The organism is Paenibacillus xylanexedens (assembly GCF_017874615.1).
Taxonomy (GTDB): domain Bacteria; phylum Bacillota; class Bacilli; order Paenibacillales; family Paenibacillaceae; genus Paenibacillus; species Paenibacillus xylanexedens.
On the sequence record NZ_JAGIKV010000028.1, the window covers coordinates 1 to 57,671 of the forward strand.

Consider the following 57,671-nt stretch of genomic DNA (forward strand, 5'->3'; position numbering starts at 1 on the left):
TCTCCAATAAAGTATTGAAAAGAGCGATATGCTCATTTTGAATCTGACGAGATTAAAAATCTCATTTGTGCTCCAGTCGATTCAAGCCAAGGCTTGTCTCCAACTTTCGCGTTCATTCTGCAAGCAGAATGTTTACTCACTCGTTGTTCAGTTTTCAAAGATCAAACTTGTTTCGTTACCGAATGTCGTTCTCTTCAGCAACTCTTATATAATATCATGTCCGAACCAACTTTGCAAGTCCTTTTTTTAAGTTTCTTTCGAAGCTTATTTCATTCGCTTGCCGCACCGTGTATTTCGTGTTTTTTTGGCCGGAAATAGAATATACCATGTACAGTTATGGAACGCAAGTCTTTTTTTGATAAACATTAAATTCTTATAAAATGAGCACCCTGTAGACCTTTTAACAAGTATCTCCTTATAGCCGGCTAAATGATACATCTGCGCACTAACTTTATTGATCGCAGTAATTGACTCACATACGCAAAAGGTTTCCCGTATGATCCCTAATCATTATAGAGAAACTCATGTTGTATACAGTACAGACTCATCACGTTATAGAAACTTATTAACCGATGATTTCATTGGATAAACAACCAACAAATCATAGATCATTATATTCTTTCCTTCTATATAGAAGGAAAACATTTTTAAAATTCATTTTTCCCAAGAAAAGAATACAAAAAAAGCGAAAGCTCAGGGGCTAATCCCGTGGCTTCCGCTTCTTTCATTTATAAGATAACAAACGTATCTCAGATAATTCTTCGTTACACCTAACGAACCCTACTCCCCGCCAATAAATACGTATCGGCAAACTACAATGAGCGCCAAGATCCACATAAGCCAGTGAATTTTCACTTTACGCTCTGTAACCAAGTTACTGAACACCGCCAGAATCACATAAGATACGATACCTGCGGAGATCCCGTTTGCGATTCCACCTGTGAAAGGCATCAATACAATGGTAAGGAATGCAGGGAAAGCTTGCAGGAAATCATCCCACTCAATGCTGCGCACTTGACTCATCATAAGTACACCCACGATGATCAATGCCGGAGCCGTCGCAGCGGATGGAACAACAAGTGCAAGCGGAGCGATAAACAGGGCCAAAATGAACAACAAACCTGTCGTCACCGAAGTCAGTCCTGTACGTCCACCTGCCTCAACGCCTGAAGCACTTTCAACGTATGCCGTAATGGTACTTGTACCTAGTGCAGCACCTGCGCTGACACCAACTGCATCGACGAGCATCGCTTTACCGATCGTTTTCTCGCCTTTTTTCTTATCCTTCATAATCCCCATACGCGTTGCAGTACCTACCATCGTACCAAACGTGTCGAACAATTCAACGAAGGTAAAGATGAAGATGATCTCGAACAATCCGAGACTGATGGCACCTTTCAAATCCAGCTGTCCAACCGCCAGATCACTGAAGTTAGGCAACCAGCTTGCGCCTGAAAGACCACTCAGATTCGTAACTCCCATCGGAATACCAATCAGCGTTGTTGCTACGATCCCGATCAGCAGAGCGCCTTTGACGCGCATAACCATCAGAATAGCAATAAGGAGCAAACCAATCAGGGCCAGCAATGCATCGTGATGTGTTATAAAGTTGCCCAATGACAAGTTAAAACTGCTACCCGGAATCGGCTGACTCAGATCTGCGTCTGGTGCAACATTAACTGTTACAGCCACGAGATTAGCAAGTTTGAAACCAATAATAGTAATAAAGAGACCGATACCAACCGTAATGGCCATTTTGATTGACTGCGGAACTGCAACAAGCAGCATTTGCCGAATCTTCGTCACGGTCAAAATAATGAACACGATACCGGAAAGGAATACCGCTCCGAGAGCTGCTTGCCAAGTAATCGCTCCATTCGAACTTAGAACAACAGTCATGAAGTACGCATTAAGCCCCATACCTGGTGCAAGTGCGATCGGAATATTCACGAACAATCCCATAATAATAGTCATTAATCCGGCGCCGACGGCTGTTGCAAAGAATACTGCATTATCCGACATCCCCGCACCGGCTTGTCCCAAGAACAACGTATTTACAAAAAGAATGTAAGCCATTGTCATAAACGTAGTGAGACCCGCAACAATCTCCGTTCTAACGTTTGTTCCGTTTTCTTTTAATTTAAAGAAACGATCCATAATTATTAACTCCCCCTTAGAGATGTTGAAGCCATATTGAAAAACGACAAATGACCCTGATGAAGATTCTTCACCCAGGGTTCAGCTGACAAGGAGTGGCATGATGCCTTTACTAAGAACAAAAAAAATTCTAATGTGCGTGATGTCCCCGCAATCATGTAGAATTCATGTGCTTAGCCTTCTCCTCTTCGTAGCTAGATCATTAGGGTGATCTCGTAGAGACTCCCGGGCCAATCCCCAGGATTATACGAATAAGTATGCGCTATTTGTTTGTTTCCCATCACTATTTTAGGAGGACAGTATGTTTTTGTCAATGAGAAAAACGAATATTAATCTCACCCTTTTGTAATATCGTTCGTATTATTTAACAGATTGAACCAGTTCAGCGGTTTACAACCCAATTGTATGCGCTTTTTTCGGTGAAATCTCAAGGGGATATGTTCATTCTGTCAGACTGAAAGTTCCGCAGGTTAACATAAAAAGCTAGCCTGATTAAAGGGCGAGAAGCGCTCTAATCAGACTAGCTTATGTTTCTGATGCGTTTTAGCAATCAGGTGAATGATGATCTAGGAATAACGATATCTCGTATTCCGAAAGCTTATACTCATTAGGTATATGGAGCAATTTGCGACATGTTCCGGAGCTGTTTTTACCGGATCAGTCCTATGCTAATTATATCTCTGTCTGCGGAGCATCCTGTATCTCTTGTTGTTCCTGATTCGTGTTTGTTGTTAAGTCAGAGGATAACTCCTGGTTTCTGGTCTGATCGGAAGAAGCATCCGCTGCCTCTAAATTCACAAATGGAAAGTCCCCCGAACCGGAAGCCAGATCTTGCATACCTGAACCGCATCCTGCCAGCATCACCATCAGAAACGCACTTCCAATGCCCATCTTCCATTTGCTCATATAGTCGGTTTTACGCATACATTCAATTCTCCCTTCAGTAGCCATATAGCTCTTAGTATGAACTTATTGTACAGGCCGGACCTGAATGGATCATGAAGTGAACTTTAAAATGGGATTAATTTTGAGAGTTTATTATTTGTAAAAAAGTACCCCAACAAAAATTTGATCACAATATTATTCTTATAAAAAAAACGCCCCTTTATTTGCGAAATACCGCAGATAAAAGAGCATTATTTTATAATCTATCCTTAAGAGTCTATACCCTATTCCCACTCGATCGTTGCAGGTGGTTTGGATGTTACGTCGTAGACGATACGGTTTACGTTATCAACTTCGTTAACGATCCGTACGGAGATTTTCTCCAGCACATCCCAAGGGATACGTGCCCAGTCAGCTGTCATACCGTCGATGGATGTTACAGCACGGATACCTACTGTGTAGGAATACGTACGCTCAATAAAGTAAATTACTATTCAATTATTACGTTGTTTTTGTATGTTAATTGTAGCTGGTGAAATCATTGATTTCAACTACTTATAGGTTTTACTCGTTACTCTTGGTGGAGCAGGAAGCCTACCATTACTTCTCCAGGTCATTATTAGTTTTTAAATATACTATTACAATATGGATGAGCAAGTTGTCCATTATCAGCAACACCTAATCCCCCATCTCGTACTCTGATTTTATGGTCAAATGAACTCGCTTTGGGTTGAATTAGAGAGTTACAGATTTTACATTTAACAGTACTTGACAATGTTTCCTTAATAAATATGGAGTTCTTAGTGTTTTTTGTAAAACAACTACCTATTTTTTGACTGAGCTCATGGTTTGGTTTAAGAAAGTTAAATTCAGAAGATGTTAGCAAGTAACTTAAAACATCGTCAACTGAATAACCAGCAGATAGGCTATTGAAGATTTCTATATAGAAATTTTTCATGTGTTCTACGCTTCGTGTTTGACTTCCAAATTTCAATACGATTTGTTCAATGAAATAATTATAATTGATTAAAAACTCTTCAAAAACTTCTCTAACCTTAATAAAGTCATTTAGCAATCCACCTTTATCCAAATACAACATAAACGAAGTAACGGACATAAATGTTGTTGGCTGATATCTCCCAGTTTTATGATTATAGAAGTAAACTGCAGGATGTAGTCCAAGTGAGGATGTACTATTACTATTTATTCTTTTAAAAGTTTTAATGCAATTTTTCAGAACATCTACTGTTTTAAACCCTTCTAAATCCTCTAATAATTTCAAATCCTCTTGGATTTCATCTCTTGGGAAGTAGTGATCTATAATGATTTGCACAGTTTCAAAAAGCAGATGTAAACTTGGTTGAGCATAATTATTACCAGCGACAGGTAATTGGTCTAATGATCTTATATGAGCTTGTAGAGGTGGGGTATAGAGCAATAAAAATGCTTCTTCACCAAGTGTTTCTATTTCATTTTGTACAATATTGTCAAAGTTCCCCCAATATTTGAAACCTGTTCCACCTCTCAGTATTGCTCTCATTGCAATTGTTGCAGGAGTTTTTCTTGTCTTCAGGATCACTAATTCGGGGTCACTAATAGTCACAGACTTCTTGTTGATTCTTATAAATGATTGTTCAGCCTTTCTTGCATCTCCACGTACCCATTGAAATTCAAATCCTCTTGATGCCATTCGTTTAGCGCGGAGATATACGTCTGGTTTAATACCAGAGTTATTTTTTGCTGATAATGCACGCTTGTAATCAGAATATGGTCCAATTTTTTTATTTATATATTTGCGAGCCTTCTCAGCTAATTCCCTCTGTCTAATAGGTATTGAATCATCATAAAATTGCTTTGAGATCGGACCATCTCCATAGTCATCGTTTACCCAAGCAACAAAAGCACTTAAGCGGTGTGCTCCGTCAAGGATAAAGACTTTGCCACTTGGGCTTCTCCATAATATAATCGCAGGGATTAAATCTTCGTCTAAAAAATTTTCAATTAGTCCACAAATGGTCTCTTTATTCCACTTGACTGTTTCTCTCTGAAAATCTGGTTTTCGATATGTAGCCAAAAACCATCCATCTACTTCCATATCCATGACTCTAATTGTGAAGTTACTGCCTCCACGATCATCCTCAGTGAATTCAACGATTTCAAAATCATCTTTTGTTATCATTGCATCTAAATTAACACCGCTCACCAGGAACCCACCTTTATCTCAATTAAATTAACCCTAGCACATGTTGAATATATTAAACATGTGAAGATGTTGGACAGTATTCCTTAAGGTTACTCTATTGGTTGTAGTTAGCTACTTCAATATTAAATAATCCTTTTCTCTTTGAAAAATTGCCCTATTTAATGTAGGCCTCTTCCCTCTAGTCAGATCTTGAATTCTTCACAGGATGTGTCTCTGCATCATACAACTTTATAGCTTGCATGATTTTCTTCTCATGACTTACAGGTCTAAGCTTGCCCTAGTTGCCTAAAACCAGTTTAAGTAAGTTCTATAATGATATTCGTTCACATTAAGAGAGACACGCAAGCCTCCCAAATAGAGCCTTTCTATCTGCAATTGTAGAATTCTTCCTCGTGCGGCTGGTGTACTTACCCTGCTCATTTGACTAGAAACCACCTCCCACCCTAATCACCTCGAATTCTAAAAAAACAACAAAGAGCCCTCACATGGAGGACTATCTACTCACTTTACATTTTGTTATCTACCTCAACAACGCTGGTTGAGTTTACACCTCATAAAGTGGTATTAACCACTTTACGTGCCTTTTGTGTTGATTGTTTTCTCCCACAACTCAACTGACTCGTTTACGTTCTACCCGCACCAGCTACTTTACCAAGCACCCACGAAGGAGCGTTCCCACACCCTCATTCAGCCTCGAGTAGCTCTAACATCATCTAGCTCTAAACCACCTTCCAGTGTTTTCAAACACGCTTCAAAAGCCTCTTCCATGACTCTTTAAAATTCGGATTCTCGGAGTAAGAGTACACACGATGTTAGGTTATTTCCATGTCATTGTGTTTATAAATGTTTCTATTGATTCTACTAGTTTTGCATAAGGAACAACTGGGTAATCTACTCCTGTTATTACCGACGAAATCGTAAGTTCTCTTGTTACTATAACTCCAACTGGTTCATGCCTGTTAATACCGTTTGGATTTTCACCCAAATATTGTAATACTGAATCCCAATTTTCCTGAACCGCTTCTATGTTTTGTGCCATTTTCCCACTAAATTTTTTTCTTATGCGTTGAATTTCATTTCCCAGCGATTTTGGCGTGAACTTCATGTCTAGATTTTTACATTCTAGGATAAATAGCTGTTGATTATATAACATAACTACATCAAGTTCTCGTGGTAAGAATACAAATCCTTCCCCTCCAAACTCGGGTATTTTCTGTGGGATTGATGGCACTACAGCTGGAGAAAGGTGTACCTTCAGTTGCTCCGCTACTTTTTTCTCAAATTCTGTATCTACTTTCTTGTACACATTTTGTAATTCGTCATCTAGTGGCTTTAAATCAACACCACCATTTAATATATCTAGATAAGTTCCACTTACAGAAAAAATAAAAATAGAAACTGGACAAATGAAAATATTCTCACCAATTGGTATTAAGCATTTTCTCAAAGGTCTAGCCTTTGAACCAATATTATAGTTAGTTTTTGAAGCAGCGTCTCTTATGAACATATTCAGGAAAGTTTCTTTAACTTCTATTCCAATAGAATAGTTTATTAACTTTTGGAAATACTCATTGCTTCCAACTAAAAATAGATCAGTTTTAGGATAAAAATTAAAGAGTGATTCTCCGAACTGAGCTATTTGCTTGTGGGTAATACCAAAGTATTTAAGACATAGCTGATCAAAATCTTGTTCAGAAGATTCATATAAATCTCCTACTCCATTTGGTGAAGGAAATAACTCAAAAAAAAGACTATTGAAGTTTTCATACTGGGTAATAGAATCTTCTTCTCTGATTACTTCGATATTGCCTTTACTATCACAATAAATTTTGTTCAATGAAAGAATCTTTTCGTTTGCTTCATCTCGCATATGAAGTACCTGATAAATGGCTCTTGCATATTGAAGTAATCGTTCCACGTCTAAAGCACTGTTTTGAACTGGAAAATCATTTGCACATTGATGGTCTGAAACAATTTCAATAGCTAACTGCAAGGCTTGTTTATCACTCGCTATTAATTCCTCAAATTCTCTATATATTATCCTGAACTTTCTATCATTAGTTACTGAAAGTAAAGAAAAGGTTTCTATCAGGGCATTACCAACTTCATGATTATTTTGTCCTTGAAAAAGAGCTTTATTATTATAGTCGTTTCTAAACCAATTTATTGTGGTAATAGACAAATATGTGTTTTGTTCAAGCATTGTCATTAATGAAACTAAGTAACCTTTAGAATTAAATTTAATGTGGTTCTTCAGATCGTCAATTAATAGCCCCACAACGTTACCGCAAAGCAAATTTATCTCATTTCTACCAGTAAACTCTCCACCTTCATATCCAAGGCGCAATACTGCTTCTGCAATTAAGTTATCATGTTCTATTCTGTTTATTCCTTTCATCAAATCCCAATTTACTGCTATTATTTTTCCACCAGATTTAATAGCGGTTCTTTGTGCTAACCAAATTTCTATATCCTTCAAATAGCATTGTACACTTTCCAGCCCATGTTTGTTGATTAGTGCTATGGCCTTATTACAAGAATCACAAGTTAGCCTTTGCTCTTCAGTTAAGTGCTTAGGCGTAAACTCACCATATGCAATAGTACATTTGTTACACGCCACAAAAAGTCTCCTTTATTTATTGATTAGTTTCTTCACATACTTTTCAGCCTTGTAATCTTTTTTACCTCATGAAGTTCTGCACTATTTGCCTCATTCCATGACTGCAATATCATCCTTGGCTCTGCTTCAATCTTATCCTTCACGCCCGAATATCATCTTTCTTAAATAAATCAATCATTACTTATCAAATCATTACGATCTCGCAGCTTCACATGGTTTATACCAGCTAGTGTCTCACAAGGCTCCGTGAACTTGGCTGTAGCGATTAGAATAGCTCTCTTAGCTTTGTAGTACCGCATGTATGAGAACTTCTGATCAGAACTGACACCCACAGGATTGCCAACGTGATACGCTTTGCTAGTACAACATTCCTGACACCTTCGCTATCAGTGAAAATCACATTTGCTTCGAAATCGCCGCTCCCTAGAATCATGTAGACTCCTGAATAGCTAAGCGCTCTATAAACAGTCTGTAAAGATACATCTCGAAAACCAGAACCATCTTCTATTTTGCCTATTTCATTCATAGTAGTAGCTTTTAATGCATAATTCTTTTCAGTAAAAATCGCTGTTCTCTTTTGTTTAGGCCGAAAACTCAAAACTAACAGCCCAGGCACAACAACCACTCCAACTACTGATGCAAATAAAACATAGACCATTAGAGCTACTTCCATTATCGACTAGTAAAATTATACCGTATTTCTTCTGGAAATAAATCAATTGCACCCTCTATAAGTTTAAGCCAAGCGTCTTACCATAATACCCGCCTGTGAACCTCTCCCACTTGCGTAGTCGAAACATACAAAGTTCTACATATTTCTCTACTCTGCCTAAGATTTCTTGATTTAATTTAAAACTTTCAATCAGTTCCATAATTTTAGTCATGACGGATTGTAATATGAAGTGCGACACCTACTGGAAATAAATAAAAAATGGCCCATGGCCGGATTCGTGTAGAATGAAGTCACCACAACACCATTCACACAAGGAGAATCCAACCATGAGCTACAGACATCTTAGCATAATCGAACGTAGCAAGCTAGAAGTCCTCCACAGACAAGGTAGAAGCTCAAGAGCCATTGCGAAAGAACTGGGCAGGCATCCATCGACGATTTGTCGTGAGTTAGATCGGGTGACTTCATCACATCCTTATCAGGCAGAACAAGCTCAGAATGCTTATGAGGAGCGTCGTAAGGCTTCAGTCTCTCCCGGGAATTGGTCCGATGCCTTGGCTGCTTCACTGGAGGAAAAATTGGAGGCAACGTGGTCTCCGGAACAAATCACCGAACGTTTCCGCATCGAAGGGCAGGATGCAGTCTCTTTCAAAACCATCTATCGCTGGATCTATGCAGGGCGCCTGGTTCGAGGCGTATTACAGGTTCTTCGGCATAAGGGGAAGCGTCAGAAACCCGCAGAAACGCGCGGTAAATTCGCTATTGGAAGGACTATTTCAGATCGCCCAAAAGAAGTCCGTTCCCGCGAAACATTTGGGCACTGGGAGCTGGATACCGTTGTATCGGGTCGTGGGAAAAGTAAAGGCTGTGTAGCTACGTTGATTGAACGCAAGACACGTTTATATACCGCTGTTCTCATGCCCGATCGCACCGCTTTGTCGATGGAGATTGCGCTCGGTGTAGCGATCTCACAGTATCCCACGGGAACCTTCCTCACAGCCACGGCTGACCGAGGCAAGGAGTTTGCATGCTATGCCCATCTGGAAACCACCCATAACCTACACGTTTATTTCGCTGATCCGTATTCATCCTGGCAACGTGGTTCCAACGAGAATGCGAATGGATTACTTCGAGAGTTTTTCCCTAAAGGTACCGATCTCGCAAGGGTTAATGATGATGATCTCGCCCATTCACTCGATCTAATAAATCACAGACCACGAAAATGCTTAGGTTGGAAGACCCCTCACGAATCTTTCGCAGAAGAACTGTCGCACTTGATTTGACAATCCGTCTCATAAAAAAAACTCCCTTCTATTTGCGAAACAACGCAGATAAAAGAGAGTAATTTTTTGCACTCTATTGTTGAAGGTGTATACGTACTGTCCACGCAGCTAACGCCACAACCCCTGATGTTTCAAGGCTTCAAAGCGATTAACGGCATTAAGAGTCTATACCCTATTCCCACTCGATCGTTGCAGGTGGTTTGGAAGTTACGTCATAGACGATACGGTTTACGTTATCAACTTCGTTAACGATCCGTACGGAGATTTTCTCCAGCACATCCCAAGGGATACGTGCCCAGTCCGCGGTCATACCGTCGATGGATGTTACAGCACGGATACCTACTGTGTAGGAATACGTACGCGCATCACCCATAACGCCGACACTCTTCATGTTCGGCAGGGCTGTGAAGTACTGCCAGATTTCGCGGTCGAGACCGGCTTTGGCAATCTCTTCACGCAGGATGTAGTCGGAATCACGAACAATTTTGAGTTTCTCTTCGGTAACCTCACCAAGAACACGGATCGCAAGACCCGGACCAGGGAACGGCTGACGGTGTACAATTTCGTCCGGCAAGCCACACTCGGTACCGACTTTACGTACTTCATCTTTGAACAACGTGCTCAGTGGCTCGATCAGTTTGAAGTTCATGTCCTCAGGCAGACCGCCCACGTTGTGGTGGGATTTGATGGTCTGTGCAGTCGCTGTACCACTTTCTACGATGTCCGTATACAGTGTACCTTGCGCCAGGAATGCAAAATCATCGAACTGCTTGGACTCTTCGTCAAATACGTAAATAAACTCATTACCGATGATTTTACGTTTTTGTTCTGGATCATCCACGCCAGCCAGTTTGGACATGAAGCGCTCTTGTGCATCAATTTTGACAACTTTCATGTCGAATTTGCCGACAAACGTCTCCATTACACTTTCTGCTTCGCCTTTGCGCAGCAGACCGTGGTCGATAAACATACATGTCAGTTGATCACCAATGGCTTTGTTAAGCAATGCAGCTACAACGGAAGAATCTACACCGCCGCTAAGCGCACACAGTACTTTACTGTCGCCCACTTTTTCACGAATGTCTTTGATGGTGTCATCGATGAATGTCTCCATCGTCCAGTTGCCTTCGCAACCACAGATTTCGAACAGGAAGTTACGAATCATATCGTTACCGCGAACAGAGTGACGTACCTCCGGATGGAACTGAACAGCATACAATTTACGCTCATCGTCACTCATGGCAGCGATTGGCGCACTTTCCGTGCCTGCATCCAGTTTGAAACCTGGAGGAAGTGTAACCACGTGGTCACCGTGACTCATCCATACCGTATGTTCGCCTTCAATGCCTTTTGTCAATGTAGATCCAGCAGCAAACTCAAGGTCTGCTTTACCGTACTCTCGCTTCTCGGAACGTTCTACTTTACCTTCGAGCTGCTGGGCCATAAGCTGCATTCCGTAGCAGATACCAAAGATTGGCAAGCCCAGGTCATAGACACCTGGGTCCACGTGTGGAGCATTCTCAGCGTATACGCTGGACGGACCACCCGAAAATACGATTCCTTTTGGTGCTATTTCTGCGATCTTTTCCGCCGGTGTATTATACGGCAAAAGCTCGCTGTATACGCCAAGATCCCGGATTCTTCTGGCGATTAACTGGTTGTATTGACCCCCGAAGTCAAGGACAACTACAATTTCATTCTGTTTATTCATAACCGTGCCTCCCTCAATTCAATGAAACTAATTATACGCAACGACAAAACATACCGTCAAGGAAAGGCGAAACTCCTTTTTTCGACATATCAAAACAGGATTACCAAATGCCTCTAAATATGAAATTTCGAATAGAAAAGCTTGCAGCAAGATGCTGGTTCAAGTGTATGATCGTGGAAAGACGCCTCGTTCGCAACTCAGCGCGAAAGGCGTCTTATGTATGGCATGCAGCGATGAACCAAACGCTGCGTTTGAAAACAGTGCGCCAGCCAATGGCGATCTTCATCTGCCCACAAGTGGCCAAGCTCTATTGGAAAGCTAAAGCGAAAGCGATGTATGGCAGCTGCTTCGCATCTTTGGTGTAACGTTGTAACATCCTTGTGTTACAACGCCTGCAACCGCCGGGCCAGCCGAAGTGCCCGGCGCAGGAAGTCCAGACTGTCCGCGCGCAGCGGACGGTCTGGCCCGTACAGCAGCCGTTCCCAGTCGGCTGCAAACCGCGCGATGTCCGCGCCGTCCGCGCCTGCGGCCAAAGCCGGTGACGCTGCATATTCACGCAGCGTAGTACCCGGCGGCCGCGGGCCGTACCGGCGCGCGAGCGCGGCCCAGACCGGAGCGGCGGCACCCAGCAGCCGCTCGCGGTCTGGAAAGCTGCTGCGTGGCCACGCCAGCAGCAGCCTAATCCGCAGTGCGGGGCGTAGCCGCCGCATGCGGACCAGAGCAGCGGCGCCCAGCAGGGCCGCTGCCACAAGGGCTGCCGCGAGCCATGGCTCCGCGGCAATGGCCCGTGCGCGGGCGAACAGCCATGCGCCCGCGTAACCCACTCCGCCGCTCGTATACGGCGGAGTCTCCGCAACAGGCTGCGCCCCGGCGAGCGCTGCGACACCTTCGCCCGCGCCTTGCGCCATTGTGAAGCCCGGCGTAGCCTCGAACGGCATCCAGCCTGCACCCGGAAAATATACCTCTACCCAGGAATGTGCATCTCCTTGGGATATTAGGTACTGACCGGGTACATCTGGGTCAGCTAATCCAGGCCCAAAGCCTTTAACCCAGCGTGCTGGGATTCCCTCTGCACGAAGTAACACAATCATGGCTGTGGAGAAATGATTGCAGTACCCCTGCCGGGTAACGAATAGAAAATCGTCCACAAAATCTGTTCCTCGCGGTGGCATACGGGTATCCAGTGTATACTCGGCATGAGCAGCCAGATAAATTTTGACGGCTTGCACTGCGTCATACCGAGTCTCACTGCCTTGAATGATCTCCTTGGCGAGCGTCTGCACTCGACCAGGGAGTGATGTAGGCAATTGCAGATAGGTCCTCCGGATGGCTGCCGGATCTTTCCCTTTATTCGTTTCCCCAAGCAGACGTAACTGTTCAGGTGATGCAACAGGAACCATGACGTCTGCCGAATAATTTTTAACTATCTTATCGTCCCCTGAGCTCGAGAGCCACAGTGTTGCCGAATCGCGATTAGACAGCAAAGAAAACATGTTTTCCTGATTATCCTTGTTCTTATCCTGGAACGACACGTTGACCGGTATGCCCCCGGTAAAGAGTGGATTTGGCCCTTTCCACTCTCGCTGCATCGTAACGGTTTGGCGAATGCGACTCCAATAGGTTGGATTCTCCCATCCATCTGTGCGTAGCATTCCGGACGGACTGTTCGTTTCGAAGCTTTGACCCGGATCACTCCAAGTACTACCGTTATAATATGAACGGGTCTCCCCTCGCCAATACGTCACTTTTGGACTCTTTGCTATAAAAAAGATGGAGTTCCCCTGCACCAACGGTGCTCCCATAGGCGCGTCCGCTGTGCTATATCCCGTGACTGCCGTTGCAGCGGGGATACTACTGTGCTGAGTATACCCTGCCCAGCGAGCTAGGCGTTCACCCATCTGCTCCAAAGATATGCGTTCCGGTTGAGGAATGGAAGCAAACTGGCCAGGTAACGCGGAGAGAAGCACCATACCTGCGGAAGCAACAATAGTTACTGCACTCCAACGGCCATAGGGGCTGCCGCGATAACTCGGAGTCGTGACTCCTCCATTGAGACGTAGTAGCTGAAGCAGAGCCTGAATAAGAAAAGTCCATAGGACAGACCGTATTACGGAAGCATACACATCCAGCCCTGCAAAGGATTCAAGCAAAAGCAAATAGAGCAGCGTTGCACTGCCAAACAACATAACGCTTCGACGTAACAATACGAGGGATTGCACAGAAGCCATGAGCATACTCCAGCCGCACATCATGAACAAACCTCTCGTTTCTGTACTAATCGAGTGGAATCGCCAGTTATTTATAAACGTGTCCATATCCACTGAAAGTATCCCCGGGTATGCAACGGCCCAACGGACAGGATCACTTCCTCCGTACATCAGACATAGCGCAGTGAGTGCAATGAATAATCGGATCAGTACTCCGGTGATCCATCCTGTACGAATTAACCCCGCGAGCAACAATGTACCCGTTAATCCCGCCATTACGGACAAGAACCGTTCACTGCCCTGCTGATCTGATGATGTAACCGGATATATCCACTCCAGAGACAGTATAAGTAAAATGGCCGAAATAACAATTTTGTACAGGACAGGTACGCTCACATATCCCTCATCCTTTATATCCGTTACAGAATTCTGGTTCACAGCTTTATATACGGAATGGGCCGATTCTATTCTCGTACGGTCCATTGACTCTAAGTCGACCACAGTGGAATTTGGTTGCTGGTTACCATTACGCTCCCACATCCGTTACCCCCACCTTTCCCAATGAAGATAACGCAACGTCTGTAACCGCATGGATCGGCACCCCGCTGTGACGAAGCCGCTCCAAGCTTAAGCTGTCATATCCCAATCCATTCATCAATCTATCCGTTGATCCTAATTGGTTTTGGTTCTGGTCCGCTTCAGTCAATTGCACCTCTACACGATAACCCGACCCGATTGCAGTTATGATCCATTCGGCCAGAACCGGGTCCATCTTGCCTGTGAGAACCACAATTCGCGACCCGCTCGTCAGTCCATCCAGCATCTCCGTTCGAAGCGAAACAGAGCCTGATTGTGTTTTGGATATTCGTGCCTCCGCTAACTTGTCCAGTCCATGATTCTCATCATCTGCATGAAACGGCCCATGTTGCCATTGATCTTGTGCATCATAGCTCTTATCGCCGCCTTCCATCCACAGATGATAAGGAATGTCCTCCCGTTCAGCAGTATGAATCCAGCGGGCAGCTGCACGAACCACTCGTTCAAAAGCAGGTGAATCCATGATCTCCCGCTGTTTTACGTCATAACCCGACGCGCCTTCATACACAAGGATGCCGAGCGAAGCCAGATCCGTGGTATCAGGCAGAAAGGTCTGAAGTTGTCCCGTTTTGGCTGTACTTTTCCAATGAACTCGTCCCAATGGGTCACCCTGCTGATATTCACGGAACTCAGGGCTACGGTTACCCTGACTATTTCTTCGCTCCGACAGAGTCCCTTCGATCATCGCTGCGAATTCTACCGAGTCCCCCTTCCCCCAAGCCGTTGCTTGAGGAACAACAATCAGGGGTGTACCTCCTGCGGTCTCTGCGGAGAGGGTATTCCAGCCAAACATATCACCCCAATACAATCTGCCCGTATCCCATCTGTAGACTCCTCGACGTAACCCAGAACATTCATATTGATAGGAAAATTGTCGCCGTGTTCCCGGGAAAATCAATTTGCGATGAACACCTGCAGGTGTGTTCTCACACAGAACGATCCATAACAATGGAATACGGCAATTGAATTCCAGTTCGACCAGAACCCGTACCTGCTCGCCTGCCTCAATCCGGTTCGTATGTATTTTCCGACGGATGTGAATACGCCGTGGTCCGAACCAATGGAGAAGCAGACCTCCTGTGAACATCAAGAAAGCCATAACGGATAGAAACAACGCCGCTTTGCCCCCATGCCACTTATACAAGGAAGCAAAAGCCACCACCAAGACAGCACTCACAATCCGTTGTCCCAGCGCAGTCATTGCCTCCGTCCCCTTCCCTGTGATGCCATCTGTACAGGTACCGGGACCGATGACAATGCTTCTTCAATGACTTGTACTTGCCCCCAAACCTCCGCTCTGTTCTGGGCCTTCAATTGAATACGGTGGGAAAGGACAGGCACAGCTACCTCTTTCACATCATCCGGAATGACATAACTGCGCCCTTGAAGATAGGCAAATGACTGCGCCGCAGCCATCCAGGCCAGTGTTCCACGCGGACTGATGCCCAATCTGACCGCCGGAAGGCTACGAGAAGCTACTGCAACGGCCACCAGATACTGTTTGACGACCGGATCAACATGTACCTGTTTGACTTCACGCTGCATGGCTACGACCTCTTCAGCAAGCAGGACAGGGCGAAGTTCATCAAGCGCTTCTCTACCTTGCATGCGGGTTAACAATTCCAATTCCTGTTCCGGATCGGGATACCCCAGTCCAATTCTCATGATAAATCGATCCAGCTGTGCTTCAGGTAGACGGTACGTACCCTCGAACTGTAACGGATTCTGTGTCGCCAGCAGAAAGAACGGGCGTGGCAAGGCATAGGTTGTGCCATCAACCGTAATACGTCGTTCCTCCATTGCCTCCAGCAGGGCAGACTGAGTGCGTGGTGAAGCGCGATTTATTTCATCAGCCAAGACAACGTTGGACATGACGGGTCCGGGCCGAAACTTGAATTCAGCTGAAAGTGGATGATAGATTGAAGTCCCTGTAACATCTGCCGGCATGACATCGGACGTGAATTGAATCCGGCCCATAGAGCAGTCCAGTGCAGAAGCAACGGCACGAACCAGCATCGTTTTCCCGGTACCCGGCACATCTTCCAGAAGTACATGACCTCCACTGAGCATTGCAGTGAGGACATAACGAATCTCTGTTTTTTTGCCAACAATCACACTCTCAACACGCTTCATGACCCTGTTTAACAATTCAACAGCATGTTCATGTTCCATTCGGATATAAGACATTTCTCCTGATCTCCTTCCGTTCATCAGCATTCCTGAACCATAGTAATCTATGATTCAGTGTTGCCCGGAAGTAGAGAGAATAGTCCTGCAAGAATGACTTTCTTCAGATCATTTTATACTTAAATATGCTATTCATTGCCGAAATGGATCTGGAATTGCCCGCCTTTACCGCCCACTCCGCTTCATTACTGGTTAAGGAATTCACCCGTAATCCCATCTGCTCCAGTAACTCACGTAACGGAACCCAGATGGTTCCACCCTGACTCTGTACTACTCCCGTTTCAATTGCCCCTGTTGTTGTCAGTGTTCCGCTCACACTGTCTGCATGAATCGTTCTTTCCTTCCATACTGCTATGGCTGTCCTTGTTTCAGAGTCCCAGCGAGTGCTGCCCCCGAATTTTTTCATGAACGTACGTAAAGGCACCATGATTCGCTGACCCTCCATGCGGAACTCGCCCGGTTGCAAGGTAGCCGCAGCCAATCCCACCTCTACCTTCAGCTTCTTGCTTGCAAGCCATAACGTCGCGTTCGCTTCTACATGCTCTGCGATCCAGGCCTTTCCCGGCGCCTTGCGGGCCTTATACTTACCATCTGGATGTACACGGAATTGAACTGGTTGATCCGTACTCTTTATGGTGTCAAAACGATATCCATGATCCCGATAATATTTGATAATACCCGGAAGTGCTTTTACCGTTTCAGCATGTGCACCACCGTCATGCATCAGTACAATGACCGAACGTGCTCCCGCAGGTACTTTGGTCGAATTGCTGAGGATCTCTTTGGCCGGAACACCTTTACGCTTGGAATCCCCACTATCGACGTTCCAGTCCATGACGGTGTATCCACCCAATTGCAGCAAATCAAAATAACTCTGGTCAAAATGCCCGTAGGTACCTCCTGGTGCTCGCACCAAATTCGGACGGAAACCGGTTATACGTTCCAGCACTTCCTCTGTCTGCTTGATCTGTTTCCAGAACACTTTAAAATCACTGTACAACTGTTTGTATTGATGATTAAACGTATGATTGCCCAAAGCATGTCCATCCTCCACAAGCCCCCGGATTAACTCCGGATAACGCTCTGCCTGCTCACCCAGCACAAAAAATGTGGCCAAAACCTTCTCCTTGCGCAAAATATCCAATACTTCACGGGTATGGTTCCCCGGTCCGTCGTCAAAACTCAGATAGACTACCTTGTCTTGAGTATTCTTATCTTCCGAGATCGGATCACCTGAGCCGGAAGCAGAAGATGCATAAGCCGTGCCTGCATATACAGCAAATGCACATAACAATATCGCAATCCGCACGAGAATGACAGACCATTGTCCAGCTAAAAACGTATGTATGGATGTTGCAGAGTTTCCCCCTATCTCCTTGATTCTGAATTCCGGTCTCTGTACCATTTACGAATCGACCTCCACCGTCTCTAGTAATTTGCTGATAGACTTCAGCAGATTTGTTAGAATTATATGGAGGCTTCCTTGAAAAAAGACGTGATTTTGTTTAATATTTTTTCACAATTTGCTATGTAGCCTGATTGATTCTTCGCTTCAGATTAGGTAGCATAATGAACAGGCAGAACACATTAAAACACCTTGGAGAGTATTCATGCTCCCACCCCGTATTCAGGAGAGTGAAATCTATTGGAATTGCTTGAGAAGATCCAACATCTGTTTGGGTCCTACGGATACAGCGTTTTGTTTTTTGGCTTGTTGCTTGAATTCATCGCACTTCCCTTTCCTGGTGAAACAACGATGGCTTACGCAGGGTTTCTCTCCTACAAGGGGCATCTCGACTTTGGAATCCTCACCATACTGGCTTTTCTAGGGACAACGATTGGCATGACCATCACTTATTTTATTGGAGCCAAAGCAGGTCTGCCCTTTATAACACGATACGGAAAATGGTTTCTGCTGAAGCAGGACAAGCTCGATAAAACGCAAAAGTGGTTCGCCAAGTATGGTAATGCCTTAATCTTCATCGGTTATTTCATTCCGGGTGTAAGGCATTTCACTGGATATTTCGCAGGCATAGCCGCTGTTCCCTTTCGCAAATTCGCTCTCTACGCCTATTCAGGCGCACTGTTCTGGGTTGTACTGTTTCTGGGCATTGGCAAAATATTTGGCCCTCAGTGGAACGCCGTATTCCATCTGGCTCATCAATATGCAGCATATATCGTGGGAGGAATCGGCCTATTGCTCATCGTAGCCGTGCTCTATCGTTACCGCAAAGCATGGACAGCAAGATCCACCGTCTCCAAGCCAGCCCCTGTTCGACAAAGACAAAAGTAAATTCGGACAAAAGTCCATCTATAATAAGCAGACAAGGAGTTGCGAATAATCGCGGCTCCTTTTTTTTGTGATAATCCGAATTCATCCAGGTCATACTAACTTGAAAATATAGGGTGTATAGGGAGGTGAAGGTATGAGTGAATCGTCGTTGGAACGCCAAGATCAGAGGCAAATCTCTCCGGATCTAAGCGAAAATATGGATTACTGCAAGCAAGTGATGGGGAACAGCAACGACTTGATGATGCGCCCTCTCCAGTGTTTACATAAATGGCCTGCAGTTATGTTGTACATCGATGGATTAGTGGATGTGCAGATTCTGAATCATTCCATCCTGGAATCCCTGTTAAAGACACATGAACTTCCGGAATTCTCTGCAGATGATGAGCATCTGAGCTACCTCCAGAATGACATTCTGGCTGCGAGCAATGTAACATTTGTGGATGACATGGAAGATGTGCTTAATGCTCTCCTGTCCGGTTCGGCCATCCTGCTACTCGAAGGCTGTGCACGAGGATTGAAAATTGCCGCAGCTGGGTGGGAGGACCGTGCTGTTGGTGAACCCATCTCACAGACCGTTGTTCGGGGTCCTATGGAGGGATTTAACGAAAACTTGCGTACAAATACATCCTTGATTCGCAAACGGATTCGTGACCCTCATCTCTGGATCGAAGAAAAGGAGATTGGTCGTATCACCAAAACAAGAGTTGCGGTCTTATATCTGGAGCATACTGTTGATCCGGAAGTGGTAGAGGAACTAAGGCGCAGGCTCGATGAGATCGATATTGACGGGATTCTGGAGAGCGGGTACATCGAGGAACTTGTACAAGACGAAACTAGAACGTTATTCCCCACGGTTTACAATAGTGAACGTCCAGATACGGTTTGTGCTGCTTTGCTTGAGGGCAGAGTGGCCATCATCGTGGACGGCACGCCTTTTGTGCTGCTGGTTCCAGCCTTGTTCGTGCATTTCTTCCAATCGCCGGAGGATTACTATCAACGGGCCGATATCAGCACATTGATTCGTTTGATTCGTTATCTGTCCTTTTTTATCGCTTTACTAGCTCCATCCTTCTATATTGCCATTACCACCTTTCACCAGGAAATGTTGCCCACCAACATGCTCATTAGTCTGGCAGCTCAACGTGAAGGCGTTCCTTTTCCCGCATTCATTGAAGCCATACTGATGGAACTGACCTATGAAATTTTGCGAGAAGCAGGTATACGTATTCCGAAAACGGTCGGTCAGGCCGTTTCCATTGTCGGAACACTGGTCATTGGCCAAGCAGCCGTAGATGCAGGAGTTGTCTCCGCTGCAATGGTTATTATCGTATCCATAACGGCCATATCCAGTTATGTCATTCCAGAGAATGGACTGTCCATCTCTGTCCGAATTCTGCGATTTGTATTGATGATACTCGCGGCAGCTTTTGGTTTCTACGGTATTCTAATTGTTTTGCTCATCACGGTTACACACCTGTGCAGCTTGCGTTCTTTTGGCGTACCGTATATGTCTCCCTTTGCACCTCTGATTCAGAAAGATCTGAAAGATACGCTGTTTCGTGTACCCTGGTCCCGTATGAAAACCCGTCCACTCTCTACGGGTACACCTAACAAAACCAGACAAGGCAGCAAAAAAATGAAGCGTTAATTCGGTAAGGAGAACAACGTATGAACAAGAGCTTCCGATTAATTGTATGCATTGCATTCCTGCTCCCTCTCCTTACCGGATGCTGGGATCGCCAGGAACTGAATGAACTTGGCATTATGCTGGGTCTTGGTGTAGACAAGGATGGCGATTTGATTAAAGTGAGTGCTCAGGTCGTTGTCCCGAATGAAGTATCCTCCAAGTCAGGGGGAGGCAATGGCACTCCTGTCACGCTGTACGAAGCGTCCGCGCCAACGCTGTTTGAAGCGATTCAGAAGCTGACCGAGACAAGTCCACGCCGTATATTTATGGCGCATATCCGTGTGTTGGTATTCGGCGAAGAATATGCACGCAAAGAGGGCATCTACGATGTCATGGAAGCGTTAATGAGGGAACCTACTGCTAGACCCGATTATTACGTCATGGTTGCACGAAATACTACAGCTTCCAAAGTACTGGACGTACTTACTCCATTGGAAAACATTCCTGCGGAGAAGTTATTTAATTCTTTGGATGTGTCTGCCAAGACCTGGTCTCCCACAACAACCGTAACCGGAGACCAATTAATTGAATATATGCTGACGCCTGGAATACAGCCTGTAATCACTGGTGTAGAGGTTGTTGGCAATTTAGCGAGAAGCGGAAGCAAAGATAATATTGGGACAATCAAGTCTCCTGCTCGACTGAATTCTACGGGATTAAGCATCTTCAAAAAGGACAAACTGGTTGGCTGGTTAACCGAAGATGAATCGAAAGGATACAACTATATCCGCGACAATGTGGTGTCTACCGTCAGTCACATGCCTTGCCGAAAGGGAGGAAATGTGACGTTCAAAGCTCTCCGCACCAAGACCCAACGAAAAGCAAAGGTCATTAACGACCAGCCTGTGATCCACATTAAACTCAAAAATGTGTCTTCCATTGGTGCAGTAGAGTGCGGAATCAGAATTGGTTCAATGAAAACGCTCAAAGAGTTGGAAAAGGACAGTGAGGAGCGACTGATAGACCTGATGGAAAAATCCGTGAATTCAGTGCGGCGAAAGTTCCATATTGACATTTTTGGATTCGGTCAGGAAGTGTATCATGCCGATCCTAAATTTTTCAAAAAGATTGAGAAGGATTGGGATCAATATTTTGAAAATCTGGATGTTAAGTATGAAGCCAATGTACAGATCAAACGTGTAGGTACACTGGATGATTCATTCAAGGAGGATTTGAAGGAGTGAGACCGGATGTTGATTACAATTACTGTCATTGTCATAGGGGGCCTCGTAGGCTTGGTTGATCTTCCAGGTCTCATCCGCCGCAAGGAATGGAGGGAAACAGCTGTGTACAGCGGAATGCTCGTCATAGCCACAGGGTTCAGTGTGATTGCAGCCAACCTGTGGGATTTCCCCAGTCCACTCTATATCATCATGTGGATCTATGAACCTGTTAATCAATTCTTGGCACATCTGACGGGAACCTAGAAAAAGGAGAGGACCATTATGCTTGAACAGGGGCGCCTTGGAACAAGACAATTGACCACGCTCACTTTTATGATGGTGGTCGGGGATATGATGCTGATCTACCCCTCAGTCATCACGTCCTATGCCAAACAAGACTCCTGGATTTGTGCTTTTATAGGCGTTCCTCTGGGGATGGCACTGATGGCCATGATTCTGAAGCTATGTAGTATGCACCCAGAAAAAAATCTGGTGCAGATGGCACGAAGCATTCTAGGGTTCTGGCCAGGTACTTTCTTTTCCTGCTTCTACCTGTTCTTTTTCATTATTGGTGCTTCCACGCATACGAGAGAAGTCGGCGATTTCATGACCACACAAATCTTTCAGTACACCCCGATTCGCATCATTATTCTGATGTTCGTCATTGTAATCGGCTGGGGAGTGTGGCATGGATTGGAGACGATGGGACGAAGTAGTGAACTACTGATGCCTGTTGTTATTGTGTTTATTGTCGTTCTTGCAGTCTGTCTGCTTCCTCAGGTGGATACCAGCAATTTGAAACCAGTAAGTGATACAGGCGTCGTCTCTATCTCGCAGGGCATTCTGGTAAGCATTATATATCCCATCGGTGAGGTCGTCCCCATCATGATGATTCTGCCCTATGCCGCCAAGCAGGCTCATCAAACACGGGATATGCTTATTGCAGCAGGCTTAGGCAGTTTGATATTGGCAACGCTTGTTACCATATCGCTGCTGGTTCTGGGTGCCTTTCTTACGCAACATAACATATATGCATCTTTTGTTTTGTCCCAGAAAATCAGTATTGGGAGCTTTTTTGAACGTATAGAAGCGATTATGGCTTCTTCCTGGATGATCTCTACGTACTTCAAAGCGATGATATACTTATACGCCTTTATTGTTGGTTGTGCGGAACTGTTCAAGCTTAAGCAGTATCGAATGCTTGTACTCCCTGCGTCCATACTCGTGTTCGGATTAGCCAATCTGGTCTCACCCAGCATAACCTTTATTGTGATCACCGTTGTTCCATACTGGGTAGATTGGGATACCACATTGGGGATCATTCTGCCCGGCTGTCTTCTGCTGATACAATGGCTCAAGTCTTACAGAAAATCATCGGTTACTCCAAACAATTCACAGCAATGAGTACTTTTTTTGGGGAAGGAGCCTGGTATGGATGGAAAATGGAAAAATGGAATTCATCCATGAAGTTCATCCATGCTGAATACAGAGAAGGAGCACTGTGTCTATGTTAATTAAGGAGAAAATCACCATTAGGCAATTTGCAGTCCTTACCTTTCTCGTCATGGTTGGGGACATGATTCTACTCTATCCCTCCGTGGTTACTGCTTCGGGTCAACAGGATGCATGGATCTGTTCTCTTATCGGTCAGCCGATCGGCTTACTCATCATATGGGTTCTATACAAACTTCATCAGACACATCCTGATCTTTCCCTTATTGAAATCTGCCAAAAAATACTTGGCCGGTGGGCGGGGTCTGTTTTGTCGGCTGCATATCTATTTTATTTCGCCATAGGCGCTGCCATATGTATCCGTGAAGTCGGTGACTTTATGACCACACAGATCTACCTTCAGACCCCCATTCGAGTCATTCTGATTATCCTTATGTGCGCTCTAGTCTGGGGGCTTATGCATGGCTTTCATACGATAGGAAGTAGCAGTGAACTGCTGACTCCAATCGTTGTTGCCTTTATGATTCTGTTATTTCTGGGATTGATGCCCAAAGTAAACAGTTCACATCTGCAGCCTTATTTGAACACCCCTTGGCTCCATCTGATTCATTCCATCATTCGGGGAGCTTTTACTTCCTTTGGTGAACTCATCGTGATCACCATGGTTCTTCCATATGTAATGTCCGGGCCTCATATCAAACGTGATATGTTACTCGCTACCTTATGTGGAGGATTGCTGCTAACCACACTGTTGCTCATTTCGCTCATGATTTTTGGACCCTTTCTGACCCAGCATGACATCTACATCTCCTATACCCTGTCCCAGAAAATTAATATCGGCAACTTTTTCGAGCGAATTGAGGCCTTTATGGCGACTGCTTGGTTAATTGCTACCTATTTCAAAAGCCTGCTGTACATGTTCTCCTTTGTCGTTGGAACAGCTCAGCTATTTCGATTAAAGACATACAAGCCTCTCATCCTGCCATCAGCGATGTTATTATTCGCGTTAGCTGTACTGATTTCTCCCAATGTCATTTTCTACACCAATACGATCATGCCCGCTTGGGTGGATTGGGATATCACGGTAAGCTTTATTATTCCGCTATTCCTTCTGCTCGTGCATCGGCTTCGTTCTGGCAAGAACAAGAACAATTCAACCAATAATAAACGATTGCCCACCTAAAAAGGCTGTGTTCACGGTAAATTCCGCGAAGCACAGCCTTTAATGATGAATCGGTTAAGATGTATTGTTTCACTCATGTCTAAATCATTAATTACAACGTCTTCAAAGCCTCAAGCGCAGCCTCGATATGTCCTTTGACCCGAACTTTGGACCAGTCCTTGATCAATTTCCCCTCTTCATCAATCAGAAAAGTGGAGCGAACCATACCCATGTACTCTTTGCCATACATTTTCTTCAGCTGCCATACACCATATTGCTCGGCTACAACGTGCTCTTCATCCGACAACAAGGTAAACGGCAGTCCATATTTGGCAATAAACTTGTCATGTTGTTTCATCGGATCGGTGCTGATTCCGAGAATGACCGTGTTCAGCCCTTCAAATTCAGCATGCCGATCCCGAAAATCACAAGCCTGTTGCGTACAGGACGAAGTCATATCCTTAGGGTAAAAATAAAGCAGTACCCGCTGTCCGCGGTAATCCGAAAGCTTTACCGATTCTCCTGTACTGGACGGAAGCTCAAAATCCGGTGCCAATTCGCCTACATTTAACGTCATGTCAGTTCCTCCCTAATCTCCCCCATGAAATGCTATAGGGCGTTATTATGAACCTGCTCCGCGATACCGCTTCACGCCAAAATTCCACAGAAGCAATCCCATAGAACCAAACACTAATCCCATCACAGGTGTAAGCAGCGCCATGCGATGCATCTCAGACCTCTCCAGGAACAATGCTGCCGGATAGATGCCCACGAAGGCAAACGGAATGACCCAGGTTAACAGCACCTGAATGGCACGATTATAGATCGTTACCGGGTAGCGTCCATACCCTTGAATGTTATACATCAACGGCAGAATACCTGTTGGCGCGTCCGAATAAAAAGACAACGAAGTCAATGTGGTATAGATGCCGGCATAAATCATGACTGAGCTGAGAGCCAAAATAATCAATGCAGGGATATGCCACCATTCCAGCATCAGACCCATCTCTGCTCCGCTGAAGATCATGATGATCAAGCCGATAAACGAGCCTACGAGTGCAGGCGGGTCCACATTTTCAAGCAAGATCTGGAACAGGTTATGTGCAGGACGTGTCAGGATCCGATCCATCTCACCTTTGACGATGTACCGTTCACTGAATCCCCACAGATTGATAAAACAACTGAAGATGCCATAGGGCACCATAAAATATCCATAAACAAAGAGTACTTCACTCTCACTCCAGCCGCCCAGGTTATCCGTATGGCGAAAGACCACAAAGATAAAGATCAGGTTGGTTGCCTGGAACAGCAGATCCGATAGGATCTCCACCCAGAAATCAGCACGGTACGTGAGTCGTGTTTTCATGTAATTCTTCAAATATTCCCAGATCAGACCCATATAGTACATATCTGTTATCCCCCTTGCACGAACAGACGCTTACGCGCCTTACGCCAGATCAATACCATCGGAAGCAACAGTACGGCAAACCAGAACACCTGAATACCGAGTACGCTCCAGATGGCGGTACCTTCCACTCTTCCAGTGAACACGGAACCGGGCAGATACGTAATGGCCTGAAAAGGCAATACTTTCATCACCGCGGACATCCAGCCTGGATACAGACTGATCGGGATGATTAGACCGGAGAACAAATCAACCACGACGCGTTTCATACGCATCATGCCTTCATTGTTTTCCACAAAGAATGCCGCCAGTCCCGTTATCACATTAATCTGGGAATTAATGAGGAAACTGAAGAACAGCATGACGAGAAAGCCAATCCACGCCGATGGCGCCGTAGGCAGTTCAACCGGAAACAGCAGAATGGCGATGAGCATGCCCGGAATCATAAGGAGCAGGAAGCGAAAAATACCTTCGCCAAGACCCTGCATCATTTTGACCATAACGTAATTGATCGGCCTGATGAATTGAATCGCAATGGAGCCATCCCGTATGTCTGCGGCAATCTCCCGGTCCAGGTTGTTGAAGTAAAAGGCACGTGCCATCCAGGATACAGCGATATACGTGGTCATCTGTGCTGCCGTGAAGCCGCCAAGCTCCCCACTGCTACCGTAAATAGCTTGCCAGGTAAAGTAATACACGCCGATATTCAGCGTATATATCAAAATGCCGGAGTAATAATTCACCCGGTATGCCAGCATCGTTAGAAAACGGATGCGCATAAAATCAATAAATGCACTATTCATCTCAGGATACACCCACCGCTTCTTTCCCTGCTCCCACAATCTCGGGACGCTCGGCGGAACCGGATTGGTAAATACTGCGCACAATCTCATCCGTGTTGATCTCGATAATCTGAATATCGGTAATATCTGCCTGTCCAACGACACGTCCGAGTACATCCGAAACATTCAGTTCCAGCGGAATCCATACGGATGCGGACAATTCATTCTCAACCGTCCAACGTACAGGCAACGCAGCAGTCCATTCCTGCATCTGACTGATGTTGTGAGCTGAACCGAACTTGAAGCGGATCTCCCGCTCCTTACCCCACTGGGACTTGAGATGATCCAGACCTCCATCATAGATGATGTTGCCTGCATCGAGCATGATCACCCGGGAACACAGGGCCTCAATGTCCTGCAAATCGTGGGTTGTGAGCAGAATGGTCGTTCCATGCTCCTTGTTCATGTCTTTCAAGAAATCCCGAATTTCCGACTTCACCACAATATCCAAACCAATGGTTGGCTCGTCCAGGAAAACAATACTCGGATTATGCAACAAGGCTGCCACTAACTCGCAGCGCATACGCTGACCGAGACTGAGCTTCCGTACCGGACGGCTTAACAGGTCCTGAAGCTGCAATCGCTCAACCAGTTCATCCAGCCGTTTACGGAAATCGACCTCTCCGACACGATATACTTTGCGCAATAAATGGAAGGATTCGATAACGCCAATATCCCACCACAATTGACTGCGCTGACCAAAAACAACACCGATATTCTGTACAAACTTCTCACGTTCCTGATACGGAACATATCCACCAACCGATATTTGCCCAGAGGTAGGCACCAAAATGCCGGTCAACATCTTGATCGTTGTTGATTTACCGGCACCGTTCTCCCCAATATATCCGCATATTTCGCCCTGCGGAATCTGAAATGAAATATCATTTACAGCCAATACCTCTTGGTATTGACGTGCAAACAGGTCCTGGAACGCGCCCTTCAGCCCACCTCGGCTTTTCTGGACGCTAAACGACTTGCGCAAATCTTTGACATCAATCGCCAGCATGATTATACCTCACTTGGATTTTGTTGAAATTGCTTGTAGCCCAAAAAGAAATTATAATGGTATCAGTCAAAATTCAGCAAGCTTTAAAATAGTCTGGAGCCGCGTCCTGCCCTTATGTTGGGAAAAGATGTGTACGGAAAGCTCCGACTAGATCTTACTTGAATACTCGAACTCGTTTTTTTATTTCATCTCAAATACAAAGGAGAGCTAGCATGACCAGAAAGACGAAGAGAACCATATGGATTTCTCTTGCCGCCTTCGTGTTGATTATTGGAGGAGCAGCGGCATATTACTTCGGTTCTATTCTCAATCAGTTGGATGGTTTGGCAAAGGACGGCGACGATTCACCATTCGCAGGCATCGAAAATGTGGAGAAAGTAAATACGCCTGACCCACCCAAATGGGAAGGCACAGAAACGGTAAATATTCTCGTTATGGGTGTCGATGCACGTGGATTGAAAAAAGGTGAAGTTCCTCGCTCCGACAGCATGATGGTTGTATCGCTCGACCCACTGACCAAAAAAATCAATCTGTTCTCCATTCTGCGCGACACTTACGTCAATATTGACGGATATGGCAAGGAGCGGATCAACACCGCTATCACCCATGGCCCTAATGCAGCGATGCAAGCTGCCGGCGACCTGCTCGGCATTCCTGTACAGTATTATGTGTATACGGATTTCCAAGGATTCATCAAATTGGTGGATGCCGTTGGCGGTGTTGATTTTGATGTGGAGAAAGACATGCACTATACAAGTAAAGCAGACAATAACGAATACGATATTGATCTCAAAAAAGGGTATCAGCATCTGGATGGCGAGACAGCGCTCATGTACGTTCGTTTCCGCCATGATGCGATGTCGGATTTCGCTCGGTCCGAACGTCAGCGTGAATTGCTGAAAGCTGTAACAGCGAAAATGCAGTCAACAACTACCATTGCCAAACTGCCTGCCATTCTGGAACAGGTTAATCCTTACGTAGATACAAATCTGACACTCTCCGACATGTGGAAGCTGGGTGGACTTGGATACCAGAGCAGCATGAACGGCAGTGAGCAGATCCCGCCAATGAACTTGCTGAAAGAAGAACGTACAGCAGGCGGTGCGCAAGTATTGACGGTTACCAATGAAGAGAAATTGAAGCAGCATATTCAGGATATTATTCACCCGCCTGCTACTACGGATGATAGTACAACCAACACCGAAGATAAAACAGCCAGTGGTGACGATCAGAAGTCAGAGCAACCGGCTCAGTAATCTAAACATGCAGAGGGCAGCCATTACGCTGCCCTCTCGTTGTGCCCGGCTATATCTTTATGAGAAAATCATCATATCTTTCTGTAGCTTGTTTCTTTATCATATTTTGCATTACGAAAGGAAGTTATCTTATGAATACATCACGTTCCCGTTCCGAACTTCTATACGCAGAAGCACTTGAGCATATTGTAGGAGGTGTAAACAGCCCTTCACGCTCGTTCAAAGCCGTTGGTGGCGGTGCACCTGTATTTATGAAAAAAGCCCAAGGGGCCCACTTCTGGGATGTCGATGACAACCGTTATATTGATTATCTGGCCGCTTACGGTCCGATTGTTACAGGACATGCCCACCCGCATATCACGCAGGCCATTACGGAAGCAGCGGCAAATGGCGTTCTGTACGGTACCCCGACTGAACTTGAGATCAAGCTCGCCAAAATGTTAAAGGAAGCTATTCCTTCCATGGATAAAGTTCGTTTTGTAAACTCCGGTACAGAGGCGGTCATGACTACGATTCGGGTCGCTCGTGCCTACACCAAACGCAACAAGATCGTAAAATTCGCCGGATGTTACCATGGTCACTCCGATCTGGTGCTTGTCGCTGCCGGTTCAGGCCCGTCCACGCTCGGAATTCCTGACAGTGCGGGAGTTCCAGCCAGTATTGCACAAGAAGTCATTACTGTGCCCTACAATGATCTGGAAGCCCTGAAGGATGCTTTGGAGCGCTGGGGTGATGATGTCGCCGCGGTCATGGTTGAACCGATCGTTGGGAACTTCGGTATGGTTATGCCGGAGCCTGGCTTCCTGGAAGGTCTCTGTGCCATGACACGGACCAACGGCTCCCTGGTTATCTATGACGAGGTCATTACGGCTTTCCGTTTCCATTACGGTTCTACTCAGACGTATGCCGGACTAGATAACCATGCGGAGATTGAACCAGATCTGACGGCTCTTGGTAAAATTATTGGTGGCGGCCTGCCAATCGGTGCTTACGGTGGACGCAAACATGTTATGGAGCAGGTAGCTCCGCTTGGCCCTGCTTATCAGGCGGGAACGATGGCTGGTAACCCTGCATCCATCTCAGCTGGTATCGCATGTCTGGAGGTCCTGCAAGGCGCGGGTGTATACGAAGAGATGGAACGTCTTGCTATCGACCTGACCGCAGGTCTGCAAGCTTCTGCTGACCGTCATGGGATTGCTCTGACGATCAACCGGATTCGTGGTGCATTCTCCACCCATTTCTGTAATCATCCGGTTACGAACTACGATCATGCTCAAGACACGGACGGAGAGCTGTTCGCTTCCTTCTTCCGTCACATGCTGGACCGTGGCATTAACCTGGCTCCATCCAAATATGAGGCTTGGTTCCTGACCACGGCTCATACAGACGAGGATGTTCTGGCTACATTGGAAGCCGCAGAAGCTTCCTTCAAGGCGATGGCTCAGGAATAAATTAGATTATTTCCATTCACAATGTAGCGTACAAGCTGCATCGTCGATAGATAGCAACTCAAGGAAAAGGCGTCCAACAAGTGATCAACTTGTGTGGACGCCTTTTGTTATATACGGACAACACTCCGATCGGTGTTTCCTGTGAATAGCGTGTGCTTCCGATGCAGCTTTCTTTCAAAAAACTTTTAGTCGAACATCCCACTTCTTCAAGTTATCTCTGACTGATCTGAAGTTTCAAAATTTCCTCTCGGATCTTCTGCATCCCTTCCTCGATTCGTTGCTTCGGCACATTGGAGATGTTCAAGCGCAGCATCTGATCCTGATGCACCTGATATGTTCCCTCCGGATAATACCGTTCTGTCGTATCAACAATGACTCCGCGCTTTTGAAGCCGGGATAACAGAACACGAAGCGGCATATCACCCGCCAAAGGTAATACGGTATGCTCCCCTCCTGTTCGAGGAGCGTCCATAAATGGAGCAAAGTCTGGATATGCGTCCAGTTGCTCATGCACCGTGTGCATCCGGGCAGCATAGCGGTTACGAATCACTTTCCTGTGATGAGCAAACATTCCGCTATGGACATAGATCTCCAGAGCAGCTTGAGACAGAACAGAAGTGTCGATATCGAGCATTTTTTTGTAAGCCCCAAAAGATTGAATTAGTGGTGAGGGCAGAACAGCTACACCAATGCGCAGACCTGGAAACAAAATTTTGGAGTAACTCTTCAGATAAATGACCCGGCCTTCGGTATCATAGGACCATAGCGGGTCCTGTTTCGTATTGTCCTCCAGATCAGCCAGATAATCGTCCTCTACCAGATAGACATCGTACCTCTGAGCAAGCCGGATCAATCTCTTCTTCTCCGCAACAGTTAACGATGTGCCAATTGGATTGTGAAAGCGCGGCATGACATAGAAAAACTTGATATCTCCCTCAGCAAACTGACGTTCAAGCGATTCCCAGTCAAGCCCACTCAAGGCTCGTCTCACACCGGCAATCGGCACATTCAATCCGCTCAGTAGGGAGGGCATATTGTGATAAGTCGGTAGTTCCAGCAGTACTTTTCTCTTTCCATTGGGGAAAGGCATCAATGCAAGTACAGCCAGTGCCTGTTGCACACCTGATGTGATAAAGAACTGCTCCGTTCTCGCAAACACCTGATAATCCGCAAACTGCTTCTGCAACAGTATGATAAGCGAAGGTAATCCCTGATCCGTACCATACATAAATAACTCTGCCTGTTTCTTCTCCATCGCCTGATCCACACAATGACGAAAGTCTGCATAAGGGAACACCCTTGGATCGGGTGCAGCTGAAGCAAAGTCCAACGCTCCCTGCCAGTCCATGTCCTGAGCACCTGTCCCGTTCTGTACAGCATAATAGCCAGATTGAGGTATGGCGTACACCAAATGCCGTTGCTCCAACCACTCATATGCACGAATCGCTGTACTTACACTGCATTGATATTGATCTGCTACAACTCGAACGGCTGGCAGTCGAATGCCCTTATCCGCCCACTGGCGACGATCCTGCTGCTGCATCTGTTCCTGAATCCATTGCTTTAACGCTTCGGCAATCACTTCGTATTTTCTCAATGCACCCATCCCTCTCCAACAACTGTACCGATACAGTTCAACCTTTTATCTATTGTAGCACGATGCACCCGGCAGTATATTGAATAAGGCCAGGACGTGCCTCGAACCTGACATAATTCAGGATAATGAAAGATAAAGCGCTATGACTACTGTATTGGAGGAGCATTCATGAACACAACACACACTCGGGGATATGCTTATATCGCAGCTATACTGTACGCAGCTATTATAGGTCTATCTTTTCTATTTGTTAAAATGACCGTCACTGTTGCACATCCGATTGATGTGCTTGCCCACCGATTCGCGCTGTCGCTGATCGTTGTGAGCATTCCTGTCATTTTTGGCTGGATCAAAATCCGACTGAGCCTTCGTGATCTGTGGCGCATCATTCCACTGGGGCTGTTATCTCCCGTCTTATTTTTTGCCTTTCAAGCCTTTGGACTTGTCTCTTCCAACTCATCGGAAGCCGGTATTATTCAGGCTATGGCTCCTGTATTCACACTCGTTCTCGCTTCAGTTTTCCTGAAGGAACGCACATCCACGATGCAGAAGATGTTCCTACTTCTGTCTGTCGCTGGAGTGGTCTTTATTTTCATAATGCAAGGAAGCGGCATGTCTATAGGTAACCTGAAGGGCATTGCATTATTGCTGCTATCCACAGTCTGTTTTGCAGGGTATGGTGTGCTTGCAAGACCATTAACCCAGAAGTACAAACCAATGGAATTAACCTGGGTTACACTGATGGTTGGCTGTATTGTATTTAACGCCGCTTCCCTGATCCGACATGCGTCCAGCGGTTCCATGATGGACTACATCAAACCACTTGGAGATACATCCTATCTGGGTGCCCTTGCTTATCTGGCGATCCTCTCCACCATGATCTCCACCCTGCTCGCGAGCTATGCCCTGACTCATCTGGAGGCTTCGCAAATGAGTGTATTCAGCAATCTGTCCACGCTCATCTCCATCGTAGGAGGTGCATGGGTATTGCATGAACCAGTGGGTAGCTATCACTATATTGGTGCATTGTTGATTATCGCCGGTGTGCTTGGTACCAATATGAGCGGTCGCAAACATAGGCTGGTCAGCGGAATCAAAGCGTGATATAATTCTGGAAATTGTAAACATTTGTTATCCGCGATGATGAAGAGAAGTACGTATGTCAGGATGCTACAGAGAGCCGGCGGCTGGTGGGAGTCGGTGCATCGGATATGTGGAAATGGGCTTCGGAGTTCCAAGTTGAACAAAGTCTGTATCCGTTCCTAGGAATACACACTTTCAGTAGGCGAGGCGGCATGTCCAGCCGTTATCCATGGACAGGATATCGATAGGCATGGAAGCTCATAAAAGAGCTCCTGGTAGATACCTCATCCGTATCCCTCAAGTGGGCCGCAATAGAGCGGCCAATGAAGGTGGCACCGCGAGGCACAAGCTTCGTCCTTTATTCTGTTCCCAACCGGGGAATGGGATAAAAGACGAAGCTTTTTTGATTTTTTTGCAGGCTGAAAGGAGGTGATGGTCGTGGAAGACGGCTGGTGGCGACAGCTCAACGTTGAAAAATTACAAAACCAAAGGAGAATAAACCATGAACAAAAACAAGGATATTATTTTGACAGGAGATCGAACTACCGGACAACTTCATCTCGGCCATTACGTAGGCAGCCTGCGCAGTCGGGTGCAATTGCAGGAAGAGTACAAAACCTATATTTTACTGGCAGATGTTCAGGCACTCACCACCCACTATGATCAACCTGGCCTGATTGCAGATAGTGTTCATCAAGTCACGCTTGATTACCTCGCCGTAGGCATTGATCCGAACAAAGCTACCCTGTTCATTCAATCCATGATTCCGGAAATTGCGGAATTGACTGTGATCTTCTCCATGTTTGTTACCGTCAATACACTCCGGCATAATCCGACCATCAAGAGCGAAGCACGTGATCGTGGATATACCGACCTGTACTACGGATTTCTCGGATATCCGGTCAGTCAGGCTGCTGATATTGCATTCTGTAAAGCCACCCTTGTTCCAGCAGGAGAAGATCAGATTCCTCACATTGAGACAGCACGAAAATTGGTTCGCCGGTTCAACGAGTTATATGCTCCCATTCTCCCCGAACCCCGCATTTTGACCGGAGAGCGGCTTGGAGGGCTGGATGGCGTTGGTAAGATGAGCAAAAGCATGGGCAATGCGATCTCATTAAATGCAAGTCCTGAGGATGTAAAAGCCAAATTGACCAAGGCCAAGACTGATCCCGCTCGCATCCATCGTTCTGATCCGGGACACCCGGATATCTGCCCTGTTTTTGCCTATCATCAGCTCTTCCGCAAGGAGAGCGCAGACGAAATACATGCCAGTTGCAGTCAGGGCCGGATTGGATGTAAGGATTGTAAACAGATCGCAGGTGGAGCCATCAATGATCTGCTTGCTCCTTTTCGCGAACGACGGAATTATTATGAACAGCGTGATGATCAGGTGAAAGAGATTCTTATCGAGGGTACCCGTGAGGCCAGGAAAGCGGCCCGGGAAACGATGCTAGAGGTAAGAGAAGCCATGGGTATTCGTTATTTCGACTGACGGTATGAAGCGCTCCAATCACGTTAACACTGCTGAGGACAGTCTATTGGGAAAAGGAGACCCCTCAGCATGAAACGAACACAGCCTTCTTTTTTGCAAGCTATGATGTTGATCATGTTGTCCGTTGGCTTGATCAGCCATGTTCTGATTATTCCTGCCCTTTTGGCTGCGGCCAAAAGGGATTCTTGGATTTCCGTCCTGCTATCAGCCGGACCATTTCTGATATTTGCGCTAATGCTCGCTTATGTCTCTCGTTTCCTCCAGCATCAAACCCTGCATGAATGGTTAACATCCCGTCTCGGCAAGCCCATTGGCATGTTATTTCGAGTTGGGAACAGTCTCTTTTTTCTGAGCGCAATCTATTTCACCCTGCACGATACCACGACTTGGGCCAAAACAAATTACCTGACAGAAACGCCAATTCTGGTAACCAGTATTGCCCTCATGTCTCTCTGTGCCTATGGGGCATATAAAGGCATCCGCTCACTGGCATTTACCGCAGGATTGATCCTTCCACTGGTGGTACTGCTGGGCTTTTATGTTGCCATTGTGAACACTCAATACAAGGATTACAGCCGTCTCCTGCCTGTGTTAGAACATGGCTGGCATCCCGTGCTGAATGGCATGATTTACAGTCTTGCAGGCATGTTTGAACTGCTGTTCATCTGGTATATCCAGCCTCATCTCACCAAACGTATACGTGTATGGCAGTATCTGATGCTCGCACTCATTCTTGTGGGACTGACTGTCGGCCCACTCATCGGGGCGATTGTGGAATTTGATCCTTTTGAGGCTGCTAAAATGCGATATCCCGCCTTTGAAGAATGGCGAATTGCCTCCTTGGGCAAATACATCGCCCAGACCGACTTCTTTTCCATCTATCAATGGCTCGCAGGCTCGTTCACCCGGATTAGTCTCGCCATGTATATTGTAGTAGAAATATGGAATATTAAGAGCTCTACCAGAAGGCTTATCAGTTGTATCTCGTTAGGTGTCTTCTTTATTCTAACCATGTTGTATCCTCTGGATGATATGACCTTCGAAAAGCTTCTGGTCGAATACATATTTCCGTTCAATCTCGTATATCTGAGCGGACTTGCGATTATCGCGACGACAGTTGCCTTTATCCATTCACGCCATCAGAGGAGGAAACATCATGGAGCATCAAGCGATTGACACCACGTCCCATGAAACACTGCTTGCCTCTTTGAAAGAGCAGTTCGATCCATGTGCAGATGTCGTTATTCAGACCTTTCCTGTTAAAGACGAATCTGATCAGCCCGTAATTCTGCTTTATTGCGACGGTCTCGTCGACGGTAAACAAATTAACCAATTTATTATTCCCCGTCTGGAACAGCACTCCCTGATCATTGAGGAATCACATCCTAAAGAACTGGGATTAACGTTGAATCCGTTGGATGACCTCACAGATACTAACAAGCTTAATATGTTGATATTTAGTGGACAACTACTGATCATTTTCGGTAATGGTGTACAGTCCTGCAGTGTGGATATTGCTGATATCCCGGGACGCAGTCCCGAAGAATCAGCTATTGAGACATCAGTTAAAGGCCCGCGCGATGGATTCACCGAAGAACTCACTACAAACGTGGCCCTTATTCGTAAACGAATGAAAACATCTTCGATGTGTTATGAGAAATATGTCAAAGGCGGTCGTACCCAGACAGCCATTGGACTTCTATATGTAAAAGATATTATCAATCCAGACATTCTGAAAGAAGCAAGACACAATCTGGATCAGATTGAGATTGACGGCATTCTGGGCACCTCAATCATGGAGCGAGCTGTCATGGGAGGAATCCGGAGTATCTTTCCACTTACAGATAATACCGAACGTCCTGATTTTGTCGTGGATTCCCTGTTAAATGGACGTTTTGCCGTTCTCATTGAAGGTTCTCCCGTGGCGGTCATCGCACCAACTACACTTTTCAATCAGTTGAAGTCTCCGGAAGACGAAAGCACACCTTTTTTCATCGTTACCTTCGAACGGATTTTGCGTATTTCCGGTCTGCTGATTGCCTGTTTCTTCCCAGCCTTCTATATCGGCCTGACCAGTTTCAATGTGGAACAGATTCCGTTACCTCTCTTGGCTACGATTGCCGGTACTCGGATGGGCCTGCCCATGCCGGTGACGCTGGAAGCATTTCTAATGATTTTTATGTTTGAGCTATTTAACGAAGCCGGTCGCAGGTTACCACGTGCATTGGGCCAGACCGTCAGTGTGGTCGGTGGACTTATCATCGGGGATGCAGCCATTCGTGCCGGGATTACGTCTCCCACCATCATAGTCACGGTAGCGATCTCAGTCATCTCCAGCTATATTCTCGTGAACACCGTGCTGAGCGGGGCTACTGCACACATTCGTATCGGAATGCTCATTATGTCTTCGATCCTTGGATTATTTGGATTTATGATCGGACTGTTCGCTCTTTTGGTGCACCTCGTATCGTTGGAATGTTATGGCGTATCCTATCTGTCACCCGTATCTCCCTACATTCCAGGAGATTTCACGCAGGCCGTATCCATGCCCCCTTCTATGAAAAGAACCAAACGTCCAGCAGCACTTCATACCCAGGATTCCACCCGCCGGAGGAAGCGTCCGTGAAAAGATGGGTATCCATAAGTGGGCTTCTTATAAGCTGTTTGATCCTGCTAACGGGGTGCTGGGATTCCAAAGAGGTGCAAAGTATTAACTTCATCACGGCAATAGGAATAGACTATGTGGACAACCAGTATATTACGTATGCCCAACTGATTGACTTCTCCAGTATCGCAAAACAGGAAACGCCAACTTCCCGGGAGACAAGGGATATCTGGATTGGACGGGGCGAAGGTACAACACTGAGCATGGCTATTAACGACTTGTATGAAACGTCACAGCAGCAAACGCTCTGGACTCATGTTAAAGCCATTGTTTTATCGAAAAATGCTCTCGACGGGAAGCTGGAGGATATATTTAACACGTTGCTGCATTCAGGTCAACTGAGATATACACCCTGGATTTACGCGACAGAACATAACATTCCGGACGTGCTCTCCCCTTCTGCGCTGCTGAACCAATCCGCCCAGACCATTGAGTTATTTGAGCCCATGAGGCTATACAAACAGCATTCCGGTTACGAACCTATCCGGCTCCATCAGCTTCTTGATGGACTACGGGAGCCAGCTTCCGTTGTTCTTTTACCCTCGGTTTCAACAAGGAACGAGACTTGGTTCAACGGGGATAAAACTCCCCCCCTTGTTAGAATGGATGGATTTTATGTTATTTCCAAAGGCACAAGTCAGGGTAGAGTTGCAGGAGCAGACGCAGACGGTACACGATACGTAAATTATGAGCGCGTACATCAGTACCCACTATACGTATATGGGAATGGTCGAAAGACTCCTGATTTAACCCTGATGCTTCGTGATCCCAAGACTAGAATCAAGGCAAGGAAACAAGGAGATGGCGTCACATTTGATCTGGTTACCTCAGTCAAAAGTTCCATCACCGAAGACCATGGAGCCCCACGCACGCCTCATGCCATGGAACAAGAAGCCGAACAACAGATCGAATCCCAAATCCGAGATACGTTCGAAAAAACCAAGTCACACAAGATTGATTCATACGGTCTTGTGGAACACTTATATCGCCACAACCTTCCCTTATGGAAACAGGAAGTCTACAACCGGGCGGATCCACTCAAACGTTTTAAGCTTGGAAAAGTGGAGGTTCACGTAGATATCCTGAATGCGAGCACGTATAAATACAGCGAATAAATGAAGAAAAAAAAGCCCCGTGCCTGCATTGGATGCAAGGTTACGGGGCTTCTTACCATCTCCAACTATGCTGTCGATTGGGGAAGTTATCCTAATGGATACGCCATGACACTCATCAAAGCCAATTCAGGCTGGGTCGTGTCCAAACGACTGTACTGGACGATAACGGGGATATTGCTCGAAACCGTAATCGCATAAGGCACGCCCGGCGGAATAGACTGCTCCCCGGATCGTAGCGATGCAGTGCGAATGTGCTTCGTCCTTCTCGCTGGCACTTCAGCGACCATACCTTCGAGTGGTTCTCTGTCTTCAAAGTAAATCGTGATGTGCAGCTCCGCATCCGTGGCACTGGTGTTAAGTACACAGATGCTCTCATGACTCTCCAATGTGCCCCGGCTCTCCGGGGGAATGTAACCATCCGGAATGACCCAGTAGGTGTGACCTGTAGCTGCTGAAACATTCTTACGGGCAGATGTGCCTGATTCTGTTTGGTCAGGTATCATTGAAATATATCCTCCTTTTTTTTACGAGTGCAATATAGGTTAAAAATCCGTGGGCTCGCTGGGCGGTCGCTTCGGTGGGCGGATCGGGCTGTGGGCCGCTGTTGGCTCGGGATTTCTATGGCTCATTCGCGGGGGCAACTCTTAAAACCCGTGGGCTCGCGGGGCAGCCGCTTCGGCGGGCGGATCGGGCTGTGGGCCGCTGTTGGCTCGGGATTTCTATTCATTTCCCCTCAGCAGGGGAAATCCCGCTCCAAAGGCGGACGCTTCGCTCCCTCTACCCGATTCCGCCCTTCTTCGCTGCTACGCTCGCCGGACTGATTTAAAAGATTATTGCCTTCGCTCTTCGCTGGGCAACTTTGTTTCGCTCGTTACTTCGTTTAACTCGCTTCGCTTAAATACAGACGCACAGGACTTAAAATCCTGCGGGAAGTTATCCCCTAGAACAATAGAATTAGATCCTCTACTGATACTGATTACCGCAGATACATCTGCAACGGTTGCAATTGCAACTCGCGGATGGCTTCTGCTACCTGTTGGGCAAGGCGGCGGGCACCGCGTTCCTGAAAATGCGTGTTATCCTCCACGCCTGAGGGGAAGTTCACATACTCGCCTGGCAGCACCCACATAAAGTCGTCCTTAGTGCCTTCAACGCCCACCTGCTCGAACAGAAGACGGCTGCGCTCAGCCAGATCGATCAGTGGAACATCTTCCTCTTCCGCCAGCTCACGCATGGCGATGATATAATCGCCGTGCGTATCGGTCAATGTGCCATCGTCCGCAAAATAGCGACGATGCACTGGGGTTATGAGCACTGGACGAGCCTTGGCTTCGCGTGCAGCATCGATATACTTTTTCAAATATTCCTTATATGTTGTGAATGGGTCCGTCCCACGTTCAGGATCCGGCTTCTCATCGTTATGTCCAAATTGAATAAAAAGAAAATCTTCAGGCTTGATTCGCTCCAGAATGGCGCTTAATCTGCCTTCATTAATAAAACTGCGGGAACTGCGCCCTGACTGGGCATGATTATCCACTGCCACATCATGTTTGAACTGTGCTGGCAATAGCTGGCCCCAACCGCAATATGGATATCCACTTTCCGGCTGATCTGTTACGGTTGAATCCCCGGCAAGAAATACGGTCATGGTCTGATTCGCAAGGGTAATCTCTAACACATTGATTCTTGGCGCGGGACCGGAGAATGACAGACGAAGTCTGCCACCGCGAACAACAACCGAGAATCTAACCTCTGCGTATTGTCCGGGAAGTGTGCGAATGGTTGGCAGTACAAGCCTGCCTTCACCAGCTTTCACGCGGGTCACTGTCTCAGCCAATTCATCCCCTGCAACAAGTAATACTTGGTAGGTTCCGTCGGGAACATCCACGATGAACGATGCTTTGAGCGGAATACAGAAGCCTGAACGCAATCGGGCAGACATGGTTGTCTGCCCCGGATTGTTATGATGTGGTTTTGTGGGATCCGACACATCGTCATCGCTAATGCGTTGTTTCTCATACACTAGAGATCCTGCCTCGAATCCGTATCCTCCGCGTTCCTCATATGCGGTTGTTGCAGTTACTTTCAGATAATCCCCTGTCTCATCTGCTCTTCCCGAGTCCGGTCCAAAGTTAAACTTCCAGCTGGTCACGGACACTGCCTGGCCCTCTGCCGCTGCCCCCATGGCAACGGCCTGACTACCCTGAGCTTTATTCAAAAGCGATAACCTCCTTGGTTAACTTTCGTAAACATTCATTCGGGCGAAGATACGAAGATACAGTAATCTGGCTTATCCTTTCAATCCGCTGGTGCTCATCCCTTGAACAATTTGTTTTTGGAAGATGAAGAACACAGCTACAACCGGAACCAGACTGACGATGGACATCGCGAACATTGCGCCCCAGTTGGAAGCAGATTCGCTATCGAGGAACATTTTCAGTGCCATCGACACAGTGTATTTATCAGGCGAGTTCAGGTACAATACCGGACCGAGCAGATCCTCCCATCTCCAGTAGAAGGAGAAGATGGCTGCAGTCGCCAGAGAAGACTTGATCAGTGGCATAATAATCTGAATATACAGTCTGAATTTGTTACAACCATCGATGGTTGCAGCCTCATCCAGCTCCTTCGGAATCGTTCGAATGAACTGTACCATCAGGAAGATGAAGAACGGCATTCCGAAGAATGTAGGTACAACGATTGGCAAGATAGTGTTCAGCCAGCCGAGCTTCGTGAAAATGATGTACTGAGGAACCAATACCACGTCATGTGGCAACATGAGTGTTAACATCATCAAGGAGAACCAGAATGTACGGCCCTTGAAGTTAAGTCTGGCAAAACCGAAAGCGATCAGCGATGACGATATCACGGCACCGATGGTGGAAATCACCACGATAACAAGTGAATTGGTGATGTAATCCATAAACGGTCTTCCAGCGGTTCCTTTCCAACCATCCACATAGTTACTCCAAATCCACTTGGTAGGGAACAGAGTATCCGCAGTGACGAAGATCGTACGGCTTTCCTTGAATGAACTGAAGAGCATCCAGAGTACGGGATACAACATCAGGAGGGCAAGCGCTGCAACGAACAGGTGATAAATGGGCCATTTCACATTTCTCCAAACCATCGTTACTTCCCTCCTTCAGATTCGTAAAACACCCAGTACTTGGATGTTAAGAATACTGCTACTGTAAGTCCACCAATCATAAGAAGCATGATCCAGGCCATCGCCGAAGCATAACCCATGTTGTTAAACATAAATGCCTGACGGAACAGATATAGAGAATAAAGCATGGTACCATCCATTGGACCGCCTTCTCCTTTGGAGATAATGTAGGCTGGTACAAACGTCATAAATGCACCAATCGTTTGCATAATCATGTTAAATAGAACGATCGGGCTAAGCAGTGGCAAGGTAATGCTAAAAAATTTCCGTATAGGATTCGCGCCATCCACACCTGCTGCCTCGTACATCTCAGTAGGGATATTTTTGAGACCAGCCAGGAAGATCAGCATGGACGAACCAAACTGCCACACAGACAGTGAGATGAGCATAACAAGAGATGCATTCGGGTCACCAAACCAGCTTATAGGCCCAATCCCGATTGCCGTTAGAGCACTGTTGATAACACCCTCATTACTGAAGAGGTTACGCCACATAATGGATACGGCCACACTACCACCGATTATGGATGGCAGGTAATATAACGTCCGGTACGTTCCAATCATACGAGAGCCAGTGTTCAGGACCATCGCTACGAAGAGGGCAAAGACCAACCTTAACGGTACCCCAATGAATACATACAGAAACGTCACTTTGACCGAGTTCCAATATTTCGGGTCATCAAAAAACATTTTGGTGTAGTTATCAAGCCCAATCCACCGTGGAGAAGTGAACAAGTTATAACTCGTAAACGACATATATAAGGACACAAACATGGGGATGAGTGTGAAGCCCAGGAATCCAATAATAAACGGGCTTATGAACGCATATCCAGTTAAGTTTCTACGTAACGACGAATACTGCCTCAATGGAACGAACCTCCTTCATGGATCAGCTTGCTCCCTCATCCTGGCTTCGGTCATCTGGACGGGGAAAGGCCCTCGCATTCGCGAGTAGCCCCATTCCCGACCATCCCTGAAGTGGGACGAGCAAGCTATCATTCAACTGTTATTTATTGTTCGCAAGTACAGATTCGGCGTTCTTGCGGAATGTCTCTGCTGCTTGTTCAGGTGTAATTTTGCCAAAGTTCAACTCTTCAACCACGTCTGCCAGAGCAGAGATTACTTCAGGTGAACCAACCGGTGGCGGAGAACTCATTGGTGAAGCTTTTGGCTCCATGGCTGCTACGAATTCAAAGACTTGTTTTGTTGCGTCACTCAGCTCAGGTGCGATGGCTTCTTTGATTGCTGCTGAGATTGGAACACCGCGCTCACCTTTGATCAGCTTGTTGGCTTCCACGTCATTCACCCAGAAATCAATGAATTTAGCCGCTTCTTCCTTCACTTTGGAGTTGGACGTTACACCCCAGTACATACTTGGTTGCATATATAGTCCTTTTTCCATGTCCGGTCCTGGCATTGGAGCGATTTCGAGTGGACGGTTCGCTACCTGTTGCAAGGCTACGAACTGGTTGGACCATTGCCATACGCCAATTCCTTTTTCCTTCACGAGATCTGATTCCTCAATAATGCCTTTGGTTTGGTTAGCTACATCCGGTGTAGGTGCTGCGCCCTGCTCGATCATGCGGCGCATAAGTCCGAAGAACTCCACAAACAATTGGTCATCATCATAACCAAGACCTGTTCCTTCCGCATTGTAAAGCGACAATCCTTTGGTACGCAGGAAGTAGTGGAAGAAAATATCCGGAGCTATCCCTCCATCCAAATACAGACCTTTATCTGCGGTTTGTTTACCCAGTGCTTCGTACGATTCCCAAGTCATATTGTCAGGGATTGCATCCACGCCTGCTTTTTTAAGCAATGCCGGATCATATTGGAAGCCCAGAACGTTAACACCGGCAGGTACACCGTATTGTTTACCGTTAATTACACCTGTGCTGATCACATTCTCGGACACATCGTCCACTTTGATCTGGTTGCCCAGATAAGGCGCTAGATCCTCAAGCTGACCATTCTGTGCATATTGGCTGATGTAGGAAATATCCATCTGAACGATGTCAGGCAACTGATTTGCCGCTGCTTGTGGTGCGAGCTTTTTCCAGTAGTCATCAAATGAAGCATATTCCACGTCGATTTTGACATTCGGGTTTTTCGATTTGTACAGGTCGATGACCTTCTGTGTATATTCATGCCTTGCATCCGAGCCCCACCAAGCGATCCGCAGGGTAACTGAGTCATCTCCAGATGCTCCTTCTTTTCCTCCACCTGAGCTACATGCCGCTGTAAACACGAGCAAAGCAGCCATCATCAGGAATATTGCCTTTTTCACCATGCCAATCTCCCCTTTTATGTTGATATGGTTGTGTGAACGAGTTATCCTTTTTATTCCTGATAACGCTTTCACAAACTTGTTAATGTCATTTTCGCAAATGTACGACCATAGTTGAATACACAAAACCGTCTTGTTGGTTCAAAAAACAGAGGAGGACAACAGTCCCCTCTCGGCGCTGTTCGTCCTCCCCAGACATGAAAAACATGATTGGTAGCCCATTGTTATATGCCGATCCTGCGGAATTCCGTAGGTGTCATCCCGGTCCACTTTTTGAACACCTGACTGAAATATTGTGAATTCCCGCCAAATCCGAACAATTCAGCAAGCTCGAATACTTTCACATCCCCGCCTCTGCGAATATGGTCACAAGCGCGTTCAATGCGCAGACGATTCACGTAATTGGAGAAATTCTCTCCTGTGACTTTTTTGAAAATCTTGCCCAAATAATCGGGATTCATATACAACATCTGATGGGCGACTCCATTGAGAGAGAGATCCGCCTCTCCATAATGACGATCCACGATATCCATCATCTTCTCCACGGCAGAAGACTGGCGACTGATATGGTTTTTGTAATAACCGGAAGTTAATCGGGCTGCACTGCTTGCAACAAAAGACTTCAAACCAGATAACGTATCGATATGCGGCAGTTCTGCCATACGCTGGGTGAATTCCGTTGCCTCCTCAGGCGGACAGACATGAACCATAGCTGAGTACAGCTGCACTACGTAAGAGCGAGTCACTTCAATTTCCAGCTGCTGACGCGATAATAGATCAAATAGACGCTCCACCTCTACCGCTGTTTCTTCGGTATTTCCCGATTTGATCAACTGACACAGTTGCTCGGCATCCTGTTCTACATGCACCCCGTCGCATTCTCCGGCCAAAACAAGATCATTCTTTGTAATCAGTTTGCCTTCACCGATAAAGAAGCGATGGTTCAGATACTGCAATGCCTCACGAAACAACCGCCGCGACTGAATCATTCGATCTGCTTCACTCAGCGCAGCGGTCACTTCCAATTTATATAGTCTGGTAAATGCAGCCCGAACCTCTTCAATACTTTCTGTCAGTCCGGCCGGATCAAATGAATCCGCAAGCAGAATGAGGAGTTTGCCTTCAATGGTTGTGCTTAACAGGACATGTGGGAGCAGGTCACTGGCAATGTTTTTGATCGCAAATAAGTGACTGTAATCATGTTCATCTACAATTCGAAACAACAGTAACCGAACTGCGTTCTCTTCAAGCTCCAGATCAAACAGCTCCTGATAATACTCCAGATCAACCGGCCCATAGGTGCGGTTGGTCATGAACTCCAGCAGAAATTGCTCCTTCACATGTGGAAGGACTCGCTGCAATCGCTGTTTCATCTCACCTGCAACATGCTCCTTCACCTGGGCATCCTGATGTTCCTGCAACAGTTCAGTTAATGCATCATGGATCTGATTCTCGTTGCAGGGTTTGAGCAAATAATGCTTCACACCATATTGCATCGCTCTGCGGGCATATTCGAACTCCTTGTAGCCGGATAACATAATGAAACGTACTCCCGGGTATGCTTCAGATGCCTTCTCTATGAGTCCGAGACCATCCAGCCCTGGCATGGAAATATCCGTAATAATAATATCGGGTCTCGACTGCCCGATTTTGTCCAATGCTTCAATCCCGTTCCTCGCCGTACCCACCAATTCCGTTCCTGCCGCGGCCCAATCGACCACTTGAGAAATCCCCTCCAGAATGACACGTTCATCATCTACGAGCATCACTTTGTACATCGTCATCGTCCTCTCTGATCCAAGGTATGCTGATCGATACTACAGTTCCTGATCCGGGCTTGCTGCTCATCACCATTCCACCTTCATCGCCGAAGGTAAGTCTGATTCGTTCCTGGATGTTAGATAACCCAATGCCCTGTCCTCTTGTCTGAATACGTCCTTCGTGTAGTTGTTCCAGGAATTCCGGTGTCATCCCCGGACCGTCGTCCTCAACTTCAATAATCACCTTATCTCCCTCTGCTCTCGCCCGGATTCGAATCCGGCAGGGGTCAATACTTGGTTCGAGTGCATAATGTATCGCGTTCTCCACCAGAGGCTGTAATGTTAACTTCGGTATCCGCGCCGTTCCTACCTCCGGGGCAATCTCCATATCGAAGTCCAGTCTTTCCTCAAAACGAGTGCGCTGAATCGTCACGTAACTGCGGACAATGTCCAGCTCTCTTTCCAGCGTGATCCACTTCTCGGACATATTCACAGAGCTACGCAGCAGAAATCCGAGAGCCTCAACCATTTCCGAGATCTGTCGTTGCTTCTGTACTTTAGCCAGCCAGTTAATCGATTCCAGCGTGTTGTATAGAAAATGTGGATTAATCTGCGCCTGAAGCGCTTTCAACTCAGTCTCACGAATCACCAGTTGCTTCGCATAATTCTCATCAATCAATTCACGTATCCGTTGAAGCATCATCTTGAATGTGCGATGCAGCAGTCCAACCTCATTCTGTGGAGATATTGGAACATTGCCAAGGGCTGCCTCCTCAAGCTTATCCAGATCACCTTTCTCGATATTACGCATCTTTTTGATCAACTGCGCAATCGGATGGGTAATACTGCGAGAGAATCTCGCTCCAATGATAAGCGCCGCCAGAAAGATCATGATGAAGATCACTGTGACCAACTGTTTGACAAACTGGATCTTTTTAAACATCTGGTCAAACGGGGTTGTGTACAAATAGGTCCAATCCGTATAGGAAGAATGAGCACGAGCTACAAAGTGTCTCCCCTGCTCCAACATGGCAATTCCATAGGGCTGGGTGCGCTTCAATTCAGACTCAATCTCAGCTTCACTGACCGACGATTCTGTTGGATAGATCACTTCTTTTCCATCCGTAATGAGTAATTGGGAGTCCTCAGCCGGTTCTTGCATCTGGTCCTGTACAATTCGGTCCAGCCTTACGCGGATGATCAGTGTGCCGAGGGCCTCCAATGTAAATGCTCCGCCAATAAAGGATTTCACCTGTCGGACCGACAAGAGTCGGGACTGTTTATCCCCACTGGTATGCCAGGCATTGGAGCCCGAGTATTGCTGCCCCAGTGCAACCAGTTCCTTTTGCTTCGACTCCGAAATTCCCTCCCGATTGCCTGCGGCCATAACGTTATTATCATTATCGATAAATAGCATGGAATAGACGTATTTTTCGGAACCGGCATAAGCGACTAACCTGTTGGTAATTTTTTTACGCAATCCATTTTTCTCGTAACCCGTTTCGGCCTTTTTCAGTTGGAGCAGATATTGCTGAAGCGGCTCGTCCGACATCACCTTGAAGGAGAGATTAGAAATTTCACGAAGTTGATTCTCAATACCTACCGAAGACATATTGAGGACCTGCGAGGATTTCTCATAGATCTGACGGTCATAGATGCTGAACACATATCGGAGTACGGACGCATAAAACGTAAAGCTGATCAACATCAAAAGTCCAATGAGAAGAATCGTTTTGTGATGAATCGGCAGTGTTGTGAAAGCGTTCTTAATTTTGTTCATCCTAAGCGCTCCTTTGGCTTGCGAAGGGTGCTGGCATACTATGCATTAGTGGTTATATTGTAAGTTATTTTCATATTTACACATCCGTTGGTCATCTGACAAGATATATTTATGCAACATTTTAGGTCATTAGAGAAGGTATACATCTGTGTCAGCAACGCAAAAAGAACACAAAACAGCCAGAATACCTTGAACAGAGCAAGGCATTCTGGCTGTTGAATAACATCATGTTAGAGCATGAAATACAATTTACGGATTAACAAAAACAGTTTTCAGCTTCGCTACATATTGCACATCAAAGCCAAGACCTTCAGCCACCATGGCAAGGGGTACATATGTTTTGGACTCTTTGCCTACCTTATTCAGGAATGCAGGTGTATCCACAGTGACCGATGCTCCATTTACCTTCACAGCATTGGCACCAATTTTCACAGCAACTTTCCGGTCTCCATATGTAATGGTTGCGGTTGAAGTTTTGTTATCCCACACCGTAGTAGCCCCGACAGCGTTTACGATGTCTTGTATCGCCACAAAGTTTTTGCCGTTACGGATAATCGGTTTGTACGGTGTATTCAATGTTTTGCCACTCACGATTATGTTCATGGGTTCACCTGTCGCAGGTGCAGTCAGCTTGGTGTAATCTCCCCAGATCGTTTTGGCAAATACTTCAGCAATGGCCGCATAGCCGAATTGATTCGGGTGAAAATCCCGATCTTTGATCATATGTGTCATCGTGCCTTCACCACCAACAAACTCCTTGGCCACGTGTGCGACTTTGACATCGGTACCCTGAGCAGTGAATTGTGCTGCAATTCCATCAATGGTCTGTGTGAAACCTTGGGATGCCTCCATCAGTTTGGCATAGAGTGCCTTGCCTGCTACTTCCGGCATCGGTTGATACTGGTCAGCGATGACAATTGTAGCTGTCGGATTAATTTCATGAATATCATTAATCGTTGCACTAATATTGGCTGTATAGGTTGCGAGTAATTCTTTCACTTTCTCTTGCAGCTCCTGATCACTCAGTTTGTCTGCTGTACCGAGAAGCTCAGATACATCATTTCCCCCAATGGTAATTGCAACCAGATTGGCCTGTGCTACACTCTCACGGATTGCAGCAGTATTGGCTCCGATCTGTCCCGCTCTTGGATCAGGAAGACTTGGTTGAATGGCTTCAGAAGTCAGCGTTTTGCCATCCTTAATTGCAGTAGTGAAGTTTTTCAGGCCACTGGTTTTCAATCCGGCAATCCCGTAGTTGTCCACCTGTGTACGTCCATGCAGCAAACCTTGCTCCTGGAGACGTTCTACATAACCATAAGGCAATTCTTTTGTGTTGGGCTCATAACCTACCGTTATGGAATCTCCCAATGTGACGATGCGGAACTCTTTAGTTACGGCTACTGCATCTTTCTTCGCTGTCAGCGAAGTCTCGTTTGTACCCGCTGGCAATACACCGGTTTTGGTGTCAGCCGCGTGTGCAGGCAATGCAGATGATGTAAAGAGCAGCATTCCTGCCAACATGCTTACCGTTAAACCGGCAGCTGTATTTTCCCAGATACGTTTACGCTTCATTCAGGTAACACTCCTTCTCGCAAATCTATAATAATTTACACTAATATATAGTACATTGGTCATTCCAATGACATCAGTCTGTGTTACTCTATTCTATCATTTTAAAGTAGGTGTTGTCCTCTCTACTGAGAGCACACATGAAATAACAGACTCCCTAAAGGGGAGCCTGTTATTGGTTAAGCTCAGCTATGACGTTCAGTGATTAGTTAAGATTGCGGCTTATTCGAGTCTTCAGCAATCGAATGACCTTTGTCGCTCTCCGGTTTGTTCCCGGTAGCTCGCTCCAGATATCGGTCATAACGATCATCCACTTCGCGTGCCATCTTCCGGTACTTTAACGTTTCCTCGACAATTGGATCATGCTCTGTCTGGATTCGCACTTCATATTTGGGAGGAATCAGCTGGCGTTCACGCTGATCGGTGTCGCCGGACTCTTCCATGTCCCCTTCCGTCAGCATATCACTGAGCCGTCGTTCCAGTTCTTTGGATTCATCCATTGTTTTCGCTCCTTTAATTAAAGTCATACATGCGTTAACCATACTATTGTACTTTCACTTCGTGTACAGAATCATCTTCTGATCGCTGTTATCCCCAGATTTCTTTGATTCCCTTTTCCAAGGGAGAAATCCGGTGATAAAGGCGAGCACTTCGTTTCTTCAGATGCTTTCTGTCCCCTCCGTTAATGTACAATTACAGGTTGTTAAAGCATCGATGAGTTGAATAAACTCACTCCAGACCAGTAGCTTTCGCTTCCTTCAACACATCCGTCAGTGCATCATGGATTTTGCCATTGCTGGCAACGACATGGTTCACAGACAGTTGGTAAGGCGTTCCGATGGTATCGGTCACCTTGCCGCCGGATTCTTCAACCAGCAGCGCACCTGCGGCAATATCCCACGGTTTTAATCCAACTTCGGTGTAGGCACTGAGACGTCCTGCGGCAACATACGCCAGATGAAGTGCTGCAGATCCGCCTGCACGCAAGTTACGAACTTGCGGAGCAAGCGCCTGCACAGCGGCCATATTCAGTGGCAACGCAAAGGTTGTGTCTGCCGGGAATCCAACCGCAATCAGGCTCTGAGCCAGTTCCTGTTCACCAGATACAAGCATCCGGTTTCCGTGAACATATGCTCCTTTCCCTTTTTCCGCAACAAACATTTCATCACGGGAAGGGTCGTAGATCACGCCGACAATGACTTCACCATTGTGAGCCAATGCGATGGACACCGAATAAAACGGGAATCCGTGTACAAAGTTCGTCGTTCCATCCACCGGATCAACAATCCACAGGAACTCTTCTTCCTCGGTCTCTTTCAGTGCTTTTGCCGAAGCTTCCGGTCCCGGTTCGACGCCCTCTTCACCCAGAATGGCATGGTGGGGAAAATGCGTAAGAATAAGGCGGCGGATCATCTGCTCCGCTCCTTTATCCACTTCGGTCACCAGATCTTGGGGTGAATATTTGGTGCCAAGTTCAGCTACCGTCCCAAGACGGCTTTTGATCCATTCGCCAGCTTTGGAAGCTGCATTAATGGCAACGGCAGTATAGCTTTTGCTTGTCACGACATAAGGTGTCTTTTCCTTCTCATTCAAAGCGTTCACTCTACTTTCTATATCAATCTACGAAAAGTTGAAATACTTGTTAAAAGTATACGCCCCACAGGTCATAAAGTTTCTCGTTGCCCAGGCCCCTTTTGGCACTACGGATGAATGATGACGGTAGACTCGTCCACCCACTCCACACCCTCTTCGTGATAGAATGCCAGCTTCTGCATCAGTTGCACAAGAGCCTCATCCTTGCGTTTAGCTTCGATCATCACGTCAAGCCTCGGGGTATCTGCCGCGATATGGCGCAAGAAGTCGAGCACAGGCTCTACCTCCACACCATCGGCATGACCTCGCAGATCCTTCTCACTCTTCGGACTGGAGACGTGGATTTTGGGTGGCAATGGCTGATCAGCCGGTGAATCTGCCTGGGCAAGCGGTGACTGCCAGGTCTTTAGAATATCTGGCCACAGATCCCATGCCTGTTCCCCTTCGTTGTTCACCCAATGGTGATGGATATCCAGTACCATTGGCAATCCCAAGCGCTGGCACACGGCAAGTGTCTCAGGCGCATTGAACGTTTTGTCATCATTTTCGAGTGTGAGCCGCTCCTGGATGTCCCGATCCAGCTTCAAAAAGTTTTCTTCAAAACGAAGCGCCGCCGAAGGCTTGTCCCCGTATGCACCACCAATATGTATATTGTTCTTGGCAGTGGCATTCAGCCCCATGGCATCCAGCATCCGAACATGATGACGAAGGTCGCGAATCGAGTTGTGCAGAACTTGCTCGCGGGGGGTACTAAGTACGGTAAAATGATCCGGATGAAAAGACACACGCATATGATTTTCCTTCACAAAATCACCAATGGCCGCAAAGCCCTGCTTCAGTGCCGGGAACGGGTCCCAGTCATTCAGGTCTTCGTGTGTTGCCAGTGGAATCAATTTGGAAGAGAAGCGATATACATGAATATGGCTACCCTTGTTGTGCCTGAGCAAACGTAATGTATTGTGCAGGTTCTCGGCTGCAATCCGTTCGAGCTTGCGGATCGCTGCTTCCCTGTCATCGATTTTGTTAAAACTCGACATGGTCATGGTCCGGGAAGGCGAGGCGTTCTCTATAAGCACGGACATTGCCACGTAACCAAAGCGTACGAGCATGAATCTCTTCCTCTCTATTAGGGCGGAGAACCCGCATGGCATATTCAGCCGTCAGGATGTACCGTCACTGTATATAACCAAGTTTTACCCTAAAAGAGTGACCATAATCGTATTCTGGCAAATCCGTCCTTCCGACCCGCACTTACAGTCAACAACTACTCCTGTGCTTGCTCTCCAAAGAACATCTCATCCGCAAGGGCAGTCTGGATGCGTGATTCTTCCTCAGTCAATTTGCGGATGAGTAGCATCTCCACCTCGGTTACCTCTTGCCCCTGGAAGTTGATCTCCGCAATGGAAACCACGATCTTGACGATGGCAACAGCCACGTTATCCGGTGTGTATGCAATCACTTTCTGGCCGGTAGGAAATACCCGGAAGCCCTGTTTGACCATTTTGCCGCGTCCGTATTCAAGCAGTTCGAACAGCTCCTGCTCATTCTTGAACTTGCATACGGAATTGAATTCAGTCTGAAATCCCATGCATATCCCTCCTGATCTTGTGGTCGCAGGCTACGCCTGTACGCCGTTCTCGTAATTAAGTGCCTGCTTGCGGTTGTAACGCTCCAGTGCCAGTTCAATCATGCGATCCAGCAGTTCGGCATACGATACACCTGTCTCACGCCAAAGAAGTGGATACATGCTGTATGGTGTGAAACCAGGCATGGTGTTGACTTCATTAATAAGCAAAGCGCCGTCATTTTTCCGAATGAAGAAGTCCGCACGTGAAATGCCGTTACCTTCAATCGCACGGAACGCCTGCAAAGCTGCCTCGCGAATGCGATCTGCGGCCTCTGGGTCCAGTGGAGCTGGAATCAGCATCTGTGATTGACCATCAATATACTTAGCTGCATAGTCATAATACTCACCGGAGGATACGATCTCACCTGGAACGGAAGCCATGGGCTCGTCATTGCCGAGGACGCTGACCTCAACTTCGCGGGCTTCAACGAACTCCTCAATGACAACCTTCGTATCATACCGAAGTGCAAACTCGACAGCTGTCTTCAGCTCATCGCGGTTACGTGCTTTGGAGATGCCTACACTGGATCCCAGATTCGCCGGTTTGATAAAACAAGGATACCCGAGCTGATCTTCGACTTGTACGATCATTTCGTGCTCTGTCTGCTTCCATTGTGTCGCGTTAAAATACGCAAAGGCACATTGGTCAATGCCAGCCTGTGCAAACAGCTTTTTCATGACCACTTTGTCCATGCCGCCAGCCGAAGCCAGTACACCTGCACCTACATATGGCATATCCGCCATCTCGAACATGCCCTGAATGGTACCATCCTCTCCAAACGTACCATGCAGCAGAGGGAACATCACGTCCAGCGCTTCTGCTCCGCCATACAAACGGCCAAACAGGGCGTTCAGCGCATCCTGCGTTCCGCCTGCCGATTGCTCCAGCTTCAAGTCTTCAATCTGCGCGAACGGCGCATGCATGACAGGTCCTTTTTTCCACGTCCCCTGCTTGGAGATATAAAAAGGAACCAGTTCATACTTTTCATAATCAAATGCGTTTGTTACAGCAAACGCCGTTTGCAGCGACACCTCGTGCTCGCCCGATTTTCCGCCGTACACGACGCCTACTTTTAATTTATCCATACTCATGTGTACCCTCCGATTATCTGTGCCTAATGCTGTCATGTTTGCATGCTCAGCACCCTTGTTATTCTGCTTGCGTTACCCTGGTCTTATTTTACACGGAACTGGATGTCTGCGTCACCGCATCCCGAAAATCTTTCGTCATCAAAACTCATCTGCAATATGAAAAAGCCGGTATACCGTCCGCTCCGTCCAAGCGTAAGAATCCCGGTAATCCCAAAAGCGGTGACGGCTGCTAACCGTATGTGCGTTAACAAGCGGCATACCGCCCGCATCAAACGCGGTCACAACGGTGCTGTGCTGAAATCGTCCATCTCCATCCCAATCGTAGAGAATAACATCGCCGAGCATCAGCTGCTCTGGACGCTCCACTTCTGTCGCGGTCAGACCCCAGCTGCTGCCTGACAAATAACGCTCCAGACTGTTGGAAACTGCCCAACTGTAACTCCACATTTCGGAGCCGTTCACATACCCTTTATACCACCAGCCGGCTTCTCTTCTACCAGTATAGTGGATGGGTGCGCCCCCTGCAAAGAGACATTGGGACACGTAATTGGTACAATCCACATCAAATTCCTCAAATGCTGGATTCCCCGCATTCCACCACCGATCTGCATAGGCAACCGCCAGATCTCTGCGATATGACTGTTGCCGTGAGCTTCTTCCTTGACCCAGCACTTCCCGATTCAGCAGCGGCCGATTCATCGCCTGTACAAAATCAGCTTGTTGAAACGGACGCCCTTCCCCAGCAGGGCGACGCTCCGGCACTTCTCGCTCGACCCGTCCAATAATCCATCCACCACTCTGCCGCAGAAAGGTTAACCGCTCCCGCTCAATCCGGTCCTCCCGGTGGGTAATCCCGCTCTTCTCGTAGAACAGTCTGCTGTACAATTGTACATCCACCACCGCTTCTTCCTGGCCATCCATAAGCGTGCGCACAAGCTTGGCGCTGGTCTCGCTGCGAAGAGGCACGGCGCGCCGCTTACGATACCATTCGTCCAGCCTTGCCATCCGCTCTCCCCGTTCCACCACGAAGTCAGGATCGGTAACGATCCGTTCGCTGGTCTGTGGACGGTAGTCGATCTCACAGCGATTGTACTGGTTCACGTAAGTATATAAGGCACTCTTCCATTCCCGTTCCAAGCCTATGTCCCCCTTTGGCATGAGTTCTGTCTGGAATATTTCATTGTGTATATAAACTCCTACTATTCATATGAAAGGGTCTTCGGTTGTATGTACACGGCTCAGGAGGGAGATCCGAAATTCCGCAAATACAGGTACACAAGATATCTTATTCCTGCTCGCTTCACGAAAACGCCTTCATCGGTCCAAAAGCTTGCTTGATCAGGCAAAAAGACCTTTACGTACGGAGGTGAAAACGGTATACTTAAAACTAAAGTTATGATTATGAAATTACGTTTCATCTGATGAAACTAACGAACAAGAACACGGAACGATGAAGGCCTGTTCTTCACCTAAATGAACGTTTTCTTCATCTCACCGACACATCCCAAGGAGGTACATGTATGTCAGCAAAGAATCATTTCTCCGCCGCTCGCAGTCTTGAGGTTGGAGGCAAGTCTTACCGCTACTACAGTCTCGATGCTCTTCAGGAAAACGGCCACGGCGATCTTTCCAGGCTTCCTTTCTCCATTAAAGTGTTGCTTGAAGCAGCAATTCGTCAATTCGACGGACGTGCCATCACCGAAGAACATGTAAAACAACTGACCGGCTGGGCAGATGGCCGTGATAATAACAAGGAAATTCCATTCATTCCTGCACGTATCGTTCTGCAGGATTTCACCGGTGTACCGGTTGTCGTTGACCTCGCTGCAATGCGTGATACTGTGAAAAAAGCAGGTGGCGATCCAAAACAGATCAACCCGCTCGTACCGGTCGATCTCGTTATCGACCATTCCGTTATGGTTGATGCTTTTGGTACCAACGATGCACTTGATTACAATATCAAAGTTGAGTTTGAGCGTAATGAAGAGCGTTACCGCTTCTTGCGTTGGGCGCAAACGGCATTCAACAACTTCCGTGCAGTTCCACCATCCACAGGGATCGTTCACCAGGTTAACCTGGAGTATCTGGCTTCCGTGGCAGCAACAAAAACCGTGGACGGCGAGACCGTTGTATTCCCGGATTCCCTCGTAGGTACAGACTCCCACACCACCATGATCAACGGACTTGGTGTTGTTGGTTGGGGTGTTGGTGGTATTGAGGCTGAAGCAGGTATGCTGGGCCAACCGCTTTATTTTGTAACACCAGACGTTATCGGTTTCAAACTGACAGGCAGCCTGAGCGAAGGCGCAACAGCAACGGATCTGGCACTGACCGTTACCCAATTGCTTCGTAAAAAAGGCGTTGTTGGTAAATTCGTTGAGTTCTACGGACCAGGTCTTGCCAACATGGGTCTGGCTGACCGTGCAACAGTAGCCAACATGGCACCAGAGTACGGCGCTACCATCGGCTTCTTCCCTGTCGATAGTGAAACATTGAACTATCTGCGCAGTACTGGCCGTCCTGACGAACAGGTAGAATTGGTTGAAGCTTATTACAAAGCTCAAGGCATGTTCCGTACTTCCAGCACCGTTGATCCTGAATTCACAGATGTGATTGAACTGGATCTCGGCTCAGTTGTACCAAGTCTTGCAGGACCAAAACGTCCACAGGATCGCATCGAGCTGACACAAATGAAAGAAAGCTTCAACAGCATCATTCGCACACCTGTAGATAAAGGCGGCTACGGGCTGAGCGATGAGAAAATCGAACAAACCGTACCTGTGAAGCACCCTAACGGTTCCACCAGTGAACTGAAAGCAGGCGCTGTTGTGATCGCGGCGATCACAAGTTGTACGAACACTTCGAATCCAAGTGTTATGGTTGGAGCGGGACTACTGGCGAAAAAAGCAGTTGAACGCGGCCTGACCAAACCAGGATATGTGAAAAGCAGTCTGACACCAGGTTCCCTTGTGGTTACCGAGTACCTGGAAAAAGCAGGCCTTATCACGTACCTCGACAAACTCGGATTCAACGTTGCCGGCTACGGTTGTGCAACATGCATCGGTAACTCCGGCCCACTGCCGGACGAAGTGAGCGAAGCTATTGCTGAGAACGATATGACCGTAGCGGCTGTATTGTCCGGTAACCGTAACTTCGAAGGCCGTGTGCATGCACAGGTTAAAGCCAACTACCTGGCATCACCACCACTCGTTGTGGCATATGCACTTGCGGGTACCGTAAATATTGACTTTGAAACCGATCCAATCGGTTATGATACGAACAATGAGCCTGTATTCCTGAAAGACCTCTGGCCTACCTCCGAGGAAATCAAGGATACTATCGCAAGTTCCCTGAACGCTCAGATGTTCCGCAACAAGTACGAGAACGTATTTACAGCCAACGAGCGTTGGAATGCGATTTCTGTACCGGAAGGTGAATTGTACGAGTGGGATCCGAACTCCACGTACATTCAGAATCCTCCGTTCTTCCAAGAGCTTGGCGACAAGTTGAACGATATCGCAGATATCCGTTCTGCACGTGTTATGGCATTGCTTGCGGATTCCGTAACAACGGATCACATCTCACCAGCAGGTAATATTGCACCATCCAGCCCAGCTGGACTGTACCTGAAAGAGCACGGCGTAGAGCGCAAAGACTTCAACTCCTACGGTTCACGCCGTGGTAACCATGAAGTCATGATGCGTGGTACATTCGCCAATATTCGTATTCGTAACCAGGTGGCTCCGGGCACCGAAGGCGGTATCACGAAGTACCTGCCAACGGACGAAGAAATGTCCATCTACGATGCTTCCATGAAGTATCAGGATGAAGGACAGAACCTGATCGTTATCGCTGGTAAAGAGTATGGTACAGGAAGCTCCCGTGACTGGGCGGCTAAAGGAACATTCCTGCTCGGCGTCAAAGCCGTTATCGCAGAAAGCTTCGAGCGGATTCACCGCAGTAACCTGGTCGGCATGGGCGTAATGCCATTGCAATTCCAGGAAGGTCACGGCTGGTCCAGTCTTGGTCTGAACGGACGTGAAACGTATGACATTACTGGCCTCAGCAATGACGTGAAGCCAGGACAAGAGTTGAAAGTTACCGTAACTCGTGAAGACGGTACACAGTTCGAATTCCCTGTCATCGCTCGTCTGGACAGCATGGTTGACGTGGATTACTACCATAACGGCGGTATCCTGCAAACTGTATTGCGTCAAATGATGAAAAAAGCTTAATGACCTGAATCAATAATGTGATGAAGTTATACAAAAAAGCTCCCCATTACGTGCAATCAGCACGTGGCGGGGAGCTTTTTGGCTTTGCTTTTCATAATCGGGATACATTTAAAAATCAATTTTCAATCCAACTGCCTTCTAATGCCCAATGTGATGTGAGGCTTGATCTAACAGTTGAATCGTACCCATGATCAGAAACAAACACGACAGAGCAATTAACGAGCCTCCAACCCATCTAGACATGATCAATCGCTCCGTAATCTGTTTTTCCGAAGCATCCGTTATCTTGTGTGGATACAGGAGAAACATTAGCCCAGCGCTAATGAACAGTACAGCCATTATAATCAAGTTCTTCCCCTCCT

At 46.7% G+C, this 57,671-nt stretch carries 47 protein-coding genes, 1 pseudogene, 1 riboswitch and 1 other annotated feature (1 of these 50 running past the window's edge); of the genes and pseudogenes, 15 read left to right on the forward strand and 33 right to left on the reverse strand.

All coding sequences use genetic code 11. The features are described 5' to 3' along the window. Window positions 1-780 precede the first annotated feature (780 nt). The 7 genes and pseudogenes from J2Z28_RS26515 to J2Z28_RS26545 form a co-directional block, all read right to left on the reverse strand. Complete coding sequence (locus J2Z28_RS26515) at window positions 781-2,157, reverse strand: NCS2 family permease (protein ID WP_076320372.1); 1,377 nt, start codon at window positions 2,155-2,157, stop codon at window positions 781-783. A 171-nt stretch (window positions 2,158-2,328) separates the two neighbouring features. Then, a riboswitch (purine riboswitch) is annotated at window positions 2,329-2,428 on the reverse strand. A gap of 401 nt (window positions 2,429-2,829) precedes the next feature. Then, window positions 2,830-3,081, reverse strand: coding sequence for a hypothetical protein (locus J2Z28_RS26520; protein WP_211085119.1), 252 nt, complete (start codon window positions 3,079-3,081; stop codon window positions 2,830-2,832). 245 nt (window positions 3,082-3,326) lie between these two features. Continuing rightward, window positions 3,327-3,518 (reverse strand): annotated as a pseudogene (locus J2Z28_RS26525) (GMP synthase (glutamine-hydrolyzing)); the annotation flags it as partial. A gap of 143 nt (window positions 3,519-3,661) precedes the next feature. Next, window positions 3,662-5,245: an HNH endonuclease family protein gene (locus tag J2Z28_RS26530; protein WP_211085121.1), complete on the reverse strand. Its 1,584-nt coding sequence runs from the start codon at window positions 5,243-5,245 to the stop codon at window positions 3,662-3,664. An 817-nt stretch (window positions 5,246-6,062) separates the two neighbouring features. Beyond that, window positions 6,063-7,865 carry a hypothetical protein gene (locus J2Z28_RS26535; RefSeq protein ID WP_211085123.1) on the reverse strand — a complete coding sequence of 601 codons (1,803 nt, stop codon included), beginning with the start codon at window positions 7,863-7,865 and terminating at the stop codon, window positions 6,063-6,065. Between the two features lie 170 nt (window positions 7,866-8,035). Then, entirely contained in the window at window positions 8,036-8,164 is a 129-nt protein-coding gene (locus tag J2Z28_RS31875) for a restriction endonuclease (RefSeq protein ID WP_211085125.1), read from the reverse strand. Continuing rightward, the gene (locus tag J2Z28_RS26545; protein WP_211085213.1) at window positions 8,131-8,523 is read right to left on the reverse strand and encodes a hypothetical protein; all 393 of its coding nucleotides are present in this window, start codon (window positions 8,521-8,523) and stop codon (window positions 8,131-8,133) included. Before J2Z28_RS26545 ends, J2Z28_RS31875 begins: the two co-directional genes overlap by 34 nt. 341 nt (window positions 8,524-8,864) lie before the next feature. Between J2Z28_RS26545 and J2Z28_RS26550 the strand changes: the two genes are divergently transcribed. Further along, the gene (locus J2Z28_RS26550; RefSeq protein WP_211085126.1) at window positions 8,865-9,821 is read left to right on the forward strand and encodes an IS30 family transposase; all 957 of its coding nucleotides are present in this window, start codon (window positions 8,865-8,867) and stop codon (window positions 9,819-9,821) included. Window positions 9,822-9,993: 172 nt separating this feature from the next. Here the strand turns inward: J2Z28_RS26550 and guaA are convergent, their stop codons facing one another. The 5 genes from guaA to J2Z28_RS26575 all read right to left on the reverse strand — a co-directional run bounded on the left by guaA (window position 9,994) and on the right by J2Z28_RS26575 (window position 17,928). Beyond that, window positions 9,994-11,532 carry a glutamine-hydrolyzing GMP synthase gene (guaA, locus tag J2Z28_RS26555; protein WP_211085128.1) on the reverse strand — a complete coding sequence of 513 codons (1,539 nt, stop codon included), beginning with the start codon at window positions 11,530-11,532 and terminating at the stop codon, window positions 9,994-9,996. 383 nt (window positions 11,533-11,915) lie between these two features. Beyond that, the gene (locus tag J2Z28_RS26560) at window positions 11,916-14,279 is read right to left on the reverse strand and encodes a transglutaminase-like domain-containing protein (protein WP_211085130.1); all 2,364 of its coding nucleotides are present in this window, start codon (window positions 14,277-14,279) and stop codon (window positions 11,916-11,918) included. Then, window positions 14,266-15,537, reverse strand: coding sequence for a DUF58 domain-containing protein (locus tag J2Z28_RS26565; RefSeq protein ID WP_211085132.1), 1,272 nt, complete (start codon window positions 15,535-15,537; stop codon window positions 14,266-14,268). Before J2Z28_RS26565 ends, J2Z28_RS26560 begins: the two co-directional genes overlap by 14 nt. Next, window positions 15,534-16,523 (reverse strand): AAA family ATPase, encoded by a 990-nt coding sequence (locus J2Z28_RS26570; RefSeq protein ID WP_211085134.1) that lies wholly within the window; start codon window positions 16,521-16,523, stop codon window positions 15,534-15,536. Before J2Z28_RS26570 ends, J2Z28_RS26565 begins: the two co-directional genes overlap by 4 nt. A 103-nt stretch (window positions 16,524-16,626) precedes the next feature. Then, window positions 16,627-17,928, reverse strand: a complete 1,302-nt coding sequence (locus J2Z28_RS26575) for a polysaccharide deacetylase family protein (RefSeq protein ID WP_211085136.1) — start codon at window positions 17,926-17,928, stop codon at window positions 16,627-16,629. A 240-nt stretch (window positions 17,929-18,168) separates the two neighbouring features. Between J2Z28_RS26575 and J2Z28_RS26580 the strand changes: the two genes are divergently transcribed. The 6 genes from J2Z28_RS26580 to J2Z28_RS26605 all read left to right on the forward strand — a co-directional run bounded on the left by J2Z28_RS26580 (window position 18,169) and on the right by J2Z28_RS26605 (window position 24,301). Next, window positions 18,169-18,816, forward strand: a complete 648-nt coding sequence (locus J2Z28_RS26580) for a DedA family protein (protein WP_017690726.1) — start codon at window positions 18,169-18,171, stop codon at window positions 18,814-18,816. A gap of 133 nt (window positions 18,817-18,949) precedes the next feature. Beyond that, window positions 18,950-20,464 carry a spore germination protein gene (locus tag J2Z28_RS26585; protein ID WP_211085138.1) on the forward strand — a complete coding sequence of 505 codons (1,515 nt, stop codon included), beginning with the start codon at window positions 18,950-18,952 and terminating at the stop codon, window positions 20,462-20,464. A 20-nt stretch (window positions 20,465-20,484) separates the two neighbouring features. Then, complete coding sequence (locus tag J2Z28_RS26590) at window positions 20,485-21,687, forward strand: Ger(x)C family spore germination protein (RefSeq protein WP_211085140.1); 1,203 nt, start codon at window positions 20,485-20,487, stop codon at window positions 21,685-21,687. A 6-nt stretch (window positions 21,688-21,693) separates the two neighbouring features. Beyond that, the gene (locus J2Z28_RS26595) at window positions 21,694-21,930 is read left to right on the forward strand and encodes a hypothetical protein (protein ID WP_017690729.1); all 237 of its coding nucleotides are present in this window, start codon (window positions 21,694-21,696) and stop codon (window positions 21,928-21,930) included. Between the two features lie 18 nt (window positions 21,931-21,948). Next, window positions 21,949-23,070 carry a GerAB/ArcD/ProY family transporter gene (locus J2Z28_RS26600; protein ID WP_211085142.1) on the forward strand — a complete coding sequence of 374 codons (1,122 nt, stop codon included), beginning with the start codon at window positions 21,949-21,951 and terminating at the stop codon, window positions 23,068-23,070. A gap of 103 nt (window positions 23,071-23,173) precedes the next feature. Next, entirely contained in the window at window positions 23,174-24,301 is a 1,128-nt protein-coding gene (locus J2Z28_RS26605) for a GerAB/ArcD/ProY family transporter (protein WP_211085144.1), read from the forward strand. Window positions 24,302-24,392: 91 nt separating this feature from the next. Here J2Z28_RS26605 and bcp read toward each other — a convergent pair whose 3' ends face one another. The 4 genes from bcp to J2Z28_RS26625 are packed head-to-tail and all read right to left on the reverse strand — an operon-like array spanning window position 24,393 to window position 27,536. Next, complete coding sequence (gene bcp / locus J2Z28_RS26610) at window positions 24,393-24,857, reverse strand: thioredoxin-dependent thiol peroxidase (RefSeq protein WP_036668208.1); 465 nt, start codon at window positions 24,855-24,857, stop codon at window positions 24,393-24,395. Window positions 24,858-24,902: 45 nt separating this feature from the next. Beyond that, the gene (locus J2Z28_RS26615; protein ID WP_017690733.1) at window positions 24,903-25,688 is read right to left on the reverse strand and encodes an ABC transporter permease; all 786 of its coding nucleotides are present in this window, start codon (window positions 25,686-25,688) and stop codon (window positions 24,903-24,905) included. Window positions 25,689-25,693: 5 nt separating this feature from the next. Further along, window positions 25,694-26,488: an ABC transporter permease gene (locus J2Z28_RS26620; RefSeq protein ID WP_036614077.1), complete on the reverse strand. Its 795-nt coding sequence runs from the start codon at window positions 26,486-26,488 to the stop codon at window positions 25,694-25,696. Between the two features lies 1 nt (window position 26,489). Continuing rightward, the gene (locus J2Z28_RS26625) at window positions 26,490-27,536 is read right to left on the reverse strand and encodes an ABC transporter ATP-binding protein (RefSeq protein WP_036614079.1); all 1,047 of its coding nucleotides are present in this window, start codon (window positions 27,534-27,536) and stop codon (window positions 26,490-26,492) included. Between the two features lie 212 nt (window positions 27,537-27,748). On the opposite strand from J2Z28_RS26625, the gene J2Z28_RS26630 reads away from it, so the two are divergent. Beyond that, on the forward strand, window positions 27,749-28,792 hold the full coding sequence (locus tag J2Z28_RS26630) for an LCP family protein (RefSeq protein WP_211085145.1): 1,044 nt from the start codon (window positions 27,749-27,751) through the stop codon (window positions 28,790-28,792). A gap of 131 nt (window positions 28,793-28,923) precedes the next feature. Further along, window positions 28,924-30,243, forward strand: coding sequence for a glutamate-1-semialdehyde 2,1-aminomutase (locus tag J2Z28_RS26635; RefSeq protein ID WP_211085147.1), 1,320 nt, complete (start codon window positions 28,924-28,926; stop codon window positions 30,241-30,243). Window positions 30,244-30,454: 211 nt separating this feature from the next. Here J2Z28_RS26635 and J2Z28_RS26640 read toward each other — a convergent pair whose 3' ends face one another. Then, window positions 30,455-31,849, reverse strand: coding sequence for an aminotransferase-like domain-containing protein (locus J2Z28_RS26640; protein ID WP_211085149.1), 1,395 nt, complete (start codon window positions 31,847-31,849; stop codon window positions 30,455-30,457). A gap of 159 nt (window positions 31,850-32,008) precedes the next feature. Here J2Z28_RS26640 and J2Z28_RS26645 point away from each other — a divergent pair, with 159 nt between their 5' ends. The 5 genes from J2Z28_RS26645 to J2Z28_RS26665 all read left to right on the forward strand — a co-directional run bounded on the left by J2Z28_RS26645 (window position 32,009) and on the right by J2Z28_RS26665 (window position 38,198). Continuing rightward, window positions 32,009-32,944 (forward strand): DMT family transporter, encoded by a 936-nt coding sequence (locus J2Z28_RS26645; RefSeq protein ID WP_211085150.1) that lies wholly within the window; start codon window positions 32,009-32,011, stop codon window positions 32,942-32,944. Window positions 32,945-32,971: 27 nt separating this feature from the next. After that, window positions 32,972-33,285 (forward strand) — a binding site (T-box leader). Between the two features lie 140 nt (window positions 33,286-33,425). Then, complete coding sequence (trpS, locus tag J2Z28_RS26650) at window positions 33,426-34,418, forward strand: tryptophan--tRNA ligase (protein WP_211085152.1); 993 nt, start codon at window positions 33,426-33,428, stop codon at window positions 34,416-34,418. A 69-nt stretch (window positions 34,419-34,487) separates the two neighbouring features. Beyond that, the gene (locus J2Z28_RS26655; protein ID WP_017690742.1) at window positions 34,488-35,594 is read left to right on the forward strand and encodes a GerAB/ArcD/ProY family transporter; all 1,107 of its coding nucleotides are present in this window, start codon (window positions 34,488-34,490) and stop codon (window positions 35,592-35,594) included. Then, window positions 35,575-37,044, forward strand: a complete 1,470-nt coding sequence (locus J2Z28_RS26660) for a spore germination protein (RefSeq protein WP_211085154.1) — start codon at window positions 35,575-35,577, stop codon at window positions 37,042-37,044. The genes J2Z28_RS26655 and J2Z28_RS26660 overlap by 20 nt, the downstream gene beginning before the upstream one ends. Then, complete coding sequence (locus J2Z28_RS26665) at window positions 37,041-38,198, forward strand: Ger(x)C family spore germination protein (RefSeq protein WP_211085156.1); 1,158 nt, start codon at window positions 37,041-37,043, stop codon at window positions 38,196-38,198. The genes J2Z28_RS26660 and J2Z28_RS26665 overlap by 4 nt, the downstream gene beginning before the upstream one ends. Before the next feature lie 86 nt (window positions 38,199-38,284). Here the strand turns inward: J2Z28_RS26665 and J2Z28_RS26670 are convergent, their stop codons facing one another. From J2Z28_RS26670 to J2Z28_RS26735, 14 genes are all read right to left on the reverse strand, one after another. Continuing rightward, window positions 38,285-38,701, reverse strand: coding sequence for a sensory rhodopsin transducer (locus tag J2Z28_RS26670; RefSeq protein ID WP_211085158.1), 417 nt, complete (start codon window positions 38,699-38,701; stop codon window positions 38,285-38,287). A gap of 473 nt (window positions 38,702-39,174) precedes the next feature. After that, window positions 39,175-40,383, reverse strand: a complete 1,209-nt coding sequence (locus tag J2Z28_RS26675) for a rhamnogalacturonan acetylesterase (RefSeq protein WP_211085207.1) — start codon at window positions 40,381-40,383, stop codon at window positions 39,175-39,177. 105 nt (window positions 40,384-40,488) lie between these two features. Beyond that, window positions 40,489-41,328, reverse strand: coding sequence for a carbohydrate ABC transporter permease (locus tag J2Z28_RS26680; protein WP_211085160.1), 840 nt, complete (start codon window positions 41,326-41,328; stop codon window positions 40,489-40,491). A 2-nt stretch (window positions 41,329-41,330) separates the two neighbouring features. Further along, window positions 41,331-42,233 (reverse strand): carbohydrate ABC transporter permease, encoded by a 903-nt coding sequence (locus J2Z28_RS26685; protein WP_211085162.1) that lies wholly within the window; start codon window positions 42,231-42,233, stop codon window positions 41,331-41,333. Between the two features lie 139 nt (window positions 42,234-42,372). After that, entirely contained in the window at window positions 42,373-43,656 is a 1,284-nt protein-coding gene (locus J2Z28_RS26690; RefSeq protein ID WP_211085164.1) for an ABC transporter substrate-binding protein, read from the reverse strand. Between the two features lie 221 nt (window positions 43,657-43,877). Further along, on the reverse strand, window positions 43,878-45,431 hold the full coding sequence (locus J2Z28_RS26695; protein ID WP_211085166.1) for a response regulator transcription factor: 1,554 nt from the start codon (window positions 45,429-45,431) through the stop codon (window positions 43,878-43,880). Beyond that, window positions 45,406-47,193, reverse strand: a complete 1,788-nt coding sequence (locus J2Z28_RS26700) for a sensor histidine kinase (RefSeq protein ID WP_211085168.1) — start codon at window positions 47,191-47,193, stop codon at window positions 45,406-45,408. Before J2Z28_RS26700 ends, J2Z28_RS26695 begins: the two co-directional genes overlap by 26 nt. Window positions 47,194-47,442: 249 nt before the next feature. Next, entirely contained in the window at window positions 47,443-48,765 is a 1,323-nt protein-coding gene (locus J2Z28_RS26705; RefSeq protein WP_211085170.1) for an SGNH/GDSL hydrolase family protein, read from the reverse strand. Between the two features lie 206 nt (window positions 48,766-48,971). Further along, window positions 48,972-49,262, reverse strand: a complete 291-nt coding sequence (locus J2Z28_RS26710) for a hypothetical protein (RefSeq protein ID WP_211085173.1) — start codon at window positions 49,260-49,262, stop codon at window positions 48,972-48,974. A 229-nt stretch (window positions 49,263-49,491) separates the two neighbouring features. Further along, window positions 49,492-50,355 (reverse strand): inositol monophosphatase family protein, encoded by an 864-nt coding sequence (locus tag J2Z28_RS26715; protein ID WP_244988556.1) that lies wholly within the window; start codon window positions 50,353-50,355, stop codon window positions 49,492-49,494. A 107-nt stretch (window positions 50,356-50,462) separates the two neighbouring features. Continuing rightward, window positions 50,463-51,464 (reverse strand): UV DNA damage repair endonuclease UvsE, encoded by a 1,002-nt coding sequence (gene uvsE / locus J2Z28_RS26720; RefSeq protein WP_211085177.1) that lies wholly within the window; start codon window positions 51,462-51,464, stop codon window positions 50,463-50,465. A 155-nt stretch (window positions 51,465-51,619) separates the two neighbouring features. After that, a complete protein-coding gene (locus J2Z28_RS26725) occupies window positions 51,620-51,943 on the reverse strand; it encodes a hypothetical protein (protein WP_017690758.1) in 324 nt (107 codons plus the stop codon). Window positions 51,944-51,973: 30 nt separating this feature from the next. After that, on the reverse strand, window positions 51,974-53,074 hold the full coding sequence (locus J2Z28_RS26730; protein ID WP_211085178.1) for a D-alanine--D-alanine ligase: 1,101 nt from the start codon (window positions 53,072-53,074) through the stop codon (window positions 51,974-51,976). 138 nt (window positions 53,075-53,212) lie between these two features. Further along, complete coding sequence (locus J2Z28_RS26735; protein ID WP_370511462.1) at window positions 53,213-54,211, reverse strand: amidase domain-containing protein; 999 nt, start codon at window positions 54,209-54,211, stop codon at window positions 53,213-53,215. A 383-nt stretch (window positions 54,212-54,594) separates the two neighbouring features. Between J2Z28_RS26735 and acnA the strand changes: the two genes are divergently transcribed. Beyond that, window positions 54,595-57,309 carry an aconitate hydratase AcnA gene (gene acnA, locus J2Z28_RS26740; RefSeq protein WP_211085180.1) on the forward strand — a complete coding sequence of 905 codons (2,715 nt, stop codon included), beginning with the start codon at window positions 54,595-54,597 and terminating at the stop codon, window positions 57,307-57,309. Between the two features lie 138 nt (window positions 57,310-57,447). Here acnA and J2Z28_RS26745 read toward each other — a convergent pair whose 3' ends face one another. Together J2Z28_RS26745 and J2Z28_RS26750 are read right to left on the reverse strand one after the other, a co-directional pair. Continuing rightward, entirely contained in the window at window positions 57,448-57,657 is a 210-nt protein-coding gene (locus tag J2Z28_RS26745) for a hypothetical protein (RefSeq protein ID WP_211085182.1), read from the reverse strand. A 13-nt stretch (window positions 57,658-57,670) separates the two neighbouring features. Next, window position 57,671: a 1-nt sliver of a VanZ family protein gene (locus J2Z28_RS26750; RefSeq protein ID WP_211085184.1), read on the reverse strand. 560 nt of this gene lie beyond the right edge of the window; just 1 of its 561 coding nucleotides falls inside the window; its start codon lies off the right edge, out of view; its stop codon straddles the right edge of the window (only 1 of its three bases is visible, at window position 57,671).

What these genes read in the sequence shown, in the direction of transcription:
- J2Z28_RS26515 (WP_076320372.1), bottom strand. Translation starts at nt 2,157, where the DNA reads ATGGATCGTTTCTTTAAATTAAAAGAAAACGGAACAAACGTTAGAACG.
- J2Z28_RS26520 (WP_211085119.1), bottom strand. Translation starts at nt 3,081, where the DNA reads ATGCGTAAAACCGACTATATGAGCAAATGGAAGATGGGCATTGGAAGT.
- J2Z28_RS31875 (WP_211085125.1), bottom strand. Translation starts at nt 8,164, where the DNA reads ATGCGGTACTACAAAGCTAAGAGAGCTATTCTAATCGCTACAGCCAAG.
- J2Z28_RS26545 (WP_211085213.1), bottom strand. Translation starts at nt 8,523, where the DNA reads ATGGTCTATGTTTTATTTGCATCAGTAGTTGGAGTGGTTGTTGTGCCT.
- J2Z28_RS26550 (WP_211085126.1), top strand. Translation starts at nt 8,865, where the DNA reads ATGAGCTACAGACATCTTAGCATAATCGAACGTAGCAAGCTAGAAGTC.
- guaA (WP_211085128.1), bottom strand. Translation starts at nt 11,532, where the DNA reads ATGAATAAACAGAATGAAATTGTAGTTGTCCTTGACTTCGGGGGTCAA.
- J2Z28_RS26560 (WP_211085130.1), bottom strand. Translation starts at nt 14,279, where the DNA reads ATGTGGGAGCGTAATGGTAACCAGCAACCAAATTCCACTGTGGTCGAC.
- J2Z28_RS26565 (WP_211085132.1), bottom strand. Translation starts at nt 15,537, where the DNA reads ATGACTGCGCTGGGACAACGGATTGTGAGTGCTGTCTTGGTGGTGGCT.
- J2Z28_RS26570 (WP_211085134.1), bottom strand. Translation starts at nt 16,523, where the DNA reads ATGTCTTATATCCGAATGGAACATGAACATGCTGTTGAATTGTTAAAC.
- J2Z28_RS26575 (WP_211085136.1), bottom strand. Translation starts at nt 17,928, where the DNA reads ATGGTACAGAGACCGGAATTCAGAATCAAGGAGATAGGGGGAAACTCT.
- J2Z28_RS26585 (WP_211085138.1), top strand. Translation starts at nt 18,950, where the DNA reads ATGAGTGAATCGTCGTTGGAACGCCAAGATCAGAGGCAAATCTCTCCG.
- J2Z28_RS26590 (WP_211085140.1), top strand. Translation starts at nt 20,485, where the DNA reads ATGAACAAGAGCTTCCGATTAATTGTATGCATTGCATTCCTGCTCCCT.
- J2Z28_RS26595 (WP_017690729.1), top strand. Translation starts at nt 21,694, where the DNA reads ATGTTGATTACAATTACTGTCATTGTCATAGGGGGCCTCGTAGGCTTG.
- J2Z28_RS26600 (WP_211085142.1), top strand. Translation starts at nt 21,949, where the DNA reads ATGCTTGAACAGGGGCGCCTTGGAACAAGACAATTGACCACGCTCACT.
- J2Z28_RS26605 (WP_211085144.1), top strand. Translation starts at nt 23,174, where the DNA reads ATGTTAATTAAGGAGAAAATCACCATTAGGCAATTTGCAGTCCTTACC.
- bcp (WP_036668208.1), bottom strand. Translation starts at nt 24,857, where the DNA reads ATGACGTTAAATGTAGGCGAATTGGCACCGGATTTTGAGCTTCCGTCC.
- J2Z28_RS26615 (WP_017690733.1), bottom strand. Translation starts at nt 25,688, where the DNA reads ATGTACTATATGGGTCTGATCTGGGAATATTTGAAGAATTACATGAAA.
- J2Z28_RS26620 (WP_036614077.1), bottom strand. Translation starts at nt 26,488, where the DNA reads ATGAATAGTGCATTTATTGATTTTATGCGCATCCGTTTTCTAACGATG.
- J2Z28_RS26625 (WP_036614079.1), bottom strand. Translation starts at nt 27,536, where the DNA reads ATGCTGGCGATTGATGTCAAAGATTTGCGCAAGTCGTTTAGCGTCCAG.
- J2Z28_RS26630 (WP_211085145.1), top strand. Translation starts at nt 27,749, where the DNA reads ATGACCAGAAAGACGAAGAGAACCATATGGATTTCTCTTGCCGCCTTC.
- J2Z28_RS26635 (WP_211085147.1), top strand. Translation starts at nt 28,924, where the DNA reads ATGAATACATCACGTTCCCGTTCCGAACTTCTATACGCAGAAGCACTT.
- J2Z28_RS26640 (WP_211085149.1), bottom strand. Translation starts at nt 31,849, where the DNA reads ATGGGTGCATTGAGAAAATACGAAGTGATTGCCGAAGCGTTAAAGCAA.
- J2Z28_RS26645 (WP_211085150.1), top strand. Translation starts at nt 32,009, where the DNA reads ATGAACACAACACACACTCGGGGATATGCTTATATCGCAGCTATACTG.
- trpS (WP_211085152.1), top strand. Translation starts at nt 33,426, where the DNA reads ATGAACAAAAACAAGGATATTATTTTGACAGGAGATCGAACTACCGGA.
- J2Z28_RS26655 (WP_017690742.1), top strand. Translation starts at nt 34,488, where the DNA reads ATGAAACGAACACAGCCTTCTTTTTTGCAAGCTATGATGTTGATCATG.
- J2Z28_RS26660 (WP_211085154.1), top strand. Translation starts at nt 35,575, where the DNA reads ATGGAGCATCAAGCGATTGACACCACGTCCCATGAAACACTGCTTGCC.
- J2Z28_RS26670 (WP_211085158.1), bottom strand. Translation starts at nt 38,701, where the DNA reads ATGATACCTGACCAAACAGAATCAGGCACATCTGCCCGTAAGAATGTT.
- J2Z28_RS26675 (WP_211085207.1), bottom strand. Translation starts at nt 40,383, where the DNA reads ATGGGGGCAGCGGCAGAGGGCCAGGCAGTGTCCGTGACCAGCTGGAAG.
- J2Z28_RS26680 (WP_211085160.1), bottom strand. Translation starts at nt 41,328, where the DNA reads ATGGTTTGGAGAAATGTGAAATGGCCCATTTATCACCTGTTCGTTGCA.
- J2Z28_RS26690 (WP_211085164.1), bottom strand. Translation starts at nt 43,656, where the DNA reads ATGGTGAAAAAGGCAATATTCCTGATGATGGCTGCTTTGCTCGTGTTT.
- J2Z28_RS26695 (WP_211085166.1), bottom strand. Translation starts at nt 45,431, where the DNA reads ATGTACAAAGTGATGCTCGTAGATGATGAACGTGTCATTCTGGAGGGG.
- J2Z28_RS26700 (WP_211085168.1), bottom strand. Translation starts at nt 47,193, where the DNA reads ATGAACAAAATTAAGAACGCTTTCACAACACTGCCGATTCATCACAAA.
- J2Z28_RS26705 (WP_211085170.1), bottom strand. Translation starts at nt 48,765, where the DNA reads ATGAAGCGTAAACGTATCTGGGAAAATACAGCTGCCGGTTTAACGGTA.
- J2Z28_RS26710 (WP_211085173.1), bottom strand. Translation starts at nt 49,262, where the DNA reads ATGGATGAATCCAAAGAACTGGAACGACGGCTCAGTGATATGCTGACG.
- uvsE (WP_211085177.1), bottom strand. Translation starts at nt 51,464, where the DNA reads ATGCTCGTACGCTTTGGTTACGTGGCAATGTCCGTGCTTATAGAGAAC.
- J2Z28_RS26725 (WP_017690758.1), bottom strand. Translation starts at nt 51,943, where the DNA reads ATGGGATTTCAGACTGAATTCAATTCCGTATGCAAGTTCAAGAATGAG.
- J2Z28_RS26730 (WP_211085178.1), bottom strand. Translation starts at nt 53,074, where the DNA reads ATGAGTATGGATAAATTAAAAGTAGGCGTCGTGTACGGCGGAAAATCG.
- acnA (WP_211085180.1), top strand. Translation starts at nt 54,595, where the DNA reads ATGTCAGCAAAGAATCATTTCTCCGCCGCTCGCAGTCTTGAGGTTGGA.